Source organism: Rhodococcus sp. DMF-1, assembly GCF_021441945.1.
In the GTDB taxonomy this organism is placed as follows: Bacteria; Actinomycetota; Actinomycetes; order Mycobacteriales; family Mycobacteriaceae; genus Rhodococcus; species Rhodococcus ruber.
Genome location: NZ_CP090442.1, coordinates 738,810 through 796,480, shown reverse-complemented (window position 1 = coordinate 796,480; position 57,671 = coordinate 738,810). Strand labels below are relative to the sequence as shown.

Annotated in this window: 32 protein-coding genes and 1 pseudogene (1 of these 33 only partly in view); 19 read left to right on the top strand and 14 right to left on the bottom strand. The window is 65.2% G+C overall.

Translation table 11 applies throughout. The features are described 5' to 3' along the window. Window positions 1–470: 470 nt before the first annotated feature. Both LZP97_RS03695 and LZP97_RS03690 read left to right on the top strand, forming a co-directional pair. Window positions 471–2,288, top strand: a complete 1,818-nt coding sequence (locus LZP97_RS03695; protein ID WP_152693021.1) for a hypothetical protein — start codon at window positions 471–473, stop codon at window positions 2,286–2,288. 9 nt (window positions 2,289–2,297) lie between these two features. Further along, on the top strand, window positions 2,298–4,061 hold the full coding sequence (locus LZP97_RS03690) for an Hsp70 family protein (RefSeq protein WP_048773001.1): 1,764 nt from the start codon (window positions 2,298–2,300) through the stop codon (window positions 4,059–4,061). Between the two features lie 175 nt (window positions 4,062–4,236). On the opposite strand, the pseudogene LZP97_RS03685 reads toward LZP97_RS03690, so the two are convergent. Next, window positions 4,237–4,461 (bottom strand): annotated as a pseudogene (locus LZP97_RS03685) (IS1634 family transposase); the annotation flags it as partial. Window positions 4,462–4,734: 273 nt separating this feature from the next. Here LZP97_RS03685 and LZP97_RS03680 point away from each other — a divergent pair. Continuing rightward, window positions 4,735–5,217, top strand: coding sequence for an HNH endonuclease family protein (locus LZP97_RS03680; RefSeq protein WP_053085920.1), 483 nt, complete (start codon window positions 4,735–4,737; stop codon window positions 5,215–5,217). 92 nt (window positions 5,218–5,309) lie between these two features. Next, window positions 5,310–5,624 carry a DUF3761 domain-containing protein gene (locus LZP97_RS27370; protein ID WP_082170380.1) on the top strand — a complete coding sequence of 105 codons (315 nt, stop codon included), beginning with the start codon at window positions 5,310–5,312 and terminating at the stop codon, window positions 5,622–5,624. Here the strand turns inward: LZP97_RS27370 and LZP97_RS03675 are convergent. After that, complete coding sequence (locus LZP97_RS03675; protein WP_082170381.1) at window positions 5,594–6,355, bottom strand: hypothetical protein; 762 nt, start codon at window positions 6,353–6,355, stop codon at window positions 5,594–5,596. The genes LZP97_RS27370 and LZP97_RS03675 overlap by 31 nt on opposite strands. 443 nt (window positions 6,356–6,798) lie before the next feature. Here LZP97_RS03675 and LZP97_RS03670 point away from each other — a divergent pair, with 443 nt between their 5' ends. Beyond that, window positions 6,799–7,266 (top strand): hypothetical protein, encoded by a 468-nt coding sequence (locus LZP97_RS03670; protein WP_152693022.1) that lies wholly within the window; start codon window positions 6,799–6,801, stop codon window positions 7,264–7,266. A 3-nt stretch (window positions 7,267–7,269) separates the two neighbouring features. Here LZP97_RS03670 and LZP97_RS03665 read toward each other — a convergent pair whose 3' ends face one another. From LZP97_RS03665 to LZP97_RS03620, 10 genes are all read right to left on the bottom strand, one after another. Beyond that, on the bottom strand, window positions 7,270–9,441 hold the full coding sequence (locus tag LZP97_RS03665) for a UvrD-helicase domain-containing protein (RefSeq protein WP_234574970.1): 2,172 nt from the start codon (window positions 9,439–9,441) through the stop codon (window positions 7,270–7,272). Next, a complete protein-coding gene (locus tag LZP97_RS03660) occupies window positions 9,438–15,791 on the bottom strand; it encodes a DEAD/DEAH box helicase (protein ID WP_048773011.1) in 6,354 nt (2,117 codons plus the stop codon). Before LZP97_RS03660 ends, LZP97_RS03665 begins: the two co-directional genes overlap by 4 nt. Then, window positions 15,784–20,496 carry a hypothetical protein gene (locus tag LZP97_RS03655; RefSeq protein WP_048773014.1) on the bottom strand — a complete coding sequence of 1,571 codons (4,713 nt, stop codon included), beginning with the start codon at window positions 20,494–20,496 and terminating at the stop codon, window positions 15,784–15,786. Before LZP97_RS03655 ends, LZP97_RS03660 begins: the two co-directional genes overlap by 8 nt. Window positions 20,497–20,499: 3 nt before the next feature. Further along, on the bottom strand, window positions 20,500–23,295 hold the full coding sequence (locus LZP97_RS03650) for a DEAD/DEAH box helicase (RefSeq protein WP_048773016.1): 2,796 nt from the start codon (window positions 23,293–23,295) through the stop codon (window positions 20,500–20,502). 133 nt (window positions 23,296–23,428) lie between these two features. Then, window positions 23,429–25,171 (bottom strand): DUF1998 domain-containing protein, encoded by a 1,743-nt coding sequence (drmB, locus tag LZP97_RS03645; protein WP_048773019.1) that lies wholly within the window; start codon window positions 25,169–25,171, stop codon window positions 23,429–23,431. After that, on the bottom strand, window positions 25,171–28,347 hold the full coding sequence (locus LZP97_RS03640) for a helicase-related protein (RefSeq protein WP_048773022.1): 3,177 nt from the start codon (window positions 28,345–28,347) through the stop codon (window positions 25,171–25,173). Before LZP97_RS03640 ends, drmB begins: the two co-directional genes overlap by 1 nt. A gap of 47 nt (window positions 28,348–28,394) precedes the next feature. Next, on the bottom strand, window positions 28,395–30,215 hold the full coding sequence (locus tag LZP97_RS03635) for a UvrD-helicase domain-containing protein (RefSeq protein WP_082170383.1): 1,821 nt from the start codon (window positions 30,213–30,215) through the stop codon (window positions 28,395–28,397). After that, on the bottom strand, window positions 30,212–34,771 hold the full coding sequence (locus tag LZP97_RS03630) for a sacsin N-terminal ATP-binding-like domain-containing protein (protein ID WP_161800550.1): 4,560 nt from the start codon (window positions 34,769–34,771) through the stop codon (window positions 30,212–30,214). The genes LZP97_RS03635 and LZP97_RS03630 overlap by 4 nt, the downstream gene beginning before the upstream one ends. Before the next feature lie 274 nt (window positions 34,772–35,045). After that, window positions 35,046–36,143: a DNA cytosine methyltransferase gene (locus tag LZP97_RS03625; protein WP_048773099.1), complete on the bottom strand. Its 1,098-nt coding sequence runs from the start codon at window positions 36,141–36,143 to the stop codon at window positions 35,046–35,048. Window positions 36,144–36,695: 552 nt separating this feature from the next. Beyond that, the gene (locus tag LZP97_RS03620; protein WP_082170385.1) at window positions 36,696–38,546 is read right to left on the bottom strand and encodes a TerD family protein; all 1,851 of its coding nucleotides are present in this window, start codon (window positions 38,544–38,546) and stop codon (window positions 36,696–36,698) included. Window positions 38,547–38,681: 135 nt separating this feature from the next. Here LZP97_RS03620 and LZP97_RS03615 point away from each other — a divergent pair, with 135 nt between their 5' ends. From LZP97_RS03615 to LZP97_RS03550, 14 genes are all read left to right on the top strand, one after another. Then, window positions 38,682–39,593: an SDR family oxidoreductase gene (locus LZP97_RS03615; RefSeq protein ID WP_048773027.1), complete on the top strand. Its 912-nt coding sequence runs from the start codon at window positions 38,682–38,684 to the stop codon at window positions 39,591–39,593. A gap of 221 nt (window positions 39,594–39,814) precedes the next feature. Further along, entirely contained in the window at window positions 39,815–40,618 is an 804-nt protein-coding gene (locus LZP97_RS03610; RefSeq protein ID WP_048773030.1) for a replication protein, read from the top strand. Between the two features lie 137 nt (window positions 40,619–40,755). Beyond that, window positions 40,756–42,480, top strand: coding sequence for a plasmid pRiA4b ORF-3 family protein (locus LZP97_RS03605; RefSeq protein ID WP_234574969.1), 1,725 nt, complete (start codon window positions 40,756–40,758; stop codon window positions 42,478–42,480). Window positions 42,481–42,552: 72 nt separating this feature from the next. Further along, on the top strand, window positions 42,553–42,885 hold the full coding sequence (locus LZP97_RS03600; protein WP_048773032.1) for a hypothetical protein: 333 nt from the start codon (window positions 42,553–42,555) through the stop codon (window positions 42,883–42,885). Then, entirely contained in the window at window positions 42,882–43,514 is a 633-nt protein-coding gene (locus LZP97_RS03595) for a DUF3558 domain-containing protein (RefSeq protein WP_048773034.1), read from the top strand. The genes LZP97_RS03600 and LZP97_RS03595 overlap by 4 nt, the downstream gene beginning before the upstream one ends. 96 nt (window positions 43,515–43,610) lie before the next feature. Next, the gene (locus tag LZP97_RS03590; protein WP_200903459.1) at window positions 43,611–45,122 is read left to right on the top strand and encodes a DUF3375 domain-containing protein; all 1,512 of its coding nucleotides are present in this window, start codon (window positions 43,611–43,613) and stop codon (window positions 45,120–45,122) included. After that, a complete protein-coding gene (locus tag LZP97_RS03585; RefSeq protein WP_048773037.1) occupies window positions 45,119–45,724 on the top strand; it encodes a DUF4194 domain-containing protein in 606 nt (201 codons plus the stop codon). Before LZP97_RS03590 ends, LZP97_RS03585 begins: the two co-directional genes overlap by 4 nt. Next, on the top strand, window positions 45,721–49,020 hold the full coding sequence (locus tag LZP97_RS03580; protein WP_040275767.1) for an ATP-binding protein: 3,300 nt from the start codon (window positions 45,721–45,723) through the stop codon (window positions 49,018–49,020). The genes LZP97_RS03585 and LZP97_RS03580 overlap by 4 nt, the downstream gene beginning before the upstream one ends. After that, entirely contained in the window at window positions 49,017–50,153 is a 1,137-nt protein-coding gene (locus LZP97_RS03575; protein WP_040275766.1) for a DUF3322 domain-containing protein, read from the top strand. The genes LZP97_RS03580 and LZP97_RS03575 overlap by 4 nt, the downstream gene beginning before the upstream one ends. A 65-nt stretch (window positions 50,154–50,218) precedes the next feature. Continuing rightward, window positions 50,219–50,566, top strand: a complete 348-nt coding sequence (locus tag LZP97_RS03570; protein ID WP_040275764.1) for a hypothetical protein — start codon at window positions 50,219–50,221, stop codon at window positions 50,564–50,566. Then, window positions 50,563–52,836, top strand: a complete 2,274-nt coding sequence (locus LZP97_RS03565; RefSeq protein WP_040275761.1) for a TPR repeat region-containing protein — start codon at window positions 50,563–50,565, stop codon at window positions 52,834–52,836. The genes LZP97_RS03570 and LZP97_RS03565 overlap by 4 nt, the downstream gene beginning before the upstream one ends. Next, window positions 52,829–53,611, top strand: coding sequence for a hypothetical protein (locus LZP97_RS03560; protein ID WP_040275759.1), 783 nt, complete (start codon window positions 52,829–52,831; stop codon window positions 53,609–53,611). Before LZP97_RS03565 ends, LZP97_RS03560 begins: the two co-directional genes overlap by 8 nt. Beyond that, window positions 53,601–54,449, top strand: a complete 849-nt coding sequence (locus LZP97_RS03555; protein WP_234574967.1) for a hypothetical protein — start codon at window positions 53,601–53,603, stop codon at window positions 54,447–54,449. Before LZP97_RS03560 ends, LZP97_RS03555 begins: the two co-directional genes overlap by 11 nt. 287 nt (window positions 54,450–54,736) lie before the next feature. Further along, complete coding sequence (locus LZP97_RS03550; RefSeq protein WP_040275755.1) at window positions 54,737–56,227, top strand: stealth family protein; 1,491 nt, start codon at window positions 54,737–54,739, stop codon at window positions 56,225–56,227. Between the two features lie 71 nt (window positions 56,228–56,298). Here LZP97_RS03550 and LZP97_RS03545 read toward each other — a convergent pair whose 3' ends face one another. Together LZP97_RS03545 and LZP97_RS03540 are read right to left on the bottom strand one after the other, a co-directional pair. Beyond that, window positions 56,299–57,243, bottom strand: coding sequence for a DUF1214 domain-containing protein (locus LZP97_RS03545; protein WP_017680458.1), 945 nt, complete (start codon window positions 57,241–57,243; stop codon window positions 56,299–56,301). A gap of 117 nt (window positions 57,244–57,360) precedes the next feature. Then, window positions 57,361–57,671, bottom strand: the 3' end of a protein-coding gene (locus tag LZP97_RS03540) for an IclR family transcriptional regulator (RefSeq protein ID WP_048773041.1). 472 nt of this gene lie beyond the right edge of the window; the window shows 311 of its 783 coding nt (coding positions 473–783); the start codon falls outside the window, past its right edge — the gene reads right to left on this strand; it ends in the stop codon at window positions 57,361–57,363.

Sequence of the window (57,671 nt, the reverse complement as noted above, 5' to 3'; positions counted from 1 at the left end):
CCCATAAGCGGCAGGACGCAAACCGCACAAAGCCGCACGACAACGAAGGCCGCCACGCAGAATCGAAACGCGACCACAACGGGCGACAACGCACCGAATCACAGGATGCCCAACGTCAAGGGACCGACCACCGCACCAAGCAATCCGGCAACAAGCAAGGAACGACGCACTCCGGCGGGCACCACCAGCGCAGGCGCTCCGACAAGCGATCCTCCGCCCCCTCCAAGGAGCAGCGAAACGGTGAACAGCCGCACGGGAGCCGTCCCGATAACGGGACGGCCAGTCCCCGCGGCGACGGCGAGGACAGGCGCCAACGGCCGAACTACGGGAACAAATCGAAGCCCTCGGTCGCGACCGGCTCCTCCGATCTTCCTGGAACCGACCGCTCCGCCGACCGAGAACCCCGAACCAACGATCTCGGGCCGGGCCGGCGCCGACGCAGAAACAACCAAAATCGCGGATACACCCCCGTGGGAGACATCAGCAAGCGCGCCGACGTCCAGCAACCCGTCAAACGCACCGAAATCGACGGAGAGTCGGCCGAGCACAAGTCCTCTGCTGGACCGACTCCTGCCGTGGCGGAAGTCGAAATCACGATGACTGATTCCTCGTCGGAGGCGTCCGCGGCATCGACACCGACAGAGCCGACCGCCGCAGAGACATCATCGGACGAAACAGCACCCACGCAGTCCGAGATCACCAAGGCTCCGGAAGTGGAAGTTGCCGGTCCCCCCAAACCAATCGCCGAAGTTGACGAAGAGTCGGCCTTACGAGAGTCGGTTGCTGAATCAGCACACGCCGTCTCGGAGGTCACGGTGGGCGAGCTGTCTCCCGCGGCCGAGACGGCGTCGCCGTCCACCGACGCGACCAATGCCGAGTCCACACCGGACCAAGCAGCACACGCGGACTCCGAGATCGAGGTTCCAGATGACTGCACAACCACCCCCGCGGGACCGGTCGCCGAAGTAGCCGAGCCGGCCGAAGACGTGGCCACCTCGGTTCCGAGCAGCGAAACGGCCACCGTCGCGCCATCAACCGAGGAGACAACACCTTCCGCAACCAGCCAGGATGTCAGCGAGATCGCCTCGGACGCCGAGGAAGACAACGCGAACCCTGCTGAGGGGGCCGGCGACGCTCCTGCGACCGTCCGGGTGGAGGACTCGTCGCCGGTCGCCGAGGGAGAAACCTCCAAGCCCGCCCAGAAACCGACCGCCGTCTCGCCTGCTTCGAGCGAGGCGTCTGAAAAGCTGACGCTCGATACAGTCGAATCATTCAGCGACTTACTCCGGTACATCGAGGAACTCGACGGCGACCTCAGACCGTTCGAGATGCGACGGAGCAGTCCCGCACGCATCGCTGTCGCCAAGTCAATCGACTTGACGCCGTTTCAGGACCGTATCGCAGCTGTCGCTTCGCGCGATACCAAGCTCGCAACTGCCCTCGCGTTGCTACTCACAACCGAGAAATCGGAGCTCAGCGGTACAGCACGGAAGAACATCACCGAGCTCGCGGCGCGGATCCTGACACAGCACCCAGCATTCATCGGCGACGAACCGCTCCAGGACCGAGTGGCGCAACTCCGCACGGAAACAGTCGATACGGAGACACTTTCACAGACCGTCGTACGTGTGGAGAATCTCGTGGGCCGACCATTCGACGGCCGAGAGTCGATGAAGGCCCCCGCATTGCAGGCATTGCAGGACAACGCGGTTCACATCGTCGTCCTTCTTGCCGGTTCCGCCGCACAATGGGATCTCCCGCAGTACATCGACGCACTAGCCGACGAGGTCTGGGATGCCGTGACTGTTCAGTCCGGTACGACGGCTGATCGGGAGAAGCTCGCGACGATCCCGAAGAGCACGCGCCGAGCGGCAGCGGTCATCGTCGGATCCGCGCGTGAGCGGATCCGTGCGGTCGAATCGGAACGCGATTCCGCACTTGCTCGAGTCGACATCGCCCACGCCGAGAATGCCCGGCTCATAGGCGAACTGGAAGCCGCCCGCCTTCGCGTAGAGGACCTCGAGACCGAACTATCAGGCGTCCGCGCAGCTCTCGACGAAGAAGTCAACGCGCGCAGAAGTGAACGAATGAGCTCCACGAACTCGTTCGAGATTCTTCGAGTCGACACCGCGAAGCTGATCGCCGACCAGATCGAGGTACTCGAGGACGCACTCGACGCTCTCAAGCACGGACATACCCAAGTCACTGACGAATTCGTGTCTCGCTCGGTGATCAAGTTCCGGAAGGGCTTGAATGCCCTCCAACCCGACGCGGTAGAGGACAAGTAGGACACAGATATGACTGTAGTAGGTTTCGACTTCGGCACCACGAACAGCTTGGTGTGCGTTGTCGACGCAGAGAAGGTCCATGAACTTCTCGACGACCAAGGGCAACCGACGCCTTCGATTGTGAAGTACGAGGGCGTCCGAAAGTTGGTTGGCGAGGAGGCCAAACTTGCCCTCGACGCCAGCGGCCTCGGAGTGCACGGCGATTTCGTGAAGTCGCCCAAGACGTATCTGGGTGACGAGACCATCACGGTAGGTGGGGTCGAGATGAGCCCGGTCGACGTGGCACACGATGTGATCGAACACGTGAAGAACCGCGCGCTGACTTCGAGACGGAACAACGACTACCTCTCGACGATCTCGGACGCGGTCGCGACAATCCCGGTCGATATGAATGGCCACCGTCGCCGCGCTCTTCGAGAGGCATACGCTCGCGCGGGGATTCGAGTCGTCCAGTTCGTCCACGAACCGTTCGCGGCTCTTTACGGCCATTTCCGGCCCAAACTGGGGACAGATTTCGTTCGTCGATTCGATCGGAAGAACATCCTGGTGGTCGACTGGGGTGGCGGCACCCTCGACCTCACGTTGTGTCGCCTCGAAGACGGGAGAGTTGTCCAGCTCCAGAACAGCGGCACCGGCGAGTTGGGTGGCGACATCTTCGATGATGCTCTTCGGAACTGGGTGCTCATGCACGCCACCGACGAGCCCGGCGATGTAGATCCTGACCGTCGACGACAGCTCCGCCACAAGTGTGAGAATCTAAAAATCGAGCTGTCCGAAGAAGAATCCGCAACGCTGTACATCCGGAACTTCAATCCAGGCACTGGAGCCGCGTTGATGCACCAGGTGACCCGATCGGACCTCGAGACCATTGCGAAGCCGCTCATCGACCGGGCAGTGGACCACGTGACCTCCCTACTGGACGCGGCGCATATCAGCGACTCGCAGGTCGCGCTGTGTCTGGTGACCGGAGGCATGTCCAGGATGCCCGCGATCGCAGCCCGTCTGCGGGAGTTCTTCGGGGCGCACCGCGTCGAAGTATCGAAGAACAGCGGCACGCTCATCGCTCAGGGCGCTGCGTGGATTGCATACGACCGCCAGCAGTTGCAGTTGGCGAAGGACATCGAGGTTCGGTTGGCTCGCGGGTCCTATCATCGGCTGCTGCGCGCCGGCACCCAGGTGCCTTTCGAAGGGCAGGAGTTGTCGGGCGATGCCGTGGAACTGTACTGCGCCGATCCTCGGGACGGCCACGCAAAGTTCCAGTTCTGCGCTCCGAGCCGACCTGGGGGTAACGCGCAGCGGTCGGATCCTCGCGATGAACTCGGGAATCTCAGTATCGATGTCGACAAGTACGCTCGGCCGTTCATCGAGCGCTTGACGCTACGGACAGTCGTCGATGCGGACGGCGTGCTCCATGCGACTGCAAAGTCCGAGCTCCGAAAGGTCCCCGAGACAGTGTCGCTGCACGATCTCGAGTTCGGTATCTCCCTCGGCTCCGCGCACTCGGTCTCGGGTATCGCTGATGACCCGGGCCCGCCGGCCATGGTCCAGGATGAAGCTCCCGAGCCGGGTGCGGTCGTGATCCGCGCCAACATAGCCGACAAGAAGGACGACTTCTACGTGCCCGGCGAGCTGCTATACACGTATAACTCGACGTACTTCAGTCGTGCGAAGAATCCGCCGCACGTCCAAGACGACGAACGCCTCTACTACCAGCCCTGCGGGGTGTGTAAGCGTCAGTCGAATGATCCTGAGTGTCGCTGCGGATCCAGATGACCGATGTGGGGTCGCGGAGGGTCGACCGTTACCAATGACGGCTCCTCCGCGACCGCAATGGTCACCTCGTCGCGAGCGCTGCTGCTCGCGAGCGCTATTCATCGATCTCGCGTCACCTCACGTCCGCTCTGCTAGAGCGGGTGATAAGTCATGCAACAGTGGAGCCAACGATGCCGAGGGGTTTCTCGACCGGGACCTGGGGAGTCACGCCCAGGTCGAGGGCCTGTTGATCGGGTTCGAGCCAGGCCCGGGCTCGTTCGAGGAGCATTCCGAGTTCGAGTTCGAGGTCGGTGTCGGCCGAGCCGATGTGTTTGACGATCCCCTGCCGGCCGCCCACGTATAGGGCGATCTGCACGGCCGTGGCTCCGGACTTGGTGCGCACCTTCCTGACAATCGCCACTCGCCGAGCCTAGAACCCGCGCTGCTGGTGCGTGAAGTCAGGCCGATCGCGACGAGAACCAGCAGTTCACAGACGTGGGCCGCCATTCATCCCGAAAACGTGAGCCAACTCGGGTCAGAGGCGCCCGTCGCCGAGTAACCGTCGGTCACCGCTCCACCAGTACCCGCAGCCACATCGAGTGCGACGTCCTCACCGGTACTCTTGCCCGTCCCGGCAAGCTTCGAACTGGTCGATAACGAGGGAGCGACCGGAGCCCTGAATACACTCGCGACGGTGGCTGTCCGCAGCGAAGCACCGATTCAGGACTTCGATCTTGCTCGGTTCGGCGAGGAGTGGTCCGACGATGTCTCCGTCGACAGCGGTCACAACGGATGCGACACCCTCAATGACATCTTGCGTCGTGACTTGACGGCCGCGTCTCTCGACCCGCAGTCTGCGTGCATAGTCCGTTCCGGAACGCTCGAAGACGTCTACACAGGGGATTCGGTATCCCTCGACGACCTCGTCATTGACCACGTGGTCTCGTTGACCGACGCATGGCGGAAGGGTGCACAGGACCTCCACGCCAAGGCTCACAAGAACCTAGCCAACGATCCTCGCCACCTTCAGTCGGTAGCACGGAGCGTCAGCGCAGAGAACGGGAGAGATGCTTCCGCGTGGCTGCCACCAAACGAGAACTATCAGTGCACCTATGTGACGCGGCAGGTCGAGGTGAAGGCGGCCTACCAGCAGTGGACCACGATCACCGAACACTGAGCGCTCGAAGAAGAGTTGCGCACATGTGGCGGCGTGGCTCCGACCACAGCGCCGGCGACTATTGAGTCTACGCCGTCGCCGACCACCGAGAAGTGCGCACCTCCGCCGGCTGCATTCGTTGCTCCTCCCCTGCACACCGAGATAGCGCCGGACAGTGGTCACAGTGGTGGCTGCAGACAGAACAGCTACATCAACGTCGATGGCAACCGCATTCCCGGTCCCGTCCAGGCACCACAGCTCCCACCCGAGCGTCGGCCCGCTGCGACGACGGCACGTACTCGTTCAGCCAGAACCGAAGTGGGACGTGCTCAGGCAATAGCGGGGTAGACGAATGGTTGTGGTCGGGCGGGGGGGCACCCGAAGCGCCGCGGGCACGTCAACTACCGAGTTGCCTGACAAGTTCGTAGGCGCGGGCCGGACTGCTCAGCTCCGCGATTCGCCGCTCGAGCACTCGAGTCGCCTCGTCACGCCAAGTAGCCTCTCGAAGCCTGTGCCGCACAGATTCCGAGAGGCCGGCGCGTAGATCCTCGCGGGAGGCGAGAGCACTCAAAACCTGATGTCCTGCGGTGGCCAAGTCCATGCCCTCGGAGACCTCAAGAGTCCACCAACTGCTCCCGCGCAACGCGAGCCACGGGTCCGCAGGGTTCGGGGCAGACTTCGCTACCGCAAACGGAGCCAACAGTTCCGCCAGTTCTGCACGAACGTCGGAGAAGTGGATGAGTTCGGGTTGCGCCTTGGCGCGCTTCACCGCCCAGAGCAGAACGACGAACTTGTAGGCGGCGCTCCGGCCGCTCACCTTGAACACCTTGGTTGTTTCCAGGTCCCACAGGAGTCCACCACATGAGTGCTTGCCTCCGTGGTCGACGACGAATCCCAAACCCGTGAGACAGTCAGCGACCGTCGCCAAACCACCCGAGAACTCCGAGCTACCACAGAAGTACCCCGTTGCATATCCGTGGGCAACACCCGCGATCGCTTTCGAATCGTAGAACCGTCCGCGGTAGACGAGCCTGAAGTTCCTCGCTTCGGCGTATCCGCGTCGCCGCAAGAACTCCGCCTGTCCGAGCTCGTCGAACTCTTCGAGTGCGGAGAGCACCGCGGGTCGGGTGATGATAGACAGATCAACCTTGAAATTCACATGTATCACCCTAGTGCGCGCCCGAAGCCATTTCGCATCCCGCAACAGTCCCCCTTTCGGGACCACCCAAACTTCATCCCGCGGAGGAACTTTTGTTTCCCAATCCGTGGGGTCACTCTTGCTCGGCCCGGGGCTCAACCGCAGTCGGGTGTCATGGCCGGAATCCGGTCGGGCTACCCTCGCCAAAGGTCGGTCACCCGATTTCCGATGAAACACACCCTAACGAGGCGTTCTTTCATTTCGGACACACACACCAGGGTCGGAAAGCAAGCGAATCGTGGTCGACGACGCCCTTTCCTCCGAGCTTGTCTCCCGTGCTGTCACATTAGACTGCGACGACCTCCGAGGAACGTATCGAACCCAGGGGAGTTCCGGGAGGCGCCGACAGCCTCGTGCGATACTTATTGCCGACGCTTGCGCTCGCCAAGTCTACCGATGCTGTGATGCTCCTCGATGGCGACCAACGAATCGTTGAAGCGGACTGGAGCGTCTGCGATTCCACCCCGGCCAACACCGAGCACAACGCTGAGTGGGAGAATCATGCCCTAGACCTGCTCGGTTGTGTTCCTCAGCACTTCGCGAATTCGAAGGACGGTAGCAGTGACGACGCAAGCGTCGTTAAGAACCTCCGCGAGATCCTTCTGTGGGCACGACAGAACATCTACTACCTTAACGGCAATGTGCCAGAAGCTGCGATTCTCGCGGAAACCGAAAAGTGGGACCCCAACTCGACGACCTCCAGCGCGAAAGCACGGTTCGTCGAGATCGCGCGAGCGATCTTCGGGCACTCGAAAACTGCGAGGGTTCCCGCTTCGGACATCCTCAATGCACAGCGAATCCATCTCGGCCGGCTGGATGAATCCAGCCCGCTGATCAAGTCGGCGTTTGCTGCGGTCGATGCCGTTCGGTAAACGCTAATGGCTCGCGCGCGCGAGCGGCGACAGCTCCGTCGTCCACAAGACCGCCAGCCTCTCGCGCGCCCTGGAGCCCGCGACGTAAAGAAGGTTTCGAAGCTTGTTCTCCTCGAGCTCCCGTGTCGGCCCGGACATCTTCTGGACGTAGTACGGAGGGAAGGTGTCGGCACCGAGGCGAGGCAAGGCCACGGCTCGGAACTCGAGACCCTTCGCACGATGCATCGTCATCACGCGAACTGCATTGCCGAGCTTGTCTTCTTCCGACCTCTCGGTCACCACCACGCTGTCGATTCCTGCCCCCGACAGCAAATCGGCGATTTCGCTGACGGTTGACTGGTCGAATACGAAGACAGCGACGTCGGATGCACGGATCCCTTCTCCGATCCAGGACTTGATCTGTTCGACCAGCCCGGCATCTTCGTTCTTGAGGGACACAAAATCACGTACATCCGGTTCCGGGCCGCCGAATACCGACCGCGCGCCGGCAAGAGTGTCGGACGCGAGGTCGAGGTCGTCGACATCATGGTCGACCGTCGTCAAGCACCACCGCAGGATCTCTCTCGATGTCCGGTAGTTGATAGTGAGCCTGCGCGAGCGACCTCGGGTTTCGATCCCATAGCGAGACAAGGGGGCCGGCCGCCCGTAGATGCGCTGGTGTGCGTCACCGACAATGAAGAGATCGTCGGTATCGGGAGCAATGAGCGCGCGCAACAACTTCCAGTGCGCGGGGTGAAGATCCTGTGCTTCGTCGATGACGGCATGCCGATAGCCGAACTGGTCCCGCAGCGACGGGTCTGCCACCAACATCGCCGCTGCCTGCGCGGCGAGTTGGGTGAAGGTCATGTATCCCTGCGACCTCATCAGCCGTTCGAACTGCTCGACGACCTGCCACACGTCGGCACGCTGCGGCCGCGTCAATCGCTGACTGCGACCGCTTCGCGTGACTCGGAGGTACCCAGCCTCGTCCACGATTGCATTACCCAACACGACCTGCGACCACTCGTCTGCGAGGAACTCCGGCTCCCACTGGCCGACGGCAACCAACGCCGCACTGGACCAGAGTTCCTGGACCTGCGGAGAATCGGCATCGACGAACTTCACTGAACTCACGGCCTTGCGGCGCGCGTCCGAGGCAGTAACTACCCGGCGGGCCAACGCGTCGATATTGACGACATCGACTCGATCGACGATCTCCGGACCTGCCAGTTGTTTCAATTGGAACTCGATCGCGCGAGACAGGTTCTTGGTGAAGGTCGTGAACAAAACCTTCTGTGCGGACGACTCGGCGTCGAGCCGACGAGCAAGGTGACGCGCCCGGTGGATTGCAGTCACCGTCTTTCCGGTGCCTGCTCCTCCGGTCACGCGGAACGGACCGTTCCATCCCGTGTGCTGGGCGAGCTTGCGCTGCAACGGATGCAGCCACACGCGCCACTTCGCGAAGTCTCCTTCGAGAACAGCACGCAGTTCTTCCTCGTTCTCACCGTCGTACGTAGTGAAGCTGAGCCGCGACAGCGGACGCTGCAGAGCCGCCTCGAGGTCGTCGACATCGACCTCGCCCGGATCCTCGATCACCAGGTCGGCCCACACCTCGTCGGGACTCTTACCGTAGGCGAGGTCGAGCACGGCGTTCCCCTGCGAGGATGGCAGTGCGTCCGCGATCGCCATGAGGTCGTCCTCGTCCGTGACCTTCATCAGTTGCTCGGCGATCTCGGGGGCGACACCGAATCGCTCGAGGTCCTTCTGCTTGACCTTCGCAGGCATGATCGGTTTTGCGGACGCTAGGACCGCTGGGGTATTGCGGGCTTTGTCGACCGCCTCCTCCAGCGCGATGGCATCGAACAACTCCGCGGCGCCGGTTTTGGCGTTGACCTGGAGGGTGAGCTTAGAGGCGTAGTCGTACGCGGCATCGTGCTTCTTGACCGCCACGAGATACAGGATTGCGGTGCCATCATCCTCACCTGCAACCACGAGCACCGCACGGTAATGGTCGGTTACGCGTGCCGTGCGCACCCGGTTGTTCTGCGCCAGCTTCGGGATCTTGTAGTCGAGACCGGGAGCCTCAGGGTCCCGCTGGATCTTCATGATGAAGTCCACGACGCGCTGCTTGACGCTGCCCTCGAGGCGATCGTACGAGCTGTCGAACAGGTCGTGCATCCGCACTTCGGCCTTCACTGCGTACTCCCCTTCACCGCATCTTCGATCTCGCGTGCAAGAGTATCCGGCTCGAACGCCCCCTCCGCGGAGGCTACCGTCCACCCGTTCTTCTCGAGCCACTCGTCGCGGTCTGCGTCGCGGTCGACGACGATCGCGACCTTGGTGTCGGGCCAAGCCAGCTCAACCTGCCACACAGACTCCTCAGGTCCGACCTCGGAGCCCGCCTCGGGTACGTCGACGCCTTCCTGAGCCATGATCTCGATGAGCCGGGCGAGAACAGGGTCGGTGTAGTCGCGCACGAGCGACCACTCAGGGCTCAGCTCGATCGCCGTATCCGATATCTTGCCGAGCCCCGATCCCGCCAATGGGATCAACGCGCCCGCGAATGGACCGTCCGAACGCCGGGTCCAGATCTCGACCATGCGCATCGGCAGGTCGTGCCCGAACCGGGGCCGCGTGAGGAATTGGAGAACATTCGACCATCGCAGCCAGTCGCGCCAGCGCGCGACGTGCGCCGGGCCGCCGACCTCCGATGCACGGTCGTCAAGCACGCACAGCACCCCGAGGGTCGACACATGATCGTTCGGGTCCGCGACGATCACGAGCGGCAGCCCACTCAGACCAACGCGGGGCACCACCATCACCGAACCTGCCGGATCGGATGCGGGCGTCTCGCCCGCCAAGAAGGAACTCAAGCCCACCATGAGGGCACTGGGCGCGAGCATGATCGGTGCCTCGGATCCGTGCTTGCCCGCGTTGACGATGGAAAGCACGGTTCCGTCCGCACCCGCGCCCCACACCCCGGCGTCGGGATCGGCCAGATACTCGATTAAAAAGTCGATCGGGTTACCCCACATCGCTTTCAATCGCTGGTCGTCGATTCCGGTACTCGCCGTGTTCTGCATTTGCTGGTGGATCAACGGAGGCACCGTGGCCTTCAGCGATTTCGACAAGAACGCCTGCACGTCGTCCCAAGCGATCGACCACACCCGTCGACCGTCGCGACGCAGTGCGTCCCGCTTCCGCGCGTCGTCGGCGGTGTTGTTGTGTTGGATGCTCGCATGGTACTTCTCGCCGTCGAGGTAGACCGCCACATCACATCCCTGTGCGTCACTGCGCGTGAACAAAAAGTCGGGCTGTGTGGTGATCGAGCCCGCCTTGAGGTCAACCAGGGGACGCATACGCCAGCGCCGCGGATCGCCGTTGGTGTTCGCGAGCCGGAGGTCGAGCTCCTGTCCGTTCGACCCGACGGCGGTCTCCACGGACCATCCGTCCCGGCTCGCTATGCGTTCCTTGAGCGCTTCCCGGAACTGCAGCTCGAGCTCGCTCAGTTGGACTTTCGCGATGTCGACGGTGCTTACCGTGGGGATGGTCTCGACTTCCCAGTCGCTGAGGAACTCGTCGAGCATCTTGAGCGCGGATTCGCGGGAGGCATGGGGCATTTCGCGGGAGGAGAGGACGCCGTAGAGGCAGCGGTGGCAGGCCGCGCGCCCTTCGAGCCGGCACGGGCACGTCGCGAGCACGTCGCGGGCGAGGGTGAGGATGCCTCGAAGTCGGTCGGGCTGGCCGAACCTATCGAGGTATCCGGTACCGCCGGGGACGGTGTCATGGAGGACCAGGAACCGCCGCACCGACCCTGTTCCGTCACTCATGCCGGACGCGACGACGTCGAGGTGTTGCGGGTCGCCACCGAAATCGCGACGCAGTCCAAGCAACAACGCGCCCTTGAATGATGTCATCGTCGTCTCGAAGTGCAGTAGCGACACCGGCAGCAACAGGCGGACGGCCTGGGTGCGCAGTTCGTGGGACAGCAGCAGGCGTTCCCACGTCTCGGCGGTCCCGCGACGGGTGGCGCAGAAGCCTCGGTGCCTGGTGCGGTCCTTCTCTGTCGGCCGTGTCGCGACCACACCGCAGTGCGAGCACGTGGTGAACCCGGCGGCGGTCACTGTCTCCCCCGCGATCATCGTCTCACCGCCCGGGGCGTCGCCGAGCCCGACGTTGAGCGATCGGATGACAGCGGATCGCGCGTACTCCGCCCCGAACACCGTGGCCTTCAACTTCCATGCGTCGACGATGTCGGCGGGGTCGATGTCGACGCCGGTGATCTTCGTGAAGAACGTTCGGGTGCGGTCATCGACGTCGTCGTCGATGAGGACGTCGTCGAGTCGGTGCACCGCCGAAACCTTATGCAGCGGAAGTACCTTGTGGACGGCACCGGAGTCGGTGACCGCTCCGCTGTGGCAGCGCGGACAAGACGCGAGCGACGCTTCGACGTTGGTGGTTCCCCACCCGCAGGACGGGCACAGCCGGGTGCGAGACCACAGTGGTTGGGACAGTGGGCCGACGTCGACGGCGTCGACCTGAACGCGTTTGCCGTTGGCGTAGAAGTAGGCGCCCGGCGCCAGTTCGGTGAGCGCGTTGCTGCTGCTGCGCTCGTACGTCAGGTCGAGTGCCTGTGGTTCTGGCGACTGGCCGCCCTCGTTCGCGGTCCACCATAGGTGCACGTCCAGAGTGGTTGCGTCGTCGAGGAGGTTGTAGTTGGGAAGCAGGCCGACGCCGCTCAGGCCGGTCAAGGTTTCCTGGCGGCCGCGCTCGCGCAGTTGGTCACCGAGCGCCCGGGACTCCCCCATGCAGCGCTTGCGGTCGTCCTTCTGCTGGTCGTCGAGGTGACCGTGCTTGTCTAGTTCGGCGACAGTCTGCGCGAGTTCGTTCAGACGTTTCCGGATCTCGTCGGTTTCGGTCTGCCACGCCAGCGCCACGCGTGCGGCCTCCTCCCGCAGACCTGTTGCTGCGAAAGCACGGACCGCCTGCTGCGCGTCGACAACAAGGTTGTTCCCGAACAGCGAGAGAAACTCGGTGCTCAGCGCGTCCGCGTCGGCGGTGACCGCGTCCACCACGGATCGGAGCCAAGCTCCGTCGTCCATGCCCCCGCCGAGTGCAACACCAAGCTTGGACGGCATCACCGGAAGCGTACCGAGCCCACCCGCAGCGAGGCGGTCGAGTGCGAAGGCGAAGAACTGCCGCTGTAGTAACTCGGTGGCGTTGAGGTAGGCGCCGGGCGGCAGCACCTCACCGGCCAGCAGGTGGGTCGGCTCCGCGAAGTAGTAGAGGTCCCGCGGCGAGCTGGGTACGGCGGCGAGGACAAACGCGTTGCCGGTGGAGCGGCCGGCGCGGCCGATCCGCTGAAGGTAGTTCGCGGTAGACCGCGGCAACGACGCGAGCGCGACGGTGCTCAGATCACCGATGTCGATGCCGAGTTCGAGGGTGGGTGTGCAGGCGAGGATGTTCGGATCCACGGGTGATCCACCCGTCTTGAAACGTGCCTCGACTTCCTCCCGCTCCTCACGGTCGAGCAGGCCGGTGTGCTCCTCGCTGACGATGCGTCGGATGTGACCGGATCGGTACATGGTCCGGTAGAAATTCGTCGGCTCGATCTCGACCGACGCCAAGGTGCCGGGGCAACGCATTCGCGGGCAGGGCGCTCCGTCCCAGAGGGCGGCGCGATTCGAGGCGGCGGGTTGCACGTGGTGACACACCGGGCACTGCAGCCGTTCGATACCGTTGGGATCCAGAATGATGCGATCTGCGGTAAGGCCGTAGATCTTGGATCCTTTTTCGCCGCTGCGACGTTCGAGCGGACCGTCGTCGCCCGCGAGGATGTCGACGACGTCGACGAGGAGGGCACGAGCCTCGGGCGCGGTGACGCCGAGACACCTGCGGGTCCAGTCGGTAAGCCGCGACTCGCCCCGCGGACCCAACGCGATGAAGTCGGTGTCGCCTGCCGCGCCGGTGGTGAGGAAGCCGGGGGCTGGTCGACCGGCGGGGAACTTCGGCATGCCCTCGGCGCTCCCACCCCAGATGGACCACCGCTTGCCCTCGTCGCGGATGTACCGCGCGAGCCACCGGTGGTGAATGCCGCCCGTCGTACGCAGCTGTTCGAGCAATCCGAGGATCCAGATGTCGTAGCGCGGACCGGGATACACGTCGGTGTCGATCGCGAGCTGCTTCGGCCGGTCGTCCGGCACGTCGAGACTCAACTGCTCGGCGGGGCTTCGACTCAGGGTGAGGCTGAGTTGCGGAAGGTTCTGGTGGATGTCGCGGGCTAGCGACGCGAACTGGTCCAAATCAATGTCGATGTCGACGGCGACCGCACCGGTCAGTTCGAGCGTGCGACCTGTGCGGGCGTTGAGGCCGGCTTCCAGGTGCGCCTGGAACGCGATGCGCACGTCGAGTAGGTCTCGCAACCATCCGTCGACGTCGTGTTCCAGCCAGGCACCTTCGGCGCCGGTGCGGCGTACGAAGTCCGGTGGGGTGATCGAGTACAACTGCGCGACCGGAGTGTCGGACGACAGTCGTTCTGCCGCCGTCTGGAGCGTAGTGCGTTTGCCGCGGGCGGCCGCGAGCAGTGCCGAGCGAAAGTTGAACTGGAAGGCACGTCCCTCGATGAACGCGGCGCGGTGGGCCGCGTCCTGCACGGAGTCTGTGAACACGAGGGTCTTCTTCTCGTCTTCCGCAAGCAATGGGGAGCCGAATTCACTGGTGAGGCCGACGCTGAGGAGGGTGGCGACGCTGGATCCGAGGAAGCGGATCGCGTTGCGCGCACCGCACGCCGGACACGTCTGGTCGACGGCCGCGTCCTCACCCGCGGTGCAGTGCACCGCAATGGTGTTCGCGCTCGATGTGGAGCCAAGCTCGAGGGTGTCCACGTCGATGAAGCTGACACCCTGGTCGGCGGCGTCGGCCAGGAGCAATGCGCGGGTCTTGTGTCGCGTAGCGGGGCGTACGCTGTCGCGCCAGATCGTCTGCGGCTCGTGCGCGAAAGAGTCCCCGAGTTCGGTGGTGGAGGTCATCCATCCCGAGTGTCCACACACTCGGCAATGCACCGCCGGGAGGTAGGTGCCGTCGGCGGGCGGGCCGTCGTGCCACCAGTCGAAGCTCGGCTCTCGGGACACCTGGCGCAGCATTCGGGTCAACTCCCGCACCCACAGCTGCACCTGCACGTTGAGGAGGGGACGGAGCGAGCCGTGGTCGTCGCGAATGCGGGCGAGTGACAGGAGTGCGAGGAATTTCAGGAGCGCTTGCTGCACCTCGACGGGCCTGCTGGCGTTGTGCACGCCCCAGGCCAGGACGCCGGCCTGAGTGATGCGGGTGACGGCATCTGGTGGCGTAAGGGGTTCATCGCTCAAAGCGTCGATGACGGCTCGGGTAAGGAAGTGGGTGCGAAGTACCTCACCGATCGCGACGGGGTCGGCGTAGTCGACAGGCGCGGCGTGGGCGCCCTGTTCGCCTACGGGCTCGAGGACGGCGCGCGCCAAAGGTTCCCACGACCCCTCCACAGCTGCATCGGGCATCGGCGCCTCGAGGATGACCTCAACCGCCGGAATGTCGAGGCTGAAATCGACATGCGGGACCACGTCGGCAGCGGTCAGAGACACTTCCGTGACGAGCGATTCAGGCGGGAACTCAGTTCCGAAGATGGTCTCGGCGAACTCACGCAGCTCATTCGAGCGGCTTCCCCCACCGAGCGTCGCGGAGGTCGCAACGGGGGTAACGCGGCCCAGTGGGCGGCCGGTCTCGGCGACGCCGATTCGTGCGCCGAGCCGGCGGATGAGCATGGCGACGTCGGTGCCCTGCGCGCCGTCGTAGGTGTGGAACTCGTCGAGGACGAGGTACTGCAGCGTAGAAGCGGCGTTGTCCCATAACGGGTTGTCACCCGCCCGTAGGAGCAGCAGGTCTAGCATCTTGTAGTTGGTGAGCAGGATGTCTGGTGGGTTCTTGCGCAGCTCGTCGCGGTTGTCGACGAGCTGGTTGCGGGTGGGAGTGCGACGCCGCCCTGTGCCGCCGATGTAAACGCCGGCGGTGACCTCGCTCAACCGCGGGTCATCGTGCAGGTAGTTCGCGAGGCGCCGCGCCTGGTCGGTGACGAGCGCGTTCATGGGGTACAGGATGATCGCCTTGATGCCCTGCTCGCCGCGTGCGGTCGCCCTCCGCGCGTGGTCGAGGAGCGGGACGAGGAACGACTCGGTCTTACCCGAGCCCGTTCCGGTCGTCACGATCGTCGGCCGTGCAGCGCCGTCCCGAGTCGAGAGCCGATCGAATGCTGTGGCCTGATGCTGAAATGGGCGGAACCCTTTGGGCATCCATTCAAGCGGCGACGTCCACTTCGCCGACACTTCCTGGTAGGGCGTGCGCACCTTCAGGTACGGGCCGCGGAAAATCCCGGTCTCCGGGTTCCTCAGGAACTCGCTGAGCGCCGATCCTGCGTTGGGGTCGGCCAGAGCGAAGGTGGTGGACAGGTACTCGGTGATCGAGTCCTTCGTTTCCTCGGCGAGCAGGGACGGGAAGGTCGGCGCCGCGATGTCACCCATTCAGACCGAGCCTCCGTTCGAACTCCGCGTACGCGGTGCGCATCTCGGCCTCACGGTTGGGCTTGAAGAACCACGGCTCGTCATGGTTCTCGTCGGGAGGGAACGGCGTGTAACGGTCGAGCAGGTCGCCGCAGTCCTCGCCTTCGAGGTAAGCCTGCAAGAGCTTGTAATCATCCTTCTGCTGCTTGACACCTTGAGCGTGGTGGTCCTTGGCGATCTTCCGCCCATTCGCATCGAAGTGCATCTCGTACTCATATTTCCGGAGGACCGGGAACTGTGCTCGGAACATCAATGCCAGGTGGTCAGCTGTGAGTCCGAGCATCAGAGCGGCAAGGGCATCGATTTCGACCAGGGCGGCACGCCGCTCAAAATCGGAGCGTAGCGGGGTATCCATTGTCCACTCCGGCTCGACGACTGAAGATTTGGCTCCAATAGCAAAGTGAGACGTCCAATAATCGTCAGAAAATTCATCCCGATAAAGCGTTTCCCACAATGGCGCATATTCACGGGTTAGGCAATTGAGGCGAAGGGTGCGTAGAAGGAGGTACGGCCAGGCCATATGTTCAATCGGAGCCGGAAATCGTTCCACCAACTCAGCGTTCACATGAGCCGATCCACTGACCTTAATAAGATAGTCAAACGGCAACGAGGCGAGGAGACCCGCGACCAGAACGGTGTTCAGCGAATCCGTCACTCGCGACGAAATTGCAAACTCACCTCGCTTGCCAGCTCCAATCACCGACGACCGGACGGCGTCGACATGTGCTGTGCCCGGCGGGATTATGGCAGCATGCAACGAGCGCTCCAGCCCTGGCTGCGTCATATTTCGCCATGCGACACGCCAGTAGACGGTCGCTGGCAAACCGTCCCACGAGGGAAGACCGTTGTCATAGACGCTACGTTCACATTCGCGCTGGTAGTTTGTAGCGGGAATCGCGTCCTCCGCGATGCTCTCGAGGTCTACTAGCTTCCAGTCCTTGTTGGACTTACATGGATTGTTGGGCTCCCTCGCAATCGGGTTCGCGACTGTAAAATTCGGGCCTTGATAGATGACCTCATCCCAGCTCGAGGCAGCAGCAGTCTTCCATTTCAAGTATCCAGCCGTTTTCGACATCTTTTCATTCCAAACGGCCGAACACCTATAGCTCAAATCCCCGATTCGCACCTCGTGCCGCGCGAACACGCTCAGCACGTCAACATGCTCACGGGTCAACGGACGAACCAACCGCGCTGCGTTCGAGGGCGTTCCTGGGGGATCAAAAAGCTGTGCCCAGTCCCGAAGAACCGACGTGTCGATCATTGTTACCCGTGACGAATGCGGCCGTAGGTCCCATCCGCCCCAGGGATATTGAGTCCCTGGGACCTCGCCCAATCCATTGTCCACTAATGATCCATCAACCGTAGAGGGGTCCTGAATCGTACACATATTCAGGAATTGCGGTTCGTTAGGTGCACCATATACTGAGACACCGAATGCGACGTTGTTGTCGACGTCACTGAACAACAGCAAGTTATTGCCGAACTGCCAGTGTCTCCTGAGACGCGAGTAGGTCTGCGCACGCATGTTACCCGCCTTCGGATCAGAGAAATGGCCTTCCGGATGGATCAACGCGGCGATCCCGCGGTGCCCCGATCCGCGCCACACCCGCTCCATGAAATTCGTATAGAGATTCGTTCTCACTCCAGTAAGCACCGGGTGCTCCACTGATGAGCCAAGGTGCGCCGCTGTTCCTGCCCAAGCCGAGATGTCTTCTTGGTAACGCTGGAGCACGCCTGCGTTCGAAAGCAGTGCAGATCGTCGCGCCGCGAACGAGTGCTCTGGGATCCGCTCCTCGAGGCCAAAGAAAGGGTCAAAGTCCGCAAGCGCAGTAGCCTCGACCCAATCGGGTCGCACCCAAGGCGGATTACCCACCTGCAGGTCGAATCCACCGCGCTGGAAGATCTGCCCGAAGTCAAGTTCCCAGTGAAAAAAGCCCTGCTCCTCGGCAATTCCGCGCGCAGTCCCTAACCACTGATGTTTCGACACCAGCTTCCATACCGGCCGCATGCCATAGAAGTCGCGCTCGAGTTCGTCCATCTCCGCTAGCTGACCGAAGCTGTCAACGGTTTCGTGGAACATGGCCTGGGCCTCGTCGCTCTTGCGTACGCCGTCGAAGCCGAGCAGCCCTTCGAGAGTGACGATCCACTCCTCAAGGCTGGGCGGACCCGGGTGATTGTCGTCATCGCTATCCGAGTCCTCAACCGATCCGGTCAGCGGCCAGAACCACATCGCGCACCAGGTGTCCATCGTGAGCCGCAGCCGCATGTACGGACCCTCGGGGTCGAGCAATTCCGACTCCACCTGCTCACGAGGAACAGCCGCCTCGACAGCGGGAAGATCAACTCCCCAGACGCTGATCTGGCGGGAAATCTCACGCTCGCTGATCGCGAGGCGACGAAGCGTCAGCCCCCACAAGCGCTCAACACGGCGGGACAGCGCCCGCAGCCGGTCGAGCTGCCTTTTGTCCGGCTTCTTCGTCACCTCCTTGCGCCACTTCTTGAGGGCGTCCGCTGCTTCCGGCATCAGTTCCTTGGCCTGCTTAGCGTCTGAGACGGCAGCCCAGCCACTGGCAGGCAGGAGGAAGTGGTGAATCTCGCCGTCGCCGATCGGCCCCTCAGACAGCGGCCGGTCGACGGGCGGGGTCGTGAGCCAGCTCTTCTTCGCCTTGCCGAGCGACGTGAAGTCGTAGGTGGCGCGTCGGGCGCCGATTAGAGAGTTTCCACGCCGAAGGTGTAGACCGAACCACGGGGCCTGCAGTCCGCGGTGCATCACATTGAGCCATAGGGACACCTCAGCCAACTCCACGGCGGTGGCATTCAGGTCTACTCCGTAGGCACGGTGCAGTGCCAAATACGCCTTCACCTTCTGCAGCTCGGTGGTGTACTGCTCCGGCTCGATCCGCTCCCCCAGCTCGTTCTGCCGGCGGACCAGGTACTCGGCGGCGAGCTGGTTGATTGCCTCGTTGAGGAAGGCACCGCTGCCGAGTGCCGGCTCACAGATGCGGTACTCAAGTATGTCGGCCGCCGTCGTCTCGTGGGTGATGAGTTCCGCGAGTGCGTGCTTGACGACGGTCTTGGTCAGCACCTCGGGTGTGTAGTAGGAGGCGCTGCGCTGCCGGTCGCGGCCCGAGAGCCGGAATACAAAGCTGCCCTTGGCATGCCGGACGATGTCCTTGCGCCCCGTCAGCCGGTCCTCGCGCCATACGATGTCCTCAGCGGCGTAATCACCAGACTTGGTGGAGGGCACAAGCCACGAGCCCTTGTCGGCGTTGCCGTCCTTCGCGACTTCGACCATGTCATCGTCAGCGATCAGGCCCGAGTACGACATCAACCCCTCGTAGACGGCACCGAGCTGGTTGATGCCGAGCTGGGCGTAGGAGATGTAGCCGCGTTGCTTGTTCTTGTTCTTCGACGGCTTCGACAGGAGCAGGAGGGTGAGCACCTCCTGCAGCACCCGATTGCTGATTTTGACATCGTCGATCAACGGGGTGCGATTGGGATCGAACAGGTCCGAGCGCATCGCCTCGAACACCAGCCCGTCACTGTCCTCGGTGCCAGCGCCGTGACCGTCGTTGACGAGCCGAAACAACAGGTCCAGTGACTCGTGCAGGTGATGGCCGTCGGCCGAGCGTCCGGTCAGGGGGACTTGGATGATCTCGCGGAGCCGGTCCAGGCCGTACCCGGAGCCGTACTCGGGCGCACCGACGGGAAGAATGCCCAGCTCTGGACGAGCTTCCGCGAAGAGTAGGAACAGGATTCGGTACAGGAACCTCAGCGACTGGATCGTCAGGTCCTTTGGGAGTTCCGGGATCCCCTCGACAGGAAGGCCTGCCGCGCGACGCTGCGCAAGCACCTCGTTGGCGATCTTCTCGATCGAGATGCGCAGGCCCTCGCGGAGATCCTCGCTGACGCCGACGGCGTGCTTCTCGGAGTCCTCGGTAAAGGCATCGAGGGTCGCCTTACCGTCGTCGTTGGGCAGCAGCACGTCCGCAGACCAGAGTCCGGCGTGGTGAGCGAGCTCGCCAGCAGCCTTCTCGTCGCGCCGGTCCAATGCGGTCGCGACGTCGAAGGCAAGGTAGCGACCCTCCGACCACCGGGCGGCGTCCGTGAGCAGCACCGTACCACCGGCAATCACGAGCAGGTATCTCGGTGCGTGGTCGCTGACGAACAGCTGGGTGATCGACTTGGACACCGACGCAAGCTCTTCGGTCTTCTCGCTGGTGATAGTCAGCTGCAGCGGGTGCAGCAACTCGGCGTCGTCGGAAAACAGGGAGTCAGCGTCGGCCGTAGGCACTGCCTGCAGGATGTGCAGGGCGTCGGTGTCGGCCGCGCCGGGGAATCGCGCGATCAGCGGGACGGATATCGGCGTCTCTCCCTGGAACGTCTCCAGCACGGTCTCGCTCGCCTCGAAACCGACCGCCCGTAATAGACTCTCGTGCGCCTCCGCGACCACGGTGGCGTAGTCGGGATGCGTCGGATCGGGAAGGTCGCCCAGCGTCCGAAGGTAGCTGCCACTGACTCCGATCAGACCCTTGATCGGCGTGGTCTTCTCCTGGTCCGCGCGTTCCTTCCAAACCTTCCCCAACTCCTTCAGTTTGCTGGGAAAGACCTCCGCGAGCCAGTGCTCCGACAAGTAGTCGTTGACATTGGAGATGGAGTCGAACATGGCTCAGTTACCTGCTTTCGGCACGATCACGGCGACGACGCGAACGAAGGGGTCGCCGCTGGCGGCGAGGGCATCGATGAGGGCCGTCGACTGGTCGACGGTCGCCTCGATATCGAGTCTCGAGCCGGTTCGGCGGCCACTGTCGGTGACGATGCCGAGAGCCGTCTGCTCCCAACCCTTCAGCCCGCTGCGGTAGTCGTCGATGCGGCGGAGAAGGTCGGCTTCGAAGTCGTCGCGGCGATCACGAATGTGTCCGGTGGCGGCGTCGACCGCGGCACCCACTCGGTACTGCAGTGCGTCGAGGTCGACGTCGGCGAATCCGGCATTCGACGCACCCTCCCGGATACCTGCCTGGTCAAGGGTCTCGTCGAAGTCCCCGACCTCGGGGTGGTCGGGAAGGCCCCGCACCGCACCCCAGTGCGCGATCGCGGGCTGGCCGAGCGAGTTGGACCACACGGCCTGCGTGAGGAACACCGGCTCGTCCACGTCGCCGGACAGGACAGGAATCTCATTGCGCCCGAATCGCGAGATCGATCGGTCGGCCGCCCAGTCGAGCACGGGATGGATGGGGGCGAGGAAGTGCACGTCCGGCCACGCGCTGTCCGTCGACTTCCGCGCACGGTCCAGACGTTCCTCCGAGAACTCGTTGCTCCCGGAGAGCCGCAGCCGATCCACGATCTTCTGTTCGTCGAGATATTCGGACGGCAGGTCGCGGAGCCGCGGAACCAGATCAGCAGGCGGATTGAACGCGATCATGTCCTTGTCGTCGTCGCGGGTCACATCCAAAGCATGACCGCCGGGTTCGGCAGCAACGTCCTCGAGGGCGTCGGTGAGGTAGTTGTCGTCGTCCTTGAACAGCGACCGCCGCGGTACTTCCTCCGGTGTCGGGTCTCCCTCGTGACCGCCCCCCGTTGCCATCAGACCGGCGAAAGGATTCAGTGCCGCCGGTGTAGCCTCCGGGACCACCGCATCCAGATCCTTGCCGTCGCGGATGGCCTTCATCACGGTCTGCTCTTCGATCTCCGCGTCGCGCACATTGAGGAGAACGCCCGCGTCACCGAGTGCCTGGTTGGCCTCGTGCTCCTTCTGTAGCAGCTTGGTGACCACCCGCAGGTCGCTCGGCACGTCGTCGGCGTCGCTGGCGAGCGCCAGGGCGGCGATCTGCGGTTCGTGCATCTGCCCATACCGGTCGATGCGGCCGTTGCGCTGCTGGATCCGGATGAACGACCACGGCAGGTCGTAGTGGACCAGCTGGTGGCATTCCTTGTGCAGGTTGAGACCCTCCGAGGCCATGTCGGAGGCCAGCAGGATGCGGATGTCCGAGCCGGCCTGGCCGAAGCTCTCGACGACCGCCTGCACCTTCTCGTCGGGAAGGCCGGCGTGCAGCACCTGTACCGCCTTCGCGGGCAGCTTGAGTCGCTTGGCGACCTCAGATTCGAGCCAGGTGAGAGTATCGATGCGCTCGGAGAAGACAACAGCGCGAATGGGTGAGCCCTTGCCGACTCCGACCTCTGAGAGGTGGTCGATCAGCTTCACCAGCTTGGACGGTGTTCTCGCGTCGGCTTCCTCCGCCAACTCGTCGAGCCGCAGCAACGCCTTGGCCTCCGCGGACGTCGTCGAGTCAAGGGTCTTGAGGCGGCGCTCGACGCTCGCACGCAACGCCTTCGGCGAGGACAGGAAGGCCTTGAACAGGGTCCACGGAAACAGCTGCCGACCCTGTCCAGTCACCACCGAGCCGCCGCCCGGGTGGAGCCAGGTGTCTTCGAGCTCTCGCAGAACCGCGATCTCCGCTGCGTTGGGTACGACTTCGACGATCTTCGGCGTCCGCCGCTGCTTCCACTTGTGCGCGACGTCCAGCTTGACGTCCGGAGAGTTGCGGTGCCGCCGGACGTAGAGGTGCTCGATGTCCTTGGCGGTGTACTCGGTGCGGTCGGCGATGGCGGTCGGGTCGAGTAGGTTCACCAGTTCCGCAAACGACTCCTGCTTGCCGTTATGCGGTGTCGCACTCGCCAGGATTAGTGCATCAGTCTGTGCAGCAAGAAGTTTCGCAAGTTCGTTGTTCTGAGTTCCGCGGTTGATCAGATTGTGACACTCGTCGATCACGACGGCGTCCCACTTGTGGTTCTTGAGATGGTGCTTGTACTTGGCCGGGTTCTTGAGGGTGTCGATCGAAACGATCACCCGCTTGTAGTAACTGAACGGGTTCCGGGAACTCGGCAGGGTCTGCTTGACCTTCTGGATACCACCCGAGTCCAGCCGAACAAGCGGGATCGCGAACCGTGTCCACAGCTCGTGCTGGAACTGTTCCAGGACCGCGCGCGGCGTGACCACAAGGATGCGCTCGCCCCGGCCGCGCCGAATCAGCTCCGACAACAGGATGCCGATCTCCAGAGTCTTACCGAGACCCACGGCGTCACCGATGAGGATCCGCGGACGCAGGTTCTGCAACGCCTGCGCTGCGGGACGGAGCTGATAGTCCATCCTGTCGAGGAGCCCCCGGTGGCCGACCGCAATGCGCGTCTCGCCGGCCGGGACCGGGCTGCTGCGACGCACCGACTCGAGCCACAGCCGCGAGCGCCGGAAGCCCGCCGATTCGTCGAGCACAAGCTTGCCGTCACGCGGATCGAGACGGTCGATCGTGTCGAGGGAATCGAAGAAGACCGCGTCCTGGTCGCGGACGAGCTCGCCGATTCCGGTCACCTCGACACGCGTGCCGTCACGCTCGGTGGTCCGCACCGATCGCACGAGCCACTCCTCGTCACGGATTACAACGCGCTCACCAGCGGCGATGTCTGCCACCCAAACTCCTTCGAACAATTAACGATCGGGGTCAGATTAGTCCCCGAGACGGCGACCTCGTGGGATGACCACCGTATGCACCGCCGGCCGGGGTTGGAAGATTGTTGACGCCTCGCCCCGGCCGTTGGTCGGATCAGCCGTGGGAGATGAATTCGCTGAACAGACCCTCCGACTCGCGCCCCTCTTCGGGAGTGCCGAACAGCAGTGCGCGGTCAAGGAAGGTGTTGCTCAGCTCGCACGACGTTTCCGGAACCAACACACACGCATGGCAGGCGGCCAAGTTCAACGCATCGGTACCGGACGCCGTCGATTCGATGCAGACAGGGTCGGACGAGCACCAGGACAGCCTGGTCAGCCCCTCACGCAACACGCCGGCGAAGCTCTCGGGTGCGGCCTGCGATGCCACGCCGCCGAGGCTGCCCGCGGAGTCCGAGCTCGCCGTGTAGACGAGAATGCCCGCCATGTCGTCGTCGACATAGAGGCGCTCCCGCAGCGACGCCGCCGGGTAGCCGGCGTCCAAAGACAGCTGGTCGATCAGGACGTGCGCGAGCGTGTGAACGGCGACCTCCACGATATCGACACGTGGCGCTTCGGGACGTCCGAACTCCGCGGCCCGACGCCCGGCAGCCGTCTGGAGCGCTTGCCGTCGCCCTTGCGCGAAGGGCTTCGCAGCCCATTCCCTCAGCTCGGCACGATCCAGCGCGATAAACACGCCTTCACCGATCACCTCGATAGCCGGCAACCAATGCGTACGCTGGCGCGACAAATCGCACAGTGCCTCGGACCCGGGCTCCGTCACACCGTCGAGGCGCGAGAACCCGTACAGCGCTCGGACCTCGCGCAGACGCGTCACTTTCCGGACGTCTGTCACCAGTTCCGGCAACGACGGGTCCCGCGGCATCGGAAGGCACACGAAGTCTGCTTCGATCCCGATGTCCTCCCGCCCCGTCATCAGGGCACTGAACTCGTCGCGACGCAACGCGTCCTCGCTGATGTCGTCGTCCGCCTCGGATCCGCGTCGGCGTTCGATTTCCGCGGCGATGTCCGCGGTCGAGTACTTATCATTGGACAGTTTTGCGACTTTCTCGAGCACCTTCGGCGGAACCGGGTCGAGATCCTCGAGCAGGATCCAGTGCTTGTCGACCAGTTTCGCCAGCGCTTCCGAGTACGGGGGAATAGAGATCGCGGACCGCACCGCCGGAAACCACACGTTCGACGCACCACGCTGCAGCACCCGCGGAGTCTCGGTGCAGTCCTGCTTCGCTTCTGCACCCAGCCACGGCCGCGCACCGCTGCAGGTACCGAACTCGGCGAGTGCCTTCGGTCCGAAGGTTCCATCCAAGTTCTTCGGAGCGACTCCGCAGGTGCATTTGAGGACGAGGTCCGCGAGTGAGGACGTACGTCCGAGGGACACCATCTTCATCTCATGCGTGGCTCCCTCACCCCATGCCGCGCCCTTATGGAGCCATCTGAAGTACGGGAACTCGTCGATGTGGCCCTTCGAACAGGCGGTGATGAGACGGAACGGCGTCAGCAACGGCTTGTCCTTACATTGAGCACACTTCGCGACGTTCCAGTCCTTCGCCAGGTCATACAGCGAACCGATTCGGCGGCATTTCGGATTCGGGCAGACCTGGGTCAGCGGGAATCGGATCACAGGAACATCGCGCCCGTCGCGCGAACCCGCGGGCGGTGACTTCAGTTCCGACACCCGCAGAGAACGCGCCAGGCGCGGCTCACTCACCGGTCGAGTCCGATTCACGTGCCATTCGTCCAGTCCGACGATCATGAAACTGGTTGTTTCAGACGGGAAGAGCCCGCCGATACCGTACGTGCTGAGAAGTTGACCCCTACGGGCCTTCGCTCCGGTCGTCATTACTTCCTCTTCATCGGAATCTGGTACAGGCCGCTCTCCGCGTCGACTTCACGCATGCTGCGCATCGTCGGCCACGGGACCTCCTCCTGGGAGTACTCGATGTGGTCGTTCGTCAACGCGTCGGCGGGGTCGACGAGCAGTGCAGCGTCGAGGTTGCGCACGTTCTGATACCGCATGTTCGGCTTGGCCTCACCCGCGTCAGCCCACACGGTGAGGAGCTCGTCCACCTGATTCACCGTGTCCGCACGTTCCCGTTCGCTTTCCGCGTCGCCCGGATTCGCCGGATCCTCGAGAACCACTGCCGCCCGCTTCGATATCAGATCGGCGATCTTGCGCAGGTCGTCCCAGTGGTCCTCGGCAAGGTACGCGGCCGTGTCCGGCGCGAGCCCCGGCACCAGCAGTCGCGCCAGAGAAACCAACACACCATGCAGACCACGATCGCGGGCCCGCGCGGCGAACGGCGTTGCGCTCGTAGCCTCTACCGCCCGATACAGCGCTTGGTGGTACGGCACGAAACTCTCGTAGTGCGAACGATCCCGCGAACGAGCCGCGTTGAAGATGGTGACCACGAGGCCCGGGTGCTTACGACCCACGCGGCTGGTCGCCTGGATGTACTCGGAGCTCGACTGAGGCTGGCCCATCACGGTCATCAACCCCAGGCGGTCGATGTCGACACCGACGGAGATCATATTGGTCGCCAGCACGACGTCGTCCGGGTCACCGTCGGTCAGCGTCGCCTCGATCTGCTTGAGGCGCAGGGGAATTTCCGAGGAGGCAACGCGGCTGGTCAGCTCGTTTGCCGGCTTCAGTTCCCGCCCCCCGGTCTCCTTCCTGTTGGCCACCACCCGCAGTCGCTCACGGACGTCGCCCTCCACCTGGAGGTTCGCGCTGCCGAGAACACGGAGGCTGTTGAAGTAGCCGAGCAACGTCCAGTACGGATCCCGCGTCCCATCATCGCCGTCGATGTCCTTGGCCGCCTGCAGCAGCGCGGAGTACACGCGCACCATCAGAGTCGCATGGCTGGAACCCGGGGACATGACGCCGACGTACTCGCGGGTGCCGTGCGTCTCCCGCGGGGCGGGCTCAGCGAAGAACGACTCGTCCGGGTTGATGCCCGGCGGCGGAAACTGTGCTGCCCGACGCGCGAAGACGGAACGGATCTGCTTTTCCGCCCGTCGGATTGTCGCAGTCGACGCGATGACCTTCGGCCGGCCACGGTCGTCCGACTCCGCGAGGGGATCGGTCGAACACGCCGCATCGACGGCCGTCTCGTACAGGCCGACCATCGAGCCCAGGGGCCCGGAAATGAGGTGCAGCTCGTCCTGAATAATGAGGCTGGGCGGGTACCCGACACCATCGCGGGCAAAGAGCTTTCCGACGTCTTCCTTCCACGCCATCGCAGCGAATTTGTCGACGGTACCAAGGATCAGCTCAGGACGCTCCCGATAGATGTCCTCGTCGACAACGTGCACCGGAAGCCCAGTTGCGAAGTCGCAGCCGGCGGTTCCGCATGCGATCTGAAGGTGCCGTTCCGGCGACTTCTTGATCGCGTAGTTGTTGTGGTCCATCAGCGTTCCACACCAGGGGCACTGAGTCAGCTGCACGGGGTTCTTCTCCTGCAGCTCCTGCCCGGAGGCGAGGTCGCTCAGCGATCGACGAGCTTCAGCCAGCGTGTTGGGTGTGCCGCCGCCACCGACCCACAGTCCGATCGAGAACGGCAGGTCGCCAATGTCTCGGTTCTCTTTGCGTACCGTTTCCAGCGAGCACATCAGCATGGTCGCCCGCTCGAATTGCTGGATGGTGAGCAGCCGCAGGGTGTAGCGCATGATGACGGCGACGCCCTGCGCCTCGGGGTCGCAGAGTCTGCGGTGCAGGATGGAGAACGCGACGAGACCCAGGTACGCCTCCGTCTTGCCACCACCTGTCGGAAACCACAGCAGGTCTGCGATTTCCCGGTCAGGGTGGTGCCTGTCGGCGAGTCCCGGAAGGTTCAGGAGGATGTATGCGAGCTGGAACGGGTACCAACTGTCCTCGGCGCCGTCACCGACCGTCCCCTTCGCTCCCCCGCGAACCCAGTCCTGTCGCGCACGTTGCAACTGCATCGCGTGGTTCGACAGACGAAAGGCTCGCATGCTTACAGGGTCGTCCCGGAGCAGATCGATACCCGCTTCGATACGGTCGGCAGCGGTACCCGCCGCTTTGACGTGCCGGCGTGCCACACCGAGCAGATTTGCAGGGACATCTGCCTTACCCGACGACAGGTCGCCGTCCAGCGTCTTGATCCACTCGCGGTACCGGTTTGCCAACTCACGCAGACTGGCGATGATCTCTTCGTCGGAGTTCTTCGCCAGGAACGACATTCGGAGGTTCACGGACTCGTCGACGAGACCCGGTCGCGCCCGCGACACCTCGTAGGTGGGCAGGAAGGTCGTCGCGACACGGTTTACTGCCTCAGCCGAGGTTTCCGTGTCCCACCTCGCGGCGCAGCCGTGCCCGATCGCGAACGTGCGCTTGTTGCGGTACAGCAGGGCCGAACTGTCGAGATCCTCGTCGTGACCGATGTTCACGTGGCTGGTGCGATCGACGATCGCAGGCACCTCAGTCGAGATGCTCAGCCCCACCTGGAACCACGCCTTGCCGTCGCGCAGTTCACCCTTGGCAACCGTGTTCGTGTTGCGTAGCGCTACCGAGATCGTCGATACACCGTCCCGCGGAGGCCTCACGTACACGTACAGCTGGAGTCCCTCGACAATGTCCTTCGTCGGGCCGACCACACCGGGGGAACCTACCGACAACGTGATCGGCTCGATGGCGAGGGGCACCCGCTGCCAGTCGCCGGAACGCTTGTCCTTCGCCGCAACGGTGTCGTCACCTTCGACCCCTGTTCGGACGTAGCTCGCACCATCGATCCCGATGGTGATGTTCTGAGCGTCCGCGAGCCGGACCGAGAATGTCATACCGACCGACGACGGGTATCGCATCAGCGCCTGCGCAACAGGGCTGTCATCCGTCGACTCGCGATCCGCGTCAGCGCTGTCCGGTTCCGGGGTTTCCTGTGGTTCATCAACGCTCGGCCACAGCGCACCGACGATGTACCTGTCGAGCGGCGGCTCTGCGATGGTCTCGTTCTCACCACCGCCGGGACCAATTACATCCGCTGCCAGCTCGTCGACCATCTCCGTCCTGAACCGATATTTCTCGTCCAGGGACGCAACCCTCGAACTCACGAAATCTCCTCCATGTTCGACCAATCCGGTTGTGCCAGACCGATGACTCGCGGCGCAAGCCATAGCCCAGAGAAGCTGACATCAAGTTCCCTCGAACGCCGCGGGTCCCCGGCAACGGTTTCGACCGATACGAGCGACAGACCGGACAATGTCGCCGGCCAGGAGCCACCATTCATGCTGAATGCCTTGACGAAGGACTCATTGAACTCCTGACTCGTACGTCCGACCACCCGTCCGTCCTCCGTCTGCAGGAGGTACGAAGGTAAGTCGGCTGTGGACCGCGACAAATCCAAGATCGCCTCTACAGACATTCCGACGAGATTCTGAGAAGCGAGAGTCGCTTGGACGATGGTTGCATCATTCGCAATCGAGACTGGGACATCGACTTCGACGTCCGTGTACTGGAACTCGACTGCCCTGGTGCGCTTCTTTGTCGACTTCCATTTGTTGACGCGCTCCTGGATTCGTCCAGGCAACCATGTCATCTCCTTGTACATGGCGTATGTCTTCGGCAGCTCACACAAATAGATCGAGTCTCGCGCTCGACTGAGTGCCACATACCGTTCCCGGATACCAGCCCACGCTTCCTCCCCCGCATTCATGTACGGGCGATCGACGAGGAAGACTCGGTCGAACTCGAGCCCCTTGGCCTTGTGCACCGTGGAGACGATCACGTTGCTCGAATCAGGCTCGGTCAGGGTCAACGGAATGGCACCCGACTTGATCAAAGTCCGGATCCGCGCCACGTTGAGGGCATCGATCTGACGCGCATTGCCTTCCGCAGTTTTGAGAAGGTACCAGGCATCTTCTCCCTGGTCCTGGCCCAGGATCCGTTCCAGAGACGCTTCAACCTCTGACCTTCGAACCACTGTGCCATCCAACGAACCTAGAGCCTGGGCAACCCAGCGTGCTGCGCCGAAGTCTTGCGACTGCCGTCGCACAGCGTGCCCGATACCGTGCTCGTTCAGATACTTCGAGACCCGAAGGACCTCTGCATTCGTCGCACAGAGCACGGCAGTGGTGCTGTTTTCGAGCGACAACATGTCCGCCCATTCGTCGATCTCCCCCAGCGAAAGCAAGCCGGCTTCGAATTCGTCCAGCGCGACTTCAGCTTCACTTGGATCCGTCATATCGCGTAGGCGGTGCCCCAGCTCGACGACCTCACGAGGATCAGTTCCACGGGCCCGGTAGTTTTCCCCGAGCCCGACGGTTCGGGCACCGAACTCATTCCTCAGCGCCTCGAAGACTTGCTGCGAGGATGTCTTGCTCTTCGACTTACCGAGCTGGAAGTCGTAGATGCCTTGCAGCGGATCGCCAAGGGCGGTCACACCGACCTCGGGCTCTAGCTTGCGCAGCAGGGCTAAGACGAAGTCGGCGCGATCTCCTACCAGATCTTGTACCTCGTCCATCACGACGTGCCGGAGAGCCTCGATTAGGAACGGTACTTCGTCGGACTCATTGAGCACGGTAGTGGCCTGCCGGATTCGAGCTTCGTACGAACCGATCGGCTCGATGTCTGCGTCGAGCAGAATCTTCCCCGCGAACGAATCGAATGTGCGGACGTTCGCAGCTGCGACCTCACGCTGTTCCAGACGCGTAGTCACCGCCGTTACAGCGGCACGAGAGAAACTCAGGACCAGGACCTCGGTGGACGCCGAGAGCTGTTCTTCGTCTACCAGAAAGCCGATCCGCGCAGCAACAACTTCGGTCTTTCCCTGACCGGCACCTGCGATCACCAGCAGCCGTTCATCGATCGGAGCCTCGACAACAGCGCGCTGCTGTTCGTTCAGCTCGATTGTGTCCTGCACTTCCGTCACTTTCTGTTCCACAAGTGGTCGAAATGATGGAACGCGAGTTGCGTTCCAAAAGCATCAATGTTGTCCCGCACGTTGACGATCAGAACTTCCTCAGAACCACCGTTCTTCGGACCACGCAGCCCACGTCCGATCATCTGTTGATACCGGTTGGGACTGAAAGTCGGACGCGTCACGTATACGGCACCGACTTTGGGAGCGTCGAATCCCTGCGACAACACGTTGTAGTTGGTCAATACCCGGATCTCTCCCTCCCGGAATTTTCGGACGAGACGACGACGTTCGGGCGCAGGCGTGTAACCGGCGATCGACGCAGCTGGCACCCCACTGTGCGCCAACACCGCGGCCAATAGTTCGGCGTGTTGCACCGACGCCGTGAACACCAACGCGGTCATGTCCGACGGGAGCGACTCCAGCGAATCCAGGATCACCCTATTCCGATCGTTGTCCATCGCGACTTCGTTGAGATCGATCCGATAGTCGTCGAGGTGCATAGCTGCGGCATCGGGGTCCTTGCGCACCTTGGCCGGAGTCAGGGTCATTCCCTCGAGTTCGAGATGACGCACTCGCGCGAGGATCCCCATGTCCTGCAACTCTGCGTGCGGGTCCTTGTCGAATACGCCTTCGGTCAGCAAATTCGAGTCGTAACGATTGATCAGACCCTTCGTCTGATCCTCGTTGTGACCCCGATAGGGGCTTGCCGAGAGTCCGACCAACGTCCGATCACGCTGGTTGGTCCCACGTTTCAACCACTTGAATAGCTCGGTATAGGTCTTCGAGATGGACGTATGCGCTTCGTCGACAAGGACGACCTCTGCCTCCGTGAGCCACTCGTGCTTGCCCTTACGGCTGAGCGATAAGAGCTTTGCATCGGTTGCAACGACCAGGTGCGCGCCGTCTTCCGCAGGAGTCGCGTCGTTCGCTCCCCACAAGCGACTGATCGTCAGCCTGGCACCCGGTTCCCCGATGGCCGACCAGGTATACGACCAGGTGTCGACTGCCTGCTCACACAGCTCGTCCGATTGCGCGATCCAGATTACGGTGGGCTCCGACTCGGACGCCTTCATGTGCCGGATGATGGCCTCGACCGCAACACGAGTCTTTCCAGAACCGGTCGGAAGCGAGACGATGCCACGGTTCGGACCAGTCGGACCGAGTACCTCGATGAGGTTCGCGACGACTCGTTCCTGGTAGCCGTGGAGCGGAGGAAGCCCGACCGGTCCGATCACCTGGAATCGAGGAGGCGGCGCCGGCGTGCGGCTACCTGCGAACTCAGCGGACAGACCAAGTTCCTGCACCGCAGCCGAAGCCTCGACACCACCCAACAGCCGAGGAAGAACGATTCCGTTCTCCTCGATCGCTGGAGCGATCCTGGTGAGAAGGCCCGCCCCCTTCGACGCTTTGGCCATCGCCGCGACTTCGGTATCCGACAACTTGCGACCCGTACGCCTCTCAGCAAGAGCTTTGGCTCCTGCCGGGATCTCCTTCTCGAGGGCGTCAACGCCGGCCAGGAGAACAAGCTTGCGGTTCTCGTCCTTCTCTGCACGCACCTGCTGCCGGAGCTTCTTCGCCTCTCCGCGAGCTCCGATGTCGAAGACCTTTTTACGATCGCTCTCGGTGAGTCCGAAGTTGAACTCGTGCGACAGTCTCGCCAGCAAGTCGTCCTCGGACAATCTATCGAGGTGATAGACCGTCGCTTCGCCCTCACGCAGCAGATCGTGGTCAGTGATTTTCGTTCCGGAGGTGGACTCGGCTCGCACCTCGACAGACACGTCTGAGCATGGGATCAGCTCGATCGCCGGCACGCGAGGAACGAACGCACGAAGCCCGGGGAAGCGATCAGCAATCAGTACAGGCTCGCCGGACGCAGCGGCGAGGACCGTACGACTGATGATTCCTTGAGAGTCGGACAGGCCCCAGCTCGCGATCAGCGCATCCTTCGCCGCGGTGTCGGTGGCGAGAACCGCCGCATAGCCACTGTCGACCAACGCCCGGTAGTCGCTGAGGTTGTCCGTGGCGTATGCCTCGGTAGGAGCGGCGAGGGTCGCATGCGCATGCGTTACTCCGATTTCATCGGGTGCCGGCGCACCGACCTTCGCAGCTGCCGAGTAGAGGCGATTGAGCGCGTCCTGATCAAGATGTGTCCACGGCGCCAGAAGGATCTGCTTCCAATCACGCGCGGTGACTGTCTCGCGCAATCCCAGAGCTCGGGCTTGCTCCGGAGTGACCTTGGCAACCGGCATGACGTCGTCCGGCACGCCCGGGATGCTCGCGAAAGCTTCGCCAACGGGTCTGACACCCAGCGGCGTTTCCAGTCGACCGTGACGGACCATCCACCACACCGCCGGGTTGGTGAACGACATCGGAGGAACCCCGCTGTTGCCCGTGATCTCGACGCTCCACGGTCTCGTCGACATCCGCAGCACGTGCTTCGTGAGGGCACTCCGTCCCAGGTCGCTGAGGCGATCGGCGATATCGAGCCCGCGAACAGTCACACCTCGCGTTATCTTGACTCTCGACGCAGCGATCTTGATCCCAAGTTCTTTGGCCTCGCGGATCGCTTCCGAACGTGCAGCTTCTTCCCACTGCTGAAACCATTCCTCGTCAGCGCGTGGATGTTCCAACTCGGGCTCAGAGAGCGCCCCTAAATGTCGCAGGAGCGCCAGGTCCTTCGCATGGAAGGTCGTGTCCACTGCTACCCCTGCATCGCGACTTCCGTCCTCCGGGACCACCACCCCGGGAAGTAGCACGTCGTCGAGCACTTCGATGCGACGCGCAACAGTTCGCACGGGGACCCGACCTCGACCGAATCCTGTCTCCAGTAGCTTCCCGACCTCGACTACCGGAAGTCCGCGCGTCATATCCCACAGCGACTCGACCAGACGCCCGGTGATCTCGACCTTCGTCATCTGGTCGATCAACGCCCTCAGGCGACCTTTCTGGTCGAGGCGGCCGATACCCAGCCCTTCGAGCGCTTTTCGCACTTCTAGATCTTTGACAACTGCGGGATGGACGAAGCGGTCGTCGTCCTCTGTGTCGGTATCGGGTAGGAATACTGTGCCAGGGCGCGGCGGCACCAGCTTCCCACCCGCCGTGAGAACGAAAGCACCCTTGCGCATTTCGACCATGTGGTCGGATGCCGATCTATCGATATCGGATGCAAGCCGGATCGCTTCCCGTGCACCCGCCAGTCCCGCTGTTGCCAGATCGTGTAGCCACTCCCCCACACTTTGCGAACTCTCACCGGCGAGCCTGACCAGGCGCGCCGCAGTCGCTACACGTGCCTCGGTCCGCCAAACTGACGTATGAACCCAATTGTGAGGTCTATCGGCGACGGATGCCCAGCGCGTCAGCCACGGTTCGTACTCCGACAGGAATGCAGGCTGCCACTTCACCTTCCCCGGAAGGAACAGTCGACCGTTCATGTCGGGTAGAGACGGTGCCGCCGCAGCCGCTTCCATGATTCGATCGTTGATCCATGCATCAGCCCACGAACGGATCTCCTTGCCACGCGCGGGCAGGATGTCCATCACTGAGCCGGGGTCCGAAGTGTCAACGACGTCGGCCAAGTTCGCCGAAACCAGCGCAGGAAGGACGCCGAGAATCTCTTCGTTGTAAAGCCCCTTCAAAATGTCGTGTCGGTCTTCATTCGTCTTGAAGGGCGCGTTGATAATCCCGGTCAAGGACGTTGTCGAGGTCGTCGGGAAGTAGGACCAGAAGGTACCCACCTTCGTACGCCCCTTCTCGGGGACTGCCCACGTGAGTTCGATACTGCCACGCCCCGTGATTTCCCCCGCGTCCTTCCTCGCGGCAGCACTCGGCTGATGTGTGGCGCGGTAGACATTCCATACTGCGACCTGGTCGGACGATTCCAAGACCACTCGGCTGCCTTGTCGAATAGCTTGCCATTCTCGCCGCTCGCCATCACGAACATTGTCGAGATCCAGTCGGTCAACGTGCTCACTGAAGAGCAGAAACTCTGGCGGGAACTTTGCCAGCGCTTCAGGAAGCCACTCGGAGCCCTCTAACAAGGGAAGCCGGACGACCGTCGTCGCCCATGCCATGAGCTCCGCGAGGACCGGATCGGTTACGGCTGCCACTGTCGGATCGAATGCGGTTGCCGTACGAAGAACTGGTGTGCGGTCTGCATTCGGAACAACTTTTCGGATAAGTGACTCACTGGTCTTCCGGTCGAACCGGATCGATACGTCCCGGCTGATGATCTCAGGCGCGTCGGAGATGCCGAGGACAGATTTGAACCCGAGACCGTAACGGCCGATCTCCTCGTCGCGCTTCCTCGACAGATGGGAAGCCATGAGGGTTTCGATGCCGTTTCGCGTGAGGGGATCGCCCTCGTTGGCGCAGTACAGCGTATCGTCGGTCAGGACGAGCGCGATCTGCCCGCGCGTGCCGACCAGCGCATCCGCCGCGTTCTGGACGAGTTCGTGGAGCTGCTTGCGTCCGTATCCTCCTTCGACGTTGGAAATCTCGATGCCGGCATCCTGTTCAACCAGGTTCGGCTTCGCCCGGTATGCAGCCAAACACTGCTCAGTCTGCACTCGTACGTGCTCTGCCAATGGCCCCGCGACACCGCTCCACTGTGCACTCATCCCTGCCCTATCTCGTCGACCGCAAAATTGCCACCCCCGGCCGAAGCCGTCTGCGGAATGTCGTCAATCGAGCACAGTTCGTTACGAGACATAACGGGCACTCGACGCCGAGCCGGACTACGTTGCCATAGATCGTCTAGAAGTCAAGACGCGGGCACTCGATGCCATCGCGTGTCGGTACGAGAAAAACCTATAGGTGAGGCAGGGGTAGGAAACTTTCCGATCAGCGCACTGCGGCCAACTCACCACTCATCGCAAACTCCGACCCGATCCATAGTCCGCCGACCGTTGATTGGAAGAACTCCTCGTTCACGCGGTCTGTCAGTCCGAGCGCCGCGGCCAGGATGTGCACGCCGAGGCGCGGTGGAATTGCATTCCCGATCTGCTGCGCAATGTCCCTGCCCCGCCAAGGGTAGTCTTCCGGGAACGTCTGCAATCTTCCGGCTTCTTGCATTGTGAATCGCCGGACGCCGCTACACGTTTCCACTCGATTCCGAGAGATTTTTCCGGTCACCGTCGCAGCAGGCTCGGCGGACGAGCGGACTCCCCGAGCCTTGGGATCACCGCCGGTACCATAATTCGAAATAACTCTGAACGGGTACGTCGTGCCGAGATCATCGGCCATACTCCGCCAGGGAAGAAGTGTCGCTTCGTTGTCCGGAACTTCGGTATTTTTCCGGTATCGGCGATGAGTCGGGTCAGGCATTCGAGGCCGGACATCACGGCGCGCAATCAGAATGGCGCGACGCCTTGTTTGAGGAACACCGAACTGCTCTGCGCACAAGACACCGAATTCCGCGTTGTATCCGACCTCGCCGAGCACTTCCGCATACGATTCCCATACGGGCAGCACTGCAGGCACCTGCTCCAGGATTATCGCTTCGTACGGATTTCCGGCTCGCACTGCCTCCAGAACCCAGCGGAGCGGCTCGAGAACCAGGCCTGTCCGGTCGTCATCGAGTTCCGCGAGACCTGAGCGTACGTCCTCGCCATCCGCCATGCGTCTGACGTACGTCCGCACCAGATCCAGAGCGCGCCGGCCTGCACCTGCTCCCGCGACGGTGTAGGTCTGACATGGGGGCCCACCGGCTAGAACATTGCATCCGTCGAACTCGTCGTCGGATGGAGAGAAGTCACGGACGTCTCCCGGTTGGGTGTCGAGGTGTGCCGCCGTACGAGTTTCACAAGCGTCGTCACTCCATTCCACGCCAGTAACCTCGAGACCCAGCCAACGCGCAGCAACGTCGAGCCCGCCGGGACCCGCGAACAAGTCGACGATGCGCGTTTTCCCAGGCAGAGGGGGCAAACTGGCGTTAGTCATGGGAGTGATCTTATCGATCCCATCCTGTGGCCGCTCGGCCCTCACCCGTGTAGAGATTTCTCCCCTCGACGCCCAGAGGGCAAGAGCCTCACCACCCACCTCAGACCCGGCGTTGGAGATCGCGGATCGTAACCAACTGCCGATCGGTCCAGTCATCGATTTGCCAGAGCGACGACCCGTCCTGGCACTCCGGCTCGCCCGGACGCCAAGCTGCTACAGCCGCCGCTTTGTCCAGATCCGATAATTCTCCTCGACCAAGGACGTCCTAGGAGCAACGGTTGCTTGCATTCTTGCATTCTTGGCCGGATTCACGACAGGCTCCGCCGGGTCGTGCACCCAGGCGGCGGTCCCGGTGCCAGCTATCCGAGTATGTACTGGTCGATTTAGACCTGAGTGGGACTACTTCGCGACGCGCTCCGCAAGATTGAAGTCATAATATCTGCCGTGTACTTGACCGTTGACAGAACTATTTCCTCGATAGAGACCCGAGGGGGCAAATCCCATTCGAATCGCACGTATAGGTGAATAGAAGATGGGACGCCCGTTCGAGAGTCAATTGTCCTTTTCGACATCCACGCCGTAGAGTGCGACGAGCCCTCCGAGGTCGTCGTCGTACCCCTGCCCCACCGCGCGCAGCCGCCACTTCCCCGCCCGCCGATAGATTTCGGTGAGTACCATGGTCCGCTCGGTGGTCCCGGCGTCGAGCACGAACGTCGCCGCCGTGCCGTCCTCACCGTCCACGCTCACCGACACTGCACCCAGTTCGCCGAAGGTGCGTTCGCCGTCGATGGCTGCGGCGATCGCGATGCGCGCGCATTCGTCGGGCAGCGCGGCGAGATCGAGCCGTACGCTCTGTTCGCTGCTGCCGTCGATGGACAGCTCGACCGCGCCGTCCTCGGCGGAGGGGTTGTTGTAGAACACGAAGTCGTCGTCGCTGTCGACCTTTTCGTCCTGTCCCAGCAGGAAGGCGACGACGTCGACGTCGAAGTCGTCCGTCTCGGCGCGCCATGCGACGTTGACCGTCCAGGCCGTCTTCCGCGCCGGCAAGTCGATGACCTCGCCCCGGGCGAGCGCCGGCGCGGAGATGCGGGACTCGATGCGCATGTGCGACGGCACGACGCCCTTCTCCACCGCGGCGCTGACGTCCGTCTTGGTCAGAACAGGAAGCTCGCGCGCGGTGATGCGTGCCATGCGCCGGTCGCTGTCTCCGCCTTCCAGCATCAGCACGTCCGTGACGGCGGCGGTGAGGTTGAGTGAGGGGCGTGCGCCGAGCTGGACGAGACGGGAACGCATGAGCACGGCGTCGAGATGGGTGCCGCCGAGGAGCAGCACCCGCCGACCCTGCCACAGCTTCGGCTTCTGACCCGTGAGCATCCGTTCCGGAAGGCTCGGAGCAACGGACTCAGCAGTCCCGGGCTGCGGCGGAGGTTCGATCACCGGCTCGGCAGCGGGTGCAGCCACCTCGACCACCGGACGCTTCTTCGGTTCGCCGGGCAACACCCGGGTGAGCATGTCCTCGAGCTGCCGCTCGGTTACGACGGGAATGCCTTCGGCCATCGCCTTGCGGATCTTGCCCGTCTGGACGCCGGCGTCGTTGCACACGACCACGCTCGTCTGGCGGCTGACGGAGTTCATCACGTCGAGGCCGGCGTCGGTCATCCGGCCGGCGAGCGGGACCCGCGGCGTCGTGGTGTGGCCGGTGATCACCACCTTCATTCCCTGCACCAGACCGACGTCCAGCGACAGGCGTCCCGGGTTTTTCCACTCGCACGGCACACGCGGCACGGAGTCCGGGTAGGCGGACCTGCGGCTGAGGCAGTCGACCACCGGCAGCGGAAGTTGCAGGCTATCGGCGAGCGAGGCGCTGCGCACGAAGACCTCGCTCAGGACGCGGGCGTCGTCGTAGGCGTCGTGCTCGAGCAACTGCTGGACCTGCCAGTGCGCGGCCAGAGTGGAGAGCTTGTGATCGGCCACGTCCAGCTCGAGCCGCCTCGACAGGGCAAGAGTGCACAGCCGCTGTTTGACCGGGATCTCAGTCCCGGTGCGCCGGAATTCGGCGTCGAGGAATCCGTAGTCGAAGGCCGCGTTGTGGGCGACGATCGTCCCGCCGTCCAGAACCTCGGCGAGCTCGCCGGCGATCTGCTCGAAGCGGGGAGCTCCGGCGAGCCGTTCGCGGGTCAATCGGTGCACGTGAACCGGGCCGGGGTCGCAACCCGGGTCGACGAGCGTCGAGTACTCCTGCTCGACGCTGCCGTCCTCCCGCAATACCAGCGCGGCGACGCTGAGCACCCGATGCGCGTAGGCGCGCAAGCCGGAGGTCTCGACATCGACGACCACCCAGCGATGACCCTTCGGCAGCGTCCGCGAACCCGACGCGTGCGACTGCGTGTCGATCACCTGCACCTGCTCTACCTCCGAGTGTTCTGCTGCCGGCCCCACCGGCGCACCCGAACATAGTGACTGATGCTCACGACACCGCCGACCGCGCCACGCCGAGCGCGCCCGCCTCCGACGCCCGCGGGCAGTACCGTTCCAGCCATGGCACAGCCACTCGAAGGCAAAATCGCTTTGGTTGCCGGCGCCACCCGCGGCGCCGGCCGCGGAACCGCAATCGCCCTCGGCGAGGCCGGCGCGACGGTGTACTGCACCGGCCGCACCACCCGCGAGCGCCGCTCGGAGTACGACCGGCCGGAGACCATCGAGGAGACCGCCGAGCTGGTGACGGCTGCGGGCGGGGTCGGCATTCCCGTCGCCGTCGACCACCTCGATCCCGAGCAGGTGCGTCGGCTGGTGCAGCGCATCGACGACGAGCACGGCCGCCTCGACGCCCTCGTCAATGACATCTGGGGCGGCGAGAAGCTCATCGAGTGGGAGACTCCGCTGTGGGAGCACGACCTCGCCGGCGGGCTGCGGATGGTGCATCTCTCGGTCGACACGCATTTGATCACCAGCCACTTCGCGCTGCCGCTGCTGATCCGGAACCCGGGCGGGCTCGTCGTCGAGATGACCGACGGCACTGCCGAGTACAACGCGAAGAACTTTCGGCTCTCGGTGTTCTACGACCTCGTCAAGTCCTCGATGCTCCGGCTTGCGTTCTCCCAGGCGAAGGAGCTCGCACCGCACGGGTGCACTGCCGTCGCGCTGACGCCCGGGTGGATGCGGTCGGAGATGATGCTCGAGCACTTCGCGGTCACGGAGGAGAACTGGCGCGACGCCGCCGTGCCACATTTCGTCGCGATCTCCGAGTCGCCGCGTTTCGTCGGCCGGGCCGTTGCGGCGCTGGCTGCGGATCCGGACGTGCATCGCCGCAACGGTGGCTCGTTCTCGTCGAGCGGTCTGGCGCGCGAGTACGGTTTCACCGACGTCGACGGGTCGCAGCCGGACTGCTGGCGGTACATGGTGGAGGTTCAAGATCGAGGTCTGCCGGCGGATCCGACCGGGTATCGGTGAGCGCGACACGCCGAGACTGCGACTATCGCTCGCCCCCAACGTATTCCACACCAGCGAGACGAATCGATTGACGCGTCCGCAGCACGATGCCACCATGTGTCATCCCCCGCGCCCGCGAGGGTCACAACTGAAGAAGGCCCGCCAGGAGCGGCAACTCCCGACGGGCCGGATGTCCGACTGAATAGGAGTCGAACGTGGGTAAGGATACCCGCGTCGGAGGCGTGCGCCGCGCGCCGCGCCCGACGAGCAACTACACCGTCGTCCGCAACGAGACGATCGGCAACAAGGACCTCTCCTTCCGCGCCCGGGCGGTCTTGATCTGGCTGCTGTCGAAGCCGGCCGACTGGCGCATCCGCTCCGACGCTATCGCCGCGGAATCACCGACCGAGGGTCGCGACGCCATCCGGTCCGCGATGCGGGAGCTGGCTGCGCGCGGTCACCTCGTCACCGAGCGTCGCCAGAACCATCACGGCCAGTGGATCACCGTCCAGACCGTCTACGAAGTACCGGTCCGGCCCGAGCCGGGGCCTGGAATTCCGAATCCCGGCGAACCGGACACCGGAGAACCCGGCACTGAACAAAGAATTGAAGACCAAGAGACTGAAACAAACCCCGCACCGGCCGCCGAGCCGACGGCACCCCCTGCGCGGCAACGAGGGGTGATCAGCATTCCGCAGAAGAAGCAGATCGCCGACTTGGCGACCGCATGCCGCGCCGCGGGCCTGACGGCGACGTTCGACTATCTGCCCGCCGCCGCGCGCTCCCAGATCGTCGCACTGATCGACTCCCACGGAATCCCACCCCTGGTCACGGCGGCACGATCGACGCATCGACCGAACAACCCGACGCGCTTCGCCCACGCATGGATCCCGCTGTGGCAAGCGCTGCCCCTGCCCCGCTCTCCCCTGCCGCCCCGATGCGGCCGGTGCGACGAGTACGGCTGGCTGCCCGACGACGATCGGGGCCGCGCCGTGCGCTGTCCGTGCCGTCGCTTCGACGCGCCCGACCGCCCGGTCGCTGCGTGAGCACCGTCGGTGGCGAACCGATAGCATCGGCGAGAACTGTGCCATGCCCACCGAATCGAGGTCGGACGTCCATGTCCCGTAAGCGCTCCGGGTCGAGTCGCGGATCATCACCTCGTAAGCCACTTCCCGACAATGTCGTGTCGTTGGCCGCGCGCCGGCGCCGGGCAGACACACCGATCGAGCAGTACCGCACACTGGCGCCGGAGTTCGCCGCATGGCTGATGGAGAACGCTGGGTGCCCCGCGAATCAGGCGGAGGAGTTCGTTGTCAGCGTCGCGCACGCGATCGACGCGCTCTCGGGTGCGGATTCCGGGTTTGCGACCACGGCATGGCGGAGCCGCGACGTGGACCACCTTCTCGAGCGGGTGCTGACGAGTGAACTGGTCGAGGACGACGACGAGACGCGGGCGCACATCGCCGGGGATGTCATCGCCTTCCTGCGGTTCCTCGAGGCGACGAACCGGTGGACCGGCACCGACGAGGACCTCGGGTACGGTCTGTCCACGCTCACGTCGTACATCGAATCGAGGCTCGCGTCTCTTCCACCCACCGAGGTCGACGAACCACCGGTCGAGCCCGAGGTCGAACGTGCCGCCTTGACGGTCGTACCGGTCGTCGCACGGCTGGACGCCCTGCTCGGCTGGATCGGTGAACGCCGGCCTGTGACCGCGACCGGAGCGCTGAAGCGTGCCCTGGTCATGGAGGCCTTCGACGCTGTCGGCGGCAAGCGCGAGGATCTGGCACCACGCAAGGTCCAGTCGATGTGGGATCTTCCCGTACTGGCACAGACCTGGGTCGTTGCAGCCATGCTGGACTTGATCTCGATCGGAAAGACCGTCGTCAAGCCCGGTCCTGCCGCGCCGGTGTGGCAGGATCCGGACCGTAATCCCGGCGAGTACCTCACCCTGTGCCGAGACGCAGTGACACATTCCCTCATCGTGGCCCTCGACAGGCGCGGCGAGGGGCGGCTCGTGGCATTCCATTCCGTCCTCGACGAGGCGACCGCTGCCGTCCTGTCTGCCGGTCTCGGTGAGCACCCTCTGCCGTCCGGTCCCGACGAGCGCCTGCACGCACTGTCCGTGCTGTTCCCCGGCATGCCGGTCGGACCGAGTCTTCTCGGCAGCATGCTCGTCGACCGCCTCGACGACCTCGTCGCCGACGGCATCCTCGACGACGCGGACGGCTACCGCGTTCCGACGCCTCTCCGTCCTGCCGTGCGGGCCGCCGTGCGCATCCTCCTCGGCGACGCGACACCCGTCGCCATCCACCCGCCCGCGCGGTGCACCCTGCGAATCACGTTGCGCGACAGCGAGCCTGCGGTGTGGCGACGGGTGGTCGTCGACAATTCTCTGAGTCTGCTGCATCTACACTTCGCCATCCAGAGCTGCTTCGCTTGGGAGGACTACCACCTGCACCAATTCACCGAGGGCGAGCCGTTCACCGGTGGTTGCGTATACGTGCCCGACGATCAACTCGACGACGAGCTCGCGAACGGTCAGGACGAGGTCGTCGACGAGGGAATGGTGACCATCGGGACGGCACTGCCTGAGGTCGGGGCATCGCTGACGTACCTGTACGACTACGGCGACGGGTGGACGCACGACATCGTCGTCGAGTCCGTCGCCGACTTCGACGCCGAGGCACCGCGCGCTGCCTGTCTCGACGGGCAGGGCCTGGCACCGGCCGAGGACTCCGGCGGGACGTGGGGCTGGACGGACATGCTCGCCGCGGCCGACGACCCGACCCACGAGCGTCACGACGAGATCCGGCAGTGGCTAGGGCTGCGGCCGAGTGAGCGCATCGACCCGGAGTGGTTCGACCGCGACGACGCCAACGAACAGCTGCGCGCACTGTTCGGGTAGGGCGTGCTGTGCGGATTCGACCGCACAACTCGTGCGGTACAGTGCCCGGGCCAACTGATACCGGGGGGATTCATGGCCGAGGGACTTCGATTGGATCCGCAGACGATCGAGGAGATCGTCGCCATTTGCGACACCATGCTCGCGACGCTCCACAATGCGGCAGATCAGGCAAGGGTGCTGGCCGATGCGCCTAGCTTCGGGGGTTTCACGTCGGCCGAGGAGCTTCGCGCCGGCTTCGTACGCAAGGCCCGGGGTACCCCAGAATCGCTCTACGAACGCCTCAAAGAATTCGAAGCCGTGCTCACCCAAATGCGGAACAATTTCGCCGCTGGCGGTGAAGCGTTCCTCTCCGCAGAGTACGACTGGACCGTCCGTCTGCACGCCGTAGGTCAGGAGGAGTTGTGACCGCGTGCAGGCCAAGGGTCGCGGCCGCAGGTGTGCTCGTGACTTGCGCGGCGCTCGCCGGCTGCACTGCTCCGACCCACCCTGAGGTCGCCGTCGACGAGTCGCAGGGTCCGCCAACGACTACAACTCGTGCACCGCGCCTGGTGGATGAGTCCGACCGGCCACTCGTCGCCTTCGATCCTTGCCTCGACATCCCGGACGACGTGCTCGCCGCCGTTGGCTACGATCCGAAATCGGAGGACAACGCCGATTTTGCCGCTACGCACTACACGATGCTTGGATGCTCCTTCGACGGCAGCCGGAAGATCCCCGGGCTGGACGCCTACGGACTGACCGTGATCTCGGCCAACTTCGACTGGACGATCGAACTGCAGAAGACCGCAGACAACGGCGATGACGTCATACCAACCGAGATTGCTGGCCGTCGCGCACTGCTGAAGACTAATCAGTCGTTCCCAGAGAGCTGCGGCATGAGCGTCGAAACTGACTACGGTGTACTCATATTCAGCCTCGTGGTCTTCGGTTCCGAAGTCGAGTACCTGCCCATATCGCAATGGTGCACCGGGCTCGAGGACACCGCCAGCCGCATTGTCGCCGTCCTCGACGACGTCGAGTCGCGCACCCGCTGACCCAGCATCCCGTCTGCATTCCCCCCGGAAGCCGAACTCGAACCCGCCCGAGTTCGCCGGGCCACGCTCGCGACGCTGTCGTCCCCGTGTGTCAGCATGGTCGAACCCGATCTCGGAGGGAGCGTCGTGTCCACCGCCGACCTGCACCGCCTGACGCGTCTGCGTCAGGAGCACCCGGCGTGGGCGCTGCTGCGGTCGGACAATGCGGCCGCGGTGCTGGCGTTGCTGGGCCGGCACTTCGACCGCGGCACGCGACGGTTGCCGGCCCCGGAGCTGTTCGCCCGCCTCGATGCGGACCTGCAGGAACTGCGCGACGAGGGCTTCGAGCTGCCGCGCACCGGTCAGGCCTATTGTGCGGACTGGGTGCGCGCGGGGTTTCTGCTGCGCCGTGCGAGCGCCGACGCCCGAGAGGAGACTCTCGAGCCGACCGAGGCGACGTTCGCCGCGCTCACCTTCGTCGCGGGCCTGACGACCGCCACGAGCTCGGTCACCGAGTCGCGGCTGACCACCCTGTCGAGCCAACTCCAGGCGCTGGCACGGGACTCGGACCCCCGCAGCGAGAGCCGCCTGGCGGCGTTGCGGGCCGAGCGCGACGAGCTGGACCGGCAGATCGCCGCCGTCGAATCCGGGGACTTTCCCGTGCTGGACGGGAACCGGGCGGTGGAACGGTCCGCGGAGATCCTGGCGCTGGCCGGGGAGATACCGGGCGACTTCGCGCGGGTGCGCGCCGAGTTGGAGGCGCTCAACCGGGAGCTGCGGGCCCGGATCCTCGACGACGAGGGCGACCGTGGCGACACCCTCGGCGAGGTGTTCCGTGGGGTCGATCTGATCGGCAGTTCCGACGCCGGCCGCAGCTTCGCCGGCTTCTACGACATGATCATCGATCCGGAGCGGTCGTCGCAGCTCGACGACTGGATCGAGGCGGTGCTGCAACGCCCCTTCGCGCAGCAGCTCACCACCGAGCAACGCAACCGGTTCCGCACTCTGCTCACCGAGATGGAAGACGCGGGCGGCGAGGTCCACGCGACGATGACGTCACTGTCGCGTTCGCTGCGCCACTTCGTGCAGTCCCGCCACTACGAGGAGCACCGGCGTCTGCAGCGGCTGTTGCGCTCGGCCCAGCAGCAGGCCCTGCAGGTGGCGCAACGCCGCAAACCATACGACCTGCTGGACCTCGAGCTGGTGCGGGTCGGCATGGGCATCGATTCGGTGGCGGCGCTGCGGCTGCACAACCCGGCCGACGACCTGGTGGCCGAGCCGGTGGTGACGCAGCCGGTCGGCGAGGTGGATCTCGCGGAGCTGCGCCGCATCGTCCGCGAATCGGAGATCGACATGGACGAGCTGGCCGGCAACGTCGCCGCCACGCTCCGTTCCCGCGGCAGCGCCACGATCGGCGACGTGTTGCGCGATCATCCCGCCACGCAGGGACTGGCCAGCGCAGTCGGCCTGCTGGTGCTCGCCGCGGAGCACGGTCACCGCGTCGACGGCACCGAGGAGATCGCGTGGACGTCCCCGTCGGGCGCGACCCGCGTCGCGACGGTGCGCCGGCACCTGTTCGACCCGACCGACACCGAGTTCACCGCCCGCATCACCGAGGACGCGTCATGACCGAATCGACCACACGCACCGGGCTGTATCCGGGCGACACCGGCGAACTCGACCTCGAGACCCGTCGCGCGCTGGTGCAACTGCTCAAGGGACCGCTCGTCACCGCCGACAAGCACCCGGAGGTGTGGCGGACGGTGATCCGCGACGAGCGGGTGCTGCGGTCCCGGCTCGCGGACGTGTTCCTCGATCTCGTCGTCGACGAGGACGATCAGCTCGCGTTCACCCGCCCCGCCGACACGGGCGACCACAAGGCCCCGACGGTGCTGCGCACCGAGCGCCTCACGTTCATGGACACCGTGATGCTGCTGGCGTTGCGGCACCGGCTGCTGCGCGCCCAGCCGGGCGAGCGGGTGATCGTCGACTTCGACGAGGTGGCCGGGCAGCTGGAGATGTACCGCGCGGCGACGAGCACCGATCCGGCCGGCTTCCGCAAACGGGTCAACGCGTCGTGGGAGAAGTTGAAGAAGTACACGCTGCTGGCGTCGACGTCCACGGAGGGCCGGATGGAGGTCTCTCCGGTCTTGCGACAGTTGTTCGACGCCGATCAGGTCGCCGCCGTCGAGGCCGAGTTCCGGCGCATCGTCGAGGAGGACGCGCCGTGAGCGCCGCACCCGTCCACCCCGGCCAGTTCCGGCTCGCGCGGGTGCAGGTGGTCAACTGGGGCACTTTGCACGGGCATCACGACATTCCCGTGGCCCGCAAGGGTTTTCTCATCACCGGGGCGTCCGGCTCGGGCAAGTCGACGCTCATCGACGCGATCTCGACGGTGCTCATGCCGGGCGGCAGCGTGCGGTTCAACGCGGCCGCGCAGGAGTCGGCGGCCGGGTCGGGCCGCAACTTCGTCAGTTACATCCGCGGCGCGTGGCGGCGCGAGGCCGACGCCGACACCGACGCGCTCACCGCCTCGTATCTGCGCACCGGCGCCACGTGGAGTGCGGTGGCACTGACGTACGACGCCGCCGACGGCACGGCCCCGGTGACCCTGGTCAAGCTCATGCACCTGCGTCGGGGCGCCAACGCCAACAACGAGATCTCGCACCTGCACCTGATCCTCGACACCGACCTGGAGCTGACCGACCTCGAACCGTTCGTCGCGCGGGGCATCGACACCCGGGGCATCCGCAAGCGCTGGCCCGATGCGGTTGTGAACCCCAGCTACGCGCCGTTCGCCCGCGCGTTCCGGTCCAAGCTCGGCATCTCGTCGGAGGCCGCGCAGCGGCTGCTGCACCGCACGCTGTCCGCGAAGAGCCTGAACAGCCTCGACCAGCTGCTGCGCGACTACATGCTCGACGAGCCGGCCACGTTCGCGATGGCCGAGCGGGCCACCACCCAGTTCCGCGAGCTGCGCGAGGCGCATCGCGTCGTCGTCGACGCTCGTCGTCAGGTCGAGACGCTCGAGCCGCTCGTCGCGCTGGCCGACGCCCGTCGCACCGGGCTGCAGGCCCAGCGCGACCTGCAGGACGAGACCGATCACCTCGACGCGGTGCACGCCCGGATGACGGTGGACCTGCTCAGCGACAGGCTCGACGAGACGCGGGCGCAGACCGGTCTGCTGCAGGCCGCCGCGGACAAGACCGCCGACGAGGCCGACCGCGCCGGCGAACGCACCCTCGATCTGCGGGTGCGCGCCGAGAGCGCCGGCGACGGCCGGCTCGCAACCCTCCGCGTGCACAAGGAGACCGCCGAGACCGCACTCGAACGAATCACCCAGCAGCGCAGACGGTTCGACGTCGCCCTCGCCCACTGGGAGGCGGAGACACCGGGCACCGCGGACGACTTCGCGCATCTGCAGGCCCAGCTGGAGCGGGAACTGCGCGAGCTCGACGCCACCGCCGACACGCGCAAGGCGGAACTGTACGAGGTGGCCGGTGCGCTCGCCGAACGCCGGAAGACGATCCGCGAGCTGATCGCCGACCGGGAGGTCCTGGCCCGGCGCCGCTCCAACCTCGATCCCGACCTGCTGCGCGCCCGGGAACTGGTGTGCTCGGCGGCCGGCCTCGGCGAGGACGCCCTGCACTTCGCGGGCGAGCTGATCGCGGTGCGCGCCGAGCACGCCGAGTGGACGGGTCCGATCGAGCGGGTCCTGGGCGGATTCGGGCGCACCCTGCTGGTGCCCGACGAGCTGTATCCGCGGGTGGCCGCCGCCGTCGACGCACACCATCTCGGCGCCCGCCTCGTGTACCGGCGGGTCCGCACCGGCGTCGGCGCGCCGGACGCACCCACCACCGCCGACGGCTCGCTCGTCCGCAAGCTCGAGGTGCGCCCCGGCCCGCTCGCCGCGTGGCTGCACCACCACCTGGCGGACCGCTTCGACTACGCGTGCGTCGACACCGCCGACGACCTGCGCCGCGTCCCGCGGGGCGTGACCCGGGCCGGGCAGGTCAAGCACGGCGGCGACCGGCACGAGAAGGACGACCGGCGGCGCATCGACGACCGCAGCCGCTGGGTCCTCGGCTTCGACAACGAGGCCAAGCTCGCCGACCTGCGCCGGCGTATCGGCGACGCCGAGACCGACGTCGACACGCTGCAACGGCGGCAGGAGGCGCTCGAGCGCGCCGAGTCCGCGATCCAGCAGCGCCGGCAGGCCGCCGCGGTGATCCGCGAGTCCGCGTGGGCCGACGTCGACGTCGCGGCGGCGGGCAGCGCGGTGGACGCGATCGAGGAGCGGCTGCGCGAGTGGATGCAGGGCAACACCGAATACGCCACGCTCACCGCGGATCTGGCCCGCGCCGAGAGCGAGGAACGCGCCGCCCGGCAGGCGCACACCGCGGCGCTGGCCAAGCTCGAACAGCACCGGGACGAGCTGACCCGGGTGCAGGCGCGGCTCGACGACGCGCAGGCCCACGCCGGCACGGCGGTGCCCGACCCGATCTTCGCGCGCATCCGGGCCCGGTTCGCCGCGGCCGTCCGCCGCGTCACTGTCGACAACATCGACCGGGCCCTGAGCACGGTGGGTCGCGCGATCAACGAGCAGATGCGGTCCGCGCAGCGCGACACCGCGGACGCCGAGCGCCGCATCACCGCCATCCTCACCGGCTACCTTGCCGAGTGGGAGGCGCGGCGCGCCGAGATGCGCTCCGAGGCCGAGTACGTCGACGACGCCCTCGCCGTGCTCGCTCGGCTGCGCAGCGACGGCCTGCCCGCCTACGAGGACGAGTTCTTCCGGCTGCTGCGCGAGCAGTCGCACCGCAACATCGGGGAGCTGGCCCGCGCGATCCGCAAGGCGCCGGGCGAGATCCGCTCCCGCATCGAGCCGGTGAACGAATCGCTGCGCCGCTCGCCGTTCGACACCGACCGGATCCTGCGCATCGACGTCAAGGACCGGCGCTCCCCCGCCGCGTCGGAGTTCCTGGCGGAGCTGCTGCAGATCACGAGCGGCGCGTGGAAGGAGGAGGACCGGGCCGCGGCGGAGCGACGGTTCGAACAGATGGCGGCGGTGCTCGAACGGCTCGACTCCGGCGAGCCCGCCGATCTGCGGTGGAAGCGCCTCGTGCTCGACACCCGCCTGCATGTCGGATTCATCGGGGTGGAGGTCGACCCGGAGGGCAACGACGCCAACTATCACGACTCGAGCTCCGGCCTGTCGGGTGGGCAGGCGCAGAAGCTGGTGTTCTTCTGCCTCGCGGCCGCGCTGCGCTATCAGCTGGCCGCCGCCGGCGAGGAGTTGCCGCGCTACGGCACCGTGATCCTCGACGAGGCGTTCGACCGCGCCGACCCCGCGTACACGCGGCGGGCGCTGGACGTGTTCACCCAGTTCGGGTTCCACATGGTGCTCGCCACCCCGCTCAAGCTGCTGCAGACGCTCGACGACTACATCGACGGCGTGGCCGCGGTGAGCATCCGCGACAAGCGCTACTCGCAGATCGCACTGTTGCCGATCCGCGGCGCCGGCACGTGAGCGCATTGTGCGTGCCGCCGTCCGCGGTCGCCGGCAAGGCCCAGGCCGCGTACCGCAGCCGCCGCGCTCGATGGATCACCGATCCCGCTGCGGCCGAGTCGGATTCGCTGTCGATTGTGCTGCATCCGCCGTCCGAGCGGCGGGTGGCGCAGGATCCCGATGCCGTCGTGGCGTGGGTGCGGGCCTGGCACGGCTACCGGGGCGCCGGCCAGGTCGAGTGGGAGACGCGGCGCTGGCCGAGCTTCGGCACGCAGGAAGTGCCGGTGCGCCTGATGCTTTCGGGCGCGACCGAGATCGCCGCCGCGGCCGCACGCGCGCCCGAGTGGCGCACCCTCACCGAACGGCGGGCGCGACTGCTCGACGGACTCGGCCCCGGCACCGCGACGCTCGCGACCGCGATCGCCGCCACGCATGCCCGCTGGCTCGAGCTGGACGAGCCGGACTTCGCGCGGCTCGTCGCGGCGGTCCGCTGGCTGGCCGAGCATCCGTCGTCGGGGCTGTTCATCCGCCAGCTGCCGGTGCCCGGCGTCGACACCAAATGGGTGTCGCGGCATCGCGGTCTGGTCGAGACGCTGCTCGACGGTGTGCGCGGCGACCGTGATCTGGGAGTGCGGTCGCTGCCGCGGATGTGCGGGGTGGCCGTGTGTGACCGGACGCTGCTGCCCACGGCACCGCGGATCTTCGCGACGTCGCTCGACGAGCTGGCGGCACTGCCGGTGACACCGGCCCGCACCCTGATCCTCGAGAACAAGGAGGGTCTGCACGCGCTGCCGGAGCTGCCGGCGACGGTGGCGGTGCACGGCGGGGGCTACGCGGTGCACGAACTGGCGGACGTGCCGTGGCTCGCCGCCTCCGACGTCGTGTACTGGGGCGACCTGGACACGCACGGCTTCGCGATCCTCGACCGGCTCCGCGGCCACCTCCCGCACGTGCGCAGCCTGCTCATGGACCGCGGCACCGTCGAGCGGTGGCGCGACCTCGCCGTGCCCGAGGCGTCCCCCGCTCCGCACGTGCCCGCGCACCTGACCGGGCCGGAACGCGACGCCCTCGACGCGGTGCGCACGGAAGGGCTTCGGCTCGAGCAGGAGCGGATCCCGTGGCCGTACGTCGTCGCGCATCTCGCGGCACTGTAGCCGCGGACGTCGAGCCTGTCGCACGCCGGTGTTAGAGTCCCCGCGTCGATTCGTAGGGGGGACGAATGGTGGGGGAACTGCGCGCCGATGTGGCGCGTCTCGAGGAGTTGAGCGGACGACTGCACGGCCTGGCCGCGGAGGCGTCGCGGCTGCGCGTGGGTCCGGCGGCGGGACCGTATGCGCCGGCCCTGGACGCGCTCATGCCGTCGGTACTGGAGGCGGCTCGCCTCTCGCAGGAAAACGTCGACAGTGCCCTGATTCCCGCGCTCGCGGAGCGTCTCGGCGAGACCGGTGACGTCATGCGCGCCACCGCGCGCGAGTACCGCGACCAGGACGACACGTCGGCGACGCGACTGGTCTCGGCCTATCTCTCGGCCACCGGCGACTGGCGCGTCGACGAGGATCCGGCATGACCCTGACCAAGGGGCAGGTTCGGGAATGGAATCCGAGACAACTCGACGACATCGGTCGCGCGTGGCGCGACGCCGGGGGCCGGATCGAGGAGCTGTTCGATCGATACGTCGCCGCCGTCACCGACGTCGGCGGCACGTACTGGGAGGGACGTACCGCGGAGGCCGCGCAGGAACGCGCCGCGGCCGACAGACGGACCGTCGTCGCCCTGGTCGATCGGCTCGACACGCTCGCTCGTCGGCTCGAACAGGGATTTCACGAGGTCGACGCGCCACTCCAGCGCGCCCGGGCGACGATCCTCGACGCCGAGGCCCAAGGGTTCGTCGTCGGCGAGGACCTGACGGTGCGCGATCCGGCGCCGGACCCGGACCGGGAAGCGGCCCGAGCCGGCCTGCAGGCGTACCTGGCCGAGGCGGTGTCGACCGTCGAGAACGCCGACCGGGCGCTGCAGCAGGAACTGAGCGCCGCGCGGGCTCTGCTGCGAGCCGACTTCACCTCGGTGGCTGCGCTCGGCACGGACCAGGGGCACGCGGACGGCGCGCGACTGGTCGACGGATCGGTGACGCCGGAGGCGCTGCGGCGCCTACTCGAAGCCGGTGCGCTGACACCGGAACAGGTCGACGCCCTGCGCGCGGGCGCGGCGGCGACCATCCCGTCGTCGCACATGGAGTACCTGGTGGCCCTCAGCCGGTCCCTGGACGGCAGGACGCCCCGGGAGATCGCCGACCTCATGGCCGGACTGCCGGCCGGGGCTCGCAGCGCGCTGGCCAACGCGCTGCAGATCGTCTCCACCGAGAACGTCGTTGTCGCCGTCGCCGACGGTGACATCGCCCCGCGTGGCGGGGCGGACCTGCTACCGGACGGGATCCGGGCGGCACTCGACCGCGACGATCTGGTTGTTCACGGCTTCCGGACGATCGGCGGCACGACCTACACGAGCACCGAACTGAACGGCGTCGCCGACAACCAGGCCGTCGCCGGGATCGTGGCCGAGGGCGATGCGGTGTACCGGTCCGGCAGCACGCTCGACCGGGATCTCCTGGATGTCGGTCGCCGATATCTCGACGCCCAGGTCGCGTTCGCGCAGGACCCCAACCGCAGTTTCGAGTTCTTCACCGTCGACGGACGCGGCACGGGCGACGGTGCGTTGACGGCCGGAATCCTCACCGCGGTGGCGGACGACCGCATCGCGGTCGAACAGGCCGTCACCGACCCTGAGCACGGCACCGATTTCGTGCGGAACGTACTGGTGCACGACTGGTCGGACGACGGTGCGGCGGTGTCGTCGCTGTTCCGCGCCGACGTGAAGGACGGAGTGGTCGACGATCCTCACAACGCCGCCGACGTCGCCGCAGCGACCCGTCACGGCGCGATCATGGCCGCCGTCGCGGGCGCGATGAGTTCCGGAGAGGCGTGGAAGACGTTGTCCGCCATCCCGGAAACCGACGGGCAGTCGGTGGGTCAGCTGAATCCTGATCTGCTGCGAACGGTTTCGCACGGCCTGAGCCCCTACATTCCCGACCTGGCGGGATCCCCACAGGCGGATCGGCCCGGATTCGACGTCGGCGACTGGGCGGATCCGAAGGACAACAGCAGCTATCGCGGCTCGGCGAACGTCTTCGCCGCGATGAACACCGATCCCGAGGCCGGCACGCATTTCACCGGCAGTGCATTCGCGTCCGTTGTGGCGGCCGAGACCCGGTACGCGCAGGACCCGTACACCTCGGGCACGACGGCGGAGCTCTCGACGGCCGGTCGCATCCTGGGGCTGACCGACCGGGGGCTGATGCTGTCGACCCAGGACGATTTCCACGACGAGACCGAGCGGCAGCAGGCGATCTACGACCGCAAGTCCGCCGCCTACGACGCAGTCCTTGCCCTCGGCGCGTTCGGCCTGGAGAAGTTCCCCGGCGGTGAGTACATCGCGACGCTCTACGAAGCAGGCGGTGATCCGTTGAAGGAGTTGCACATCGGCCCGGAGCCCGGCACGGAGGAATCAGCCGAGCTCACGGGCCCGAACCTGGTGCGGCAGTACTACAACGTGCTTGCGGCCGCGCCGGAGGTGCCGGTACCGATCCGTGCCCACCATCGGAACCTGTTCGACGAGGCGGGTCGGCTCGAGCCGTACGACGAAATCGTCGGTTCGGAATCGGACAAGGAGGTGCGACATGCCATGTTGCGTGAGGCGTTCAACGAGTACGGAAACCCGACCGACGGGCACGAGACGGCCATGCAGGAGGCCTACGACACGGTGGTGCGCACGAATGGCTGAGACACGGCTGTCGGCCCTGGGATGCGTCGCATTGCTCGCCTTCACCGCCGGGTGCGGGGACCGCGCGCCGGAGGATCCACGTCCGGTTCCCGTTCCCGAGCCGCCGGTCGCGTACACGCACGTGTGGTCCGCGGACCCCGACATCGACCTGTCCAGCCGCGGCGCCGAGCTGGTCCGCGCCGCAGTCGAAGCCGGACTTCGCACGTTCAACTACGGTACGAAGTTCACATTCCCCGGATACCTCGACGCCATCGGGGCACCGTACGATTTCGACCACGCCGAGGTCTGGGATCATCTGGTACGCCCCGGTCCCGTCGATCCACCACAGTGGCGAGCCACGTACTTCATGCATCTCACGGCACTGTCGGCGACGGCCACGGAAGTCACTGGAGCCGTGTGCGAGTACGGCGTCGGCACAGAACCGGGAGAAGAGTACTCGGTCTATCCCCTGAGAATGGTCCGGGCGGTGACCTTGCGCAACACTGCCGAGACACCCGGCGCGGCCAGTATCCCCGACACCGACCCGGAAGGACACGATCCCCGCGCCGCCATCGCCCCCGACTGGAACGTCTTCGGCACCTGGAAGATCGTCCAGCTCCGCACCGGGGGACCGAACTGGGTCATACCGGACACGTGTACGGCGTGGTGGCACGAACGCTTCCCCACCTTCGAACTCCACGACGGTCTGCTCTCGCCACCCCCAGGCTTCCAACCACCCACCATGCCCGTCGCCCAGCAATACCCCGAATGGATCGGACCGGCGAATGCCGGTTGAACCCATAACGCGGCACCGCCGCACCGCCAGCGAACAGCGAAGGGCCCCGATGAACGCACCGCGCCGGCGGCGCGTCATTGCCGTCGTCACCACTGCCCTACTCGCAGTCACCGGCTGCGGCACCGACAGCCCAACCGATCCACGTCCGGTTCCCGTTCCCGAGCCGCCGGTCGCGTACACGCACGTGTGGTCCGCGGACCCCGACATCGACCTTTTCGGTCGCGGCGCCGAACTGGTCCGCGCCGCAGTCGAATCCGGACTTCGCACGTTCAACTACGGTACGAAGTTCACATTCCCCGGATACTTCGACGCCATCGGCGCACCGTACGATTTCGACCACGGCGAGGTGTGGGCTCATCTGGTACGTCCCAGTCGCGTCGATCCACCACCGTGGCGAGCCACGTACTTTCACCATCTCACGATGCTGTCTGCCGGCAACTCGGAGATCACGGCAGCAGTATGCGAATACCGAGTCAAAACCGAACCCGGGCTCAACCTCTCCTTCGATCCCATGAAGTGGGTGTGGGCCGTGACCCTGCGCAACACTGTCGACACACCCGGCGCGGCCGGTATCCCCGACACCGACCCGGAAGGACACGATCCCCGCGCCGCCATCGCCCCCGACTGGAACGTCTTCGGCACCTGGAAGATCGTCCAGCTCCGCACCGGGGGACCGAACTGGGTCATACCGGACACGTGTACGGCGTGGTGGCACGAACGCTTCCCCACCTTCGAACTCCGCGACGGCCTGCTCTCGCCACCCCCAGGCTTCGAACCACCCACCATGCCCGTCGCCCAGCAATACCCCGAATGGATCGGACCGGCGAGTGCCGGCTGAGTCGCCACGAACGCCGCAGTCCCGAAACTGGACCCCGCACAGGCCACCGATTCCGGAGACGCCTCACCACCCGCGCCTTCACGATGTGCCTGAAGTTGCAATAGTGAACTAGAATCGAACTTCTCGTTCCCGGGTTCTCGCCCGGGAAATTCCCTTCACAGGAAAGGAGCACTCCGACGCACACGCCAGCCCCCCACACTGTTCATCTCGTCTCCCTGCCCCACAGCGTCGGCGATGCTCCTCCGCTCGCCTCGGAGCGGCCCCGGCTGCACGGCCACCCCCACATCGTGTGGTTCCGGGACCGCTACGCGATCCCCATCTCGACGACCACGCCGCGCCAGGCGATGCTCGAGGATCTGCAGTTCGTGCGCCGGGTCCTCGACGACGCCGGCATCGACTATCTGCTGGTCCGCGGCGACGGCACCCGCCCGGTCCTGGCGGTGGACTGGGCCGACCGCAAGGAGCTGCGTGCCGCGCTGGTCGGCGCCTGCACCGACGAGCCGTTCTACTCCAAGACCGTGGGTGCGAAACGGCACCGTCCCGTGCTCGTCGCGGACGGCCGGCTCTCGTACAGTTCCAAGGCCCGGATCTTCCGCCTGTTCCGGCCGCGGGTGGAACTCACCAGCGGCCTGCGGTACGGGGCGTCGAACGGGGTGCAGATCGAGTTGTGGTCGCACACCGACGACGAGATCCTCCTGCCGAGGGAGAACGCGCTGACCCGGCGCAGCGTGCTGCGCGACGAGGTCACGCGCGGCACCGTGGAACGCTACGGACAGACGTGGCCGACCATCGAGGGGATGTTCGCGGCGCACCCGTCGGACGTCCCGTTCGAGATCGACCTGGTGTTCTCGTGGGTGGACGGCTCGTCGAAGGAGTGGCAGGCCGAGCGCGCCAAACGCCTGCAGAACTACGTGGTGGGCGAGGGCGACGACTCCCCCGCCCGCTTCCGGCAGATCGACGAGCTCAAGTACGCGCTGCGCTCCGTGCACATGTATGCGCCGTGGATCCGGCGGATCTTCGTCGCGACCGACTCCGACCGGCCGGACTGGCTGGCCGACGACGGGCAGGTCACGTTCGTGCGCAGCGAGGAGTTCTTCGCCGACCGGTCGGTGCTGCCCACCCACAATTCGCAGGCCGTCGAGTGCCAGCTGCACCACATCCCGGGTCTGTCCGAGCACTTCCTGTACTCGAACGACGACATGTTCTTCGGTCGCCCGGTGGATCCGCAGATGTTCTTCTCCGGCGGCGGGGTCACGAAGTTCATCGAGGCGGACACCCGCATCGGATTGGGCCGGAACCACAAGAAGCGCAGCGGTTTCGAGAACGCGGCCCGCGTCAATCGCCGGCTGCTCGAGGAGCGGTTCGGGGTGACGATCACCCGGCACCTCGAACACACGCCGGTGCCGCTGCGCAAGAGCATCATGGCGGAGATGGAGCGGGAGTTCGCGGACGAGTTCGCGGCCACGGCGGCGAGCACGTTCCGGGCCGCGGAGAACATCTCGGTGACGAACTCCTTCTACCACTACTACGCGCTGATGACCGGCCGGGCGGTGCAGCAGACCGCGGCGCGGGTGAAGTACGTCGACACGACGGTGAAGTCGGGGCTGCGGGAACTGGACACGCTGCTGGCGAAGCGGACGACGGACCTGTTCTGCCTCAACGACGGCAGCACACCGGAGGTCGACCTCGAGCTGCGCACCGCGAAGGTCACCCAATTCCTGGAGCGGTACTACCCGATCCCGGCGCCGTGGGAGACGGACTACCCGGGACGGTCGTGACCCGCACCGCGTAGCCCCTCGATCCGGCCGCCCCGCTTTCCGCGGGGCGGCCGGGTGGAACGCGAATCCGGTCACCGCCCGTTCGACAGGGTGGGAAATGTCCAGCTTCCGTCGAGGACTTCCGGGCGCGGGCGGTACAGGCGCACGAGATAGTTCCACCCCTCCGTGACGGGAAGGTAATTGGCACGGTCCGCATCGCCGCCGCCCCCGAATCGGACGGTGATCGAACCGTCCGCGTTCGGCACGCCCGTGATGTTGTTGACGCTGTAGGCATTCTGTGCGTTCGGTTCGAAGAAGCCCTGCGCGTTGTAGACCGAGACGGACCAGAACCCGTCGACGGGCACATCGCGGACGGTCAGCTCGTACTCGCCGACCGGCAGTCCCGGATCGACGCCGATGTAGGCGGCCTCCGTGGTCGGCAGGCCACCCCAGCCGGCGGCGGTGCCGATCAGGTGCCGGACCGGGTCGATCTCACCTCGGGCGCCGAACATCCGGTCGAAACCCGTCAGTCCTCGCGCCAGCGCCAGCAGCGCCTCCCGCGTCGCGTCGAAGCTCGGCCGGTCGTAGTCGGGCGCCGTGAACGGTGTCGACGACCCGGCGTCGAGACGGAACCGGTCCTGGAGCGAGGCCACGGCCTGCACGTCGTCCGGATCGGAAGGATCGACGAGAATCCGCACCGCGACGGCGACGTACGGTGTCGGGAACTCGTCGGCGGTGAGCCTGTGCTCTCCCGGGTCGTGCAGGATCCGATCGACGTGGTGGTCCTGGTCGACCACCATCACGGACAGGTACCGTCGACCGCCGTCGGGGATGGTGAGGGTCGCGCCCTCCGAGGTGTCGACGATCGCGAGGCTGTAGAGGGTGTCGCGGTTCATCCGGATCACCGTCTGCTGCTCGACCGAGGCGGGCTCCCGGTTGTGCCGGAGCACATTGATGCCCCCGGCGTCCCGCTGAAGATCGAGAAACATCCGATCCGTCTCCGCGCGAACGAAATTGTCCACATTCACCGATGTCATGCGCGGCAGCCTAGACGACGCACGCTCCGCGCGCTGTCCGATTCGTCCGCCTCCGCGACGGACCGGAATTCCCCAGCGGGGACTGCCGGGCCGGCCGCCGGGCACATGCGGCCCGTCTCATTCCGGCTCCGCCATCCGCGCGCGGCGCGCGAGGGTGGCGGCGACCCCGGCTGCGGCCGCGCGCACCGACGTGGTGTGCCGCTCGGGATGGAACCGGGCCACGGGACCGGTGACACTGAGGGCCGCGATCGGCCGGTCGTCCGTGTCGAGCACCGGCGCAGCGACGCAGGTGATGCCCATCGCGGATTCCTCGCGTTCGTACGAGACCCCCTCGTCGAGGATGCGTTCGAGCTGTGCGCGCAGCAGTCCGGGCCCGGACAGCGTCTTCGGGGTGCGCCGTTCGAGTGGCTCGGCGAGCACCCTGTCGA

What these genes read in the sequence shown, in the direction of transcription:
- LZP97_RS03690 (WP_048773001.1), top strand. Translation starts at nt 2,298, where the DNA reads ATGACTGTAGTAGGTTTCGACTTCGGCACCACGAACAGCTTGGTGTGC.
- LZP97_RS03670 (WP_152693022.1), top strand. Translation starts at nt 6,799, where the DNA reads ATGCTCCTCGATGGCGACCAACGAATCGTTGAAGCGGACTGGAGCGTC.
- LZP97_RS03660 (WP_048773011.1), bottom strand. Translation starts at nt 15,791, where the DNA reads ATGGGTGACATCGCGGCGCCGACCTTCCCGTCCCTGCTCGCCGAGGAA.
- LZP97_RS03655 (WP_048773014.1), bottom strand. Translation starts at nt 20,496, where the DNA reads ATGTTCGACTCCATCTCCAATGTCAACGACTACTTGTCGGAGCACTGG.
- drmB (WP_048773019.1), bottom strand. Translation starts at nt 25,171, where the DNA reads ATGACGACCGGAGCGAAGGCCCGTAGGGGTCAACTTCTCAGCACGTAC.
- LZP97_RS03640 (WP_048773022.1), bottom strand. Translation starts at nt 28,347, where the DNA reads ATGGTCGACGAGCTGGCAGCGGATGTAATTGGTCCCGGCGGTGGTGAG.
- LZP97_RS03625 (WP_048773099.1), bottom strand. Translation starts at nt 36,143, where the DNA reads ATGACTAACGCCAGTTTGCCCCCTCTGCCTGGGAAAACGCGCATCGTC.
- LZP97_RS03615 (WP_048773027.1), top strand. Translation starts at nt 38,682, where the DNA reads ATGGCACAGCCACTCGAAGGCAAAATCGCTTTGGTTGCCGGCGCCACC.
- LZP97_RS03600 (WP_048773032.1), top strand. Translation starts at nt 42,553, where the DNA reads ATGGCCGAGGGACTTCGATTGGATCCGCAGACGATCGAGGAGATCGTC.
- LZP97_RS03590 (WP_200903459.1), top strand. Translation starts at nt 43,611, where the DNA reads ATGGTCGAACCCGATCTCGGAGGGAGCGTCGTGTCCACCGCCGACCTG.
- LZP97_RS03585 (WP_048773037.1), top strand. Translation starts at nt 45,119, where the DNA reads ATGACCGAATCGACCACACGCACCGGGCTGTATCCGGGCGACACCGGC.
- LZP97_RS03570 (WP_040275764.1), top strand. Translation starts at nt 50,219, where the DNA reads ATGGTGGGGGAACTGCGCGCCGATGTGGCGCGTCTCGAGGAGTTGAGC.
- LZP97_RS03565 (WP_040275761.1), top strand. Translation starts at nt 50,563, where the DNA reads ATGACCCTGACCAAGGGGCAGGTTCGGGAATGGAATCCGAGACAACTC.
- LZP97_RS03560 (WP_040275759.1), top strand. Translation starts at nt 52,829, where the DNA reads ATGGCTGAGACACGGCTGTCGGCCCTGGGATGCGTCGCATTGCTCGCC.
- LZP97_RS03555 (WP_234574967.1), top strand. Translation starts at nt 53,601, where the DNA reads ATGCCGGTTGAACCCATAACGCGGCACCGCCGCACCGCCAGCGAACAG.
- LZP97_RS03545 (WP_017680458.1), bottom strand. Translation starts at nt 57,243, where the DNA reads ATGACATCGGTGAATGTGGACAATTTCGTTCGCGCGGAGACGGATCGG.